The sequence below is a fragment of the Pseudomonas sp. NBRC 111140 genome, from assembly GCF_001320885.1.
GTDB classification, from domain to species: Bacteria; Pseudomonadota; Gammaproteobacteria; order Pseudomonadales; family Pseudomonadaceae; genus Aquipseudomonas; species Aquipseudomonas putida_P.
On record NZ_BCBQ01000002.1, the window covers coordinates 1 to 57671 of the forward strand.

The 57671-nt window shown below is 62.1% G+C and carries 49 protein-coding genes (1 of these 49 running past the window's edge); 25 read left to right on the plus strand and 24 right to left on the minus strand.

Features of this window, described 5'->3' with window-relative positions; genetic code table 11:
* The first annotated feature begins 157 nt into the window (after positions 1–157).
* The 6 genes from pedH (at position 158) to APH42_RS00755 (ending at position 7088) form a co-directional block, all read left to right on the plus strand.
* Positions 158–1945, plus strand: coding sequence for a PQQ-dependent alcohol dehydrogenase PedH (gene pedH, locus APH42_RS00735; RefSeq protein ID WP_012272746.1), 1788 nt, complete (start codon positions 158–160; stop codon positions 1943–1945).
* Between the two features lie 126 nt (positions 1946–2071).
* On the plus strand, positions 2072–3592 hold the full coding sequence (locus APH42_RS00740; protein WP_012272745.1) for an aldehyde dehydrogenase family protein: 1521 nt from the start codon (positions 2072–2074) through the stop codon (positions 3590–3592).
* Positions 3593–3791: 199 nt separating this feature from the next.
* Complete coding sequence (gene pqqA / locus APH42_RS28935; RefSeq protein ID WP_071984777.1) at positions 3792–3863, plus strand: pyrroloquinoline quinone precursor peptide PqqA; 72 nt, start codon at positions 3792–3794, stop codon at positions 3861–3863.
* A 51-nt stretch (positions 3864–3914) separates the two neighbouring features.
* Complete coding sequence (gene pqqD / locus APH42_RS00745) at positions 3915–4187, plus strand: pyrroloquinoline quinone biosynthesis peptide chaperone PqqD (protein WP_012272744.1); 273 nt, start codon at positions 3915–3917, stop codon at positions 4185–4187.
* Between the two features lie 89 nt (positions 4188–4276).
* Positions 4277–5440: an alcohol dehydrogenase-like regulatory protein ErcA gene (ercA, locus tag APH42_RS00750; RefSeq protein WP_012272743.1), complete on the plus strand. Its 1164-nt coding sequence runs from the start codon at positions 4277–4279 to the stop codon at positions 5438–5440.
* A complete protein-coding gene (locus APH42_RS00755) occupies positions 5424–7088 on the plus strand; it encodes a NahK/ErcS family hybrid sensor histidine kinase/response regulator (protein ID WP_012272742.1) in 1665 nt (554 codons plus the stop codon). Before ercA ends, APH42_RS00755 begins: the two co-directional genes overlap by 17 nt.
* Before the next feature lie 35 nt (positions 7089–7123).
* Here APH42_RS00755 and APH42_RS00760 read toward each other — a convergent pair whose 3' ends face one another.
* The 14 genes from APH42_RS00760 to APH42_RS00825 all read right to left on the minus strand — a co-directional run bounded on the left by APH42_RS00760 (position 7124) and on the right by APH42_RS00825 (position 26671).
* Positions 7124–7423: a hypothetical protein gene (locus APH42_RS00760; protein WP_012272741.1), complete on the minus strand. Its 300-nt coding sequence runs from the start codon at positions 7421–7423 to the stop codon at positions 7124–7126.
* A gap of 79 nt (positions 7424–7502) precedes the next feature.
* On the minus strand, positions 7503–10694 hold the full coding sequence (locus APH42_RS00765; protein ID WP_256217736.1) for an exodeoxyribonuclease V subunit beta: 3192 nt from the start codon (positions 10692–10694) through the stop codon (positions 7503–7505).
* Entirely contained in the window at positions 10691–13306 is a 2616-nt protein-coding gene (locus tag APH42_RS00770; protein ID WP_256217737.1) for a PD-(D/E)XK nuclease family protein, read from the minus strand. The genes APH42_RS00765 and APH42_RS00770 overlap by 4 nt, the downstream gene beginning before the upstream one ends.
* Positions 13307–13495: 189 nt before the next feature.
* Positions 13496–14146 carry a HEPN domain-containing protein gene (locus APH42_RS00775; RefSeq protein WP_012272738.1) on the minus strand — a complete coding sequence of 217 codons (651 nt, stop codon included), beginning with the start codon at positions 14144–14146 and terminating at the stop codon, positions 13496–13498.
* 151 nt (positions 14147–14297) lie between these two features.
* Complete coding sequence (locus tag APH42_RS00780) at positions 14298–15329, minus strand: WYL domain-containing protein (protein ID WP_082421361.1); 1032 nt, start codon at positions 15327–15329, stop codon at positions 14298–14300.
* Between the two features lie 73 nt (positions 15330–15402).
* Positions 15403–17499 carry an ATP-binding protein gene (locus APH42_RS00785; protein ID WP_012272736.1) on the minus strand — a complete coding sequence of 699 codons (2097 nt, stop codon included), beginning with the start codon at positions 17497–17499 and terminating at the stop codon, positions 15403–15405.
* A gap of 185 nt (positions 17500–17684) precedes the next feature.
* Positions 17685–18632, minus strand: a complete 948-nt coding sequence (gene dsdC, locus APH42_RS00790; protein WP_060492470.1) for a DNA-binding transcriptional regulator DsdC — start codon at positions 18630–18632, stop codon at positions 17685–17687.
* A gap of 35 nt (positions 18633–18667) precedes the next feature.
* Entirely contained in the window at positions 18668–20005 is a 1338-nt protein-coding gene (locus APH42_RS00795; RefSeq protein ID WP_012272734.1) for a D-serine ammonia-lyase, read from the minus strand.
* 34 nt (positions 20006–20039) lie between these two features.
* Positions 20040–21383 carry a gluconate:H+ symporter gene (locus tag APH42_RS00800; protein ID WP_060492471.1) on the minus strand — a complete coding sequence of 448 codons (1344 nt, stop codon included), beginning with the start codon at positions 21381–21383 and terminating at the stop codon, positions 20040–20042.
* 139 nt (positions 21384–21522) lie between these two features.
* Positions 21523–22659, minus strand: coding sequence for an MFS transporter (locus APH42_RS00805; RefSeq protein ID WP_012272732.1), 1137 nt, complete (start codon positions 22657–22659; stop codon positions 21523–21525).
* 130 nt (positions 22660–22789) lie between these two features.
* Positions 22790–23458 (minus strand): hypothetical protein, encoded by a 669-nt coding sequence (locus tag APH42_RS00810; protein ID WP_060492472.1) that lies wholly within the window; start codon positions 23456–23458, stop codon positions 22790–22792.
* A gap of 73 nt (positions 23459–23531) precedes the next feature.
* Entirely contained in the window at positions 23532–24311 is a 780-nt protein-coding gene (locus APH42_RS00815; RefSeq protein ID WP_012272730.1) for a transglutaminase family protein, read from the minus strand.
* On the minus strand, positions 24308–25258 hold the full coding sequence (locus APH42_RS00820; RefSeq protein ID WP_012272729.1) for an alpha-E domain-containing protein: 951 nt from the start codon (positions 25256–25258) through the stop codon (positions 24308–24310). The genes APH42_RS00815 and APH42_RS00820 overlap by 4 nt, the downstream gene beginning before the upstream one ends.
* 3 nt (positions 25259–25261) lie before the next feature.
* Complete coding sequence (locus tag APH42_RS00825; protein WP_012272728.1) at positions 25262–26671, minus strand: circularly permuted type 2 ATP-grasp protein; 1410 nt, start codon at positions 26669–26671, stop codon at positions 25262–25264.
* A 552-nt stretch (positions 26672–27223) separates the two neighbouring features.
* Here APH42_RS00825 and APH42_RS30065 point away from each other — a divergent pair.
* Positions 27224–27787 (plus strand): hypothetical protein, encoded by a 564-nt coding sequence (locus tag APH42_RS30065; protein ID WP_012272727.1) that lies wholly within the window; start codon positions 27224–27226, stop codon positions 27785–27787.
* A gap of 107 nt (positions 27788–27894) precedes the next feature.
* Here APH42_RS30065 and APH42_RS00835 read toward each other — a convergent pair whose 3' ends face one another.
* Entirely contained in the window at positions 27895–28821 is a 927-nt protein-coding gene (locus APH42_RS00835; RefSeq protein ID WP_012272726.1) for a LysR family transcriptional regulator, read from the minus strand.
* Positions 28822–29089: 268 nt separating this feature from the next.
* Between APH42_RS00835 and speB the strand changes: the two genes are divergently transcribed.
* The 11 genes from speB (at position 29090) to lipA (ending at position 44244) form a co-directional block, all read left to right on the plus strand.
* On the plus strand, positions 29090–30061 hold the full coding sequence (gene speB / locus APH42_RS00840) for an agmatinase (RefSeq protein WP_012272725.1): 972 nt from the start codon (positions 29090–29092) through the stop codon (positions 30059–30061).
* 15 nt (positions 30062–30076) lie between these two features.
* Positions 30077–31585 carry an aldehyde dehydrogenase gene (locus APH42_RS00845; RefSeq protein WP_012272724.1) on the plus strand — a complete coding sequence of 503 codons (1509 nt, stop codon included), beginning with the start codon at positions 30077–30079 and terminating at the stop codon, positions 31583–31585.
* Between the two features lie 96 nt (positions 31586–31681).
* Positions 31682–31861: a hypothetical protein gene (locus APH42_RS00850; RefSeq protein ID WP_012272723.1), complete on the plus strand. Its 180-nt coding sequence runs from the start codon at positions 31682–31684 to the stop codon at positions 31859–31861.
* Complete coding sequence (locus APH42_RS00855; RefSeq protein WP_060492473.1) at positions 31858–33327, plus strand: cytosine permease; 1470 nt, start codon at positions 31858–31860, stop codon at positions 33325–33327. Before APH42_RS00850 ends, APH42_RS00855 begins: the two co-directional genes overlap by 4 nt.
* 4 nt (positions 33328–33331) lie before the next feature.
* On the plus strand, positions 33332–35020 hold the full coding sequence (gene betA, locus APH42_RS00860) for a choline dehydrogenase (RefSeq protein ID WP_012272721.1): 1689 nt from the start codon (positions 33332–33334) through the stop codon (positions 35018–35020).
* Between the two features lie 353 nt (positions 35021–35373).
* Positions 35374–36798, plus strand: a complete 1425-nt coding sequence (gene cycA / locus APH42_RS00865) for a D-serine/D-alanine/glycine transporter (RefSeq protein WP_123109003.1) — start codon at positions 35374–35376, stop codon at positions 36796–36798.
* Between the two features lie 94 nt (positions 36799–36892).
* Entirely contained in the window at positions 36893–38425 is a 1533-nt protein-coding gene (locus APH42_RS00870; protein ID WP_012272719.1) for a sigma-54-dependent transcriptional regulator, read from the plus strand.
* A gap of 260 nt (positions 38426–38685) precedes the next feature.
* Positions 38686–39063, plus strand: coding sequence for a glycine cleavage system protein GcvH (gene gcvH / locus APH42_RS00875; RefSeq protein ID WP_012272718.1), 378 nt, complete (start codon positions 38686–38688; stop codon positions 39061–39063).
* A 15-nt stretch (positions 39064–39078) separates the two neighbouring features.
* Positions 39079–41949, plus strand: a complete 2871-nt coding sequence (gene gcvP / locus APH42_RS00880; RefSeq protein WP_060492475.1) for an aminomethyl-transferring glycine dehydrogenase — start codon at positions 39079–39081, stop codon at positions 41947–41949.
* Between the two features lie 32 nt (positions 41950–41981).
* The gene (gene glyA, locus APH42_RS00885) at positions 41982–43235 is read left to right on the plus strand and encodes a serine hydroxymethyltransferase (protein ID WP_012272716.1); all 1254 of its coding nucleotides are present in this window, start codon (positions 41982–41984) and stop codon (positions 43233–43235) included.
* Between the two features lie 34 nt (positions 43236–43269).
* Entirely contained in the window at positions 43270–44244 is a 975-nt protein-coding gene (gene lipA / locus APH42_RS00890; protein WP_012272715.1) for a lipoyl synthase, read from the plus strand.
* 45 nt (positions 44245–44289) lie between these two features.
* Here lipA and APH42_RS00895 read toward each other — a convergent pair whose 3' ends face one another.
* The 4 genes from APH42_RS00895 to APH42_RS00910 all read right to left on the minus strand — a co-directional run bounded on the left by APH42_RS00895 (position 44290) and on the right by APH42_RS00910 (position 47898).
* The gene (locus APH42_RS00895) at positions 44290–45219 is read right to left on the minus strand and encodes a LysR family transcriptional regulator (RefSeq protein ID WP_012272714.1); all 930 of its coding nucleotides are present in this window, start codon (positions 45217–45219) and stop codon (positions 44290–44292) included.
* A gap of 98 nt (positions 45220–45317) precedes the next feature.
* Positions 45318–45827 carry a flavin reductase family protein gene (locus tag APH42_RS00900; RefSeq protein ID WP_060492476.1) on the minus strand — a complete coding sequence of 170 codons (510 nt, stop codon included), beginning with the start codon at positions 45825–45827 and terminating at the stop codon, positions 45318–45320.
* A gap of 25 nt (positions 45828–45852) precedes the next feature.
* A complete protein-coding gene (locus APH42_RS00905; RefSeq protein WP_012272712.1) occupies positions 45853–46887 on the minus strand; it encodes a methionine synthase in 1035 nt (344 codons plus the stop codon).
* A 27-nt stretch (positions 46888–46914) separates the two neighbouring features.
* Positions 46915–47898, minus strand: a complete 984-nt coding sequence (locus APH42_RS00910; protein ID WP_060492477.1) for a DUF1852 domain-containing protein — start codon at positions 47896–47898, stop codon at positions 46915–46917.
* A gap of 499 nt (positions 47899–48397) precedes the next feature.
* Between APH42_RS00910 and APH42_RS30070 the strand changes: the two genes are divergently transcribed.
* From APH42_RS30070 to APH42_RS00920, 3 genes are all read left to right on the plus strand, one after another.
* A complete protein-coding gene (locus APH42_RS30070; RefSeq protein WP_012272710.1) occupies positions 48398–48538 on the plus strand; it encodes a hypothetical protein in 141 nt (46 codons plus the stop codon).
* 103 nt (positions 48539–48641) lie between these two features.
* On the plus strand, positions 48642–49142 hold the full coding sequence (locus APH42_RS00915; RefSeq protein WP_012272709.1) for a peroxiredoxin: 501 nt from the start codon (positions 48642–48644) through the stop codon (positions 49140–49142).
* Between the two features lie 86 nt (positions 49143–49228).
* On the plus strand, positions 49229–50167 hold the full coding sequence (locus APH42_RS00920) for a LysR family transcriptional regulator (RefSeq protein WP_060492478.1): 939 nt from the start codon (positions 49229–49231) through the stop codon (positions 50165–50167).
* Here APH42_RS00920 and APH42_RS00925 read toward each other — a convergent pair.
* Entirely contained in the window at positions 50144–51274 is a 1131-nt protein-coding gene (locus APH42_RS00925) for a porin (protein ID WP_012272707.1), read from the minus strand. The genes APH42_RS00920 and APH42_RS00925 overlap by 24 nt on opposite strands.
* Before the next feature lie 373 nt (positions 51275–51647).
* Here APH42_RS00925 and APH42_RS00930 point away from each other — a divergent pair, with 373 nt between their 5' ends.
* From APH42_RS00930 to APH42_RS00945, 4 genes are all read left to right on the plus strand, one after another.
* Positions 51648–52949, plus strand: a complete 1302-nt coding sequence (locus APH42_RS00930) for an MFS transporter (RefSeq protein ID WP_060492479.1) — start codon at positions 51648–51650, stop codon at positions 52947–52949.
* 1 nt (position 52950) lies between these two features.
* A complete protein-coding gene (locus tag APH42_RS00935; RefSeq protein ID WP_060492480.1) occupies positions 52951–54135 on the plus strand; it encodes a M20 aminoacylase family protein in 1185 nt (394 codons plus the stop codon).
* A 194-nt stretch (positions 54136–54329) separates the two neighbouring features.
* Positions 54330–54587, plus strand: coding sequence for a hypothetical protein (locus tag APH42_RS00940; RefSeq protein ID WP_012272704.1), 258 nt, complete (start codon positions 54330–54332; stop codon positions 54585–54587).
* 168 nt (positions 54588–54755) lie between these two features.
* On the plus strand, positions 54756–55046 hold the full coding sequence (locus APH42_RS00945; protein WP_060492481.1) for a hypothetical protein: 291 nt from the start codon (positions 54756–54758) through the stop codon (positions 55044–55046).
* Between the two features lie 54 nt (positions 55047–55100).
* Here the strand turns inward: APH42_RS00945 and arsH are convergent, their stop codons facing one another.
* The 4 genes in view from arsH to APH42_RS00965 are tightly spaced (at most 28 nt apart) and all read right to left on the minus strand, a layout consistent with a single transcriptional unit that may run on beyond the window.
* Entirely contained in the window at positions 55101–55802 is a 702-nt protein-coding gene (gene arsH, locus APH42_RS00950) for an arsenical resistance protein ArsH (protein WP_060492482.1), read from the minus strand.
* Between the two features lie 13 nt (positions 55803–55815).
* Positions 55816–56286 carry an arsenate reductase ArsC gene (locus APH42_RS00955; protein WP_060492483.1) on the minus strand — a complete coding sequence of 157 codons (471 nt, stop codon included), beginning with the start codon at positions 56284–56286 and terminating at the stop codon, positions 55816–55818.
* A 28-nt stretch (positions 56287–56314) separates the two neighbouring features.
* Positions 56315–57598: an arsenic transporter gene (locus tag APH42_RS00960; RefSeq protein WP_060492484.1), complete on the minus strand. Its 1284-nt coding sequence runs from the start codon at positions 57596–57598 to the stop codon at positions 56315–56317.
* 21 nt (positions 57599–57619) lie between these two features.
* Positions 57620–57671 carry the end of a metalloregulator ArsR/SmtB family transcription factor gene (locus tag APH42_RS00965; RefSeq protein ID WP_012272699.1) on the minus strand. Its footprint extends 296 nt past the window's final position, so only the last 52 of its 348 coding nucleotides appear in the window; its start codon lies beyond the right edge, outside the window; its stop codon occupies positions 57620–57622.

Below are 57671 nucleotides of genomic sequence, written 5' to 3' on the forward strand. Positions count from 1 at the left end.
CGCTCGATCTGTGCCCCCACGCAAATCCCAAGCCGATACCAAGGAACTAGAAATCTCCGCACTGCGGCCAATTGTTGGTAACCGGGTAGGCAACCAAGAATTCTCGGCACACCGGGAAATTTTCCCGGACACAACAATAAAGCCAAAGGTAGCCGTCATGACCCGATCCCCACGTCGCCCCTTGTTCGCCGTGAGCCTGGTGCTCAGCGCCATGCTGCTTGCCGGCGCGGCTCACGCCGCTGTCAGCAATGAAGAAATCCTCCAGGACCCGAAGAACCCGCAGCAGATCGTGACCAACGGCCTGGGCGTGCAGGGCCAGCGCTACAGCCCGCTGGACCTGCTCAATGCCAACAACGTCAAGGAACTGCGGCCGGTCTGGGCGTTCTCCTTCGGCGGTGAGAAGCAGCGCGGCCAGCAGGCCCAGCCGCTGATCAAGGACGGGGTGATGTACCTGACCGGCTCCTACTCGCGGGTGTTCGCCGTGGACGCCCGCACCGGCAAGAAGCTGTGGCAATACGATGCACGCCTGCCGGATGACATCCGCCCGTGCTGCGATGTGATCAACCGTGGCGTGGCGCTGTACGGCGACCTGGTGTTCTTCGGCACCCTCGACGCCAAGCTGGTGGCCTTGAACAAGGACACCGGCAAGGTGGTCTGGAGCAAGAAAGTGGCCGACCACAAGGAAGGCTACTCCATCAGCGCCGCGCCGATGATCGTCAACGGCAAGCTGATCACCGGCGTTGCCGGTGGTGAGTTCGGCGTGGTGGGCAAGATCCAGGCGTACAACCCGGAAAACGGCGAGCTGCTGTGGATGCGCCCCACCGTGGAAGGGCACATGGGTTATGTGTACAAGGATGGCAAGGCGATCGAAAACGGTATTTCTGGCGGTGAGGCGGGCAAGACCTGGCCTGGCGACCTGTGGAAGACCGGCGGTGCGGCGCCATGGCTGGGCGGGTACTACGACCCGGAAACCAACCTGATCCTGTTCGGCACTGGCAACCCTGCGCCGTGGAACTCGCACCTGCGCCCCGGCGACAACCTGTACTCTTCGTCGCGCCTGGCGCTGAACCCGGACGACGGCACCATCAAATGGCACTTCCAGAGCACGCCCCATGATGGCTGGGACTTCGACGGCGTCAATGAGCTGATTTCGTTCAACTACAAGGACGGCGGCAAGGAGGTCAAGGCTGCCGCCACGGCCGACCGCAACGGCTTCTTCTACGTGCTGGACCGCACCAACGGCAAGTTCATCCGCGGCTTCCCCTTCGTCGACAAGATCACCTGGGCCACCGGTTTGGACAAGGATGGCCGGCCTATCTACAACGACGCCAGCCGCCCAGGCGCGCCGGGTAGCGAGGCCAAGGGCAGCTCGGTGTTCGTCGCCCCGGCCTTCCTCGGTGCCAAGAACTGGATGCCGATGGCCTACAACAAGGACACCGGGCTGTTCTACGTGCCGTCCAACGAGTGGGGCATGGACATCTGGAACGAAGGCATCGCCTACAAGAAGGGCGCGGCGTTCCTCGGCGCCGGCTTCACCATCAAGCCGCTCAACGAAGACTACATCGGCGTGCTGCGCGCCATCGACCCCATCAGCGGCAAGGAAGTGTGGCGCCACAAGAACTACGCGCCGCTGTGGGGCGGGGTGCTGACCACCAAGGGCAACCTGGTGTTCACCGGCACGCCGGAAGGCTTCCTGCAGGCCTTCAATGCCAAGACTGGCGACAAGGTCTGGGAGTTCCAGACCGGCTCCGGCGTGCTCGGCTCGCCCGTGACCTGGGAAATGGACGGCGAACAATACGTTTCGGTGGTTTCCGGCTGGGGTGGTGCGGTGCCGCTGTGGGGCGGCGAAGTGGCCAAGCGGGTCAAGGACTTCAACCAGGGCGGCATGCTCTGGACCTTCAAACTGCCCAAACAGTTGCAGCAAACGGCAAGCGCTCAGCCATAACGCTGTAACCCTACTACCAAATGACGAGAGCCCCGCTGCCAACGATGCATTCGCCCGGCACGCGGGGCTTTTTACCATCGGTCCATCGCCTGTCGTGGGACAGGCATCGACCCGCAGAGGCTCAGCATGATCTACGCACAACCCGGAACTCCAGGTGCCGTCGTGTCCTTCAAACCACGCTACGGCAACTTCATCAATGGCGAGTTCGTGCCGCCGCTGGCTGGCCAATACTTCACCAACAGTTCGCCGGTCAATGGCCAGCCGATTGCCGAATTCCCGCGCTCCACTGCCCAGGACATCGACCGCGCCCTGGACGCCGCGCATGCCGCCGCTCAAGCCTGGGGCAAGACCTCGGTGCAAGACCGCGCCCTGATGCTGCTGAAAATCGCCGACCGCATCGAACAGAACCTGGAAGTGCTGGCCGTCACCGAAAGCTGGGACAACGGCAAGGCCGTGCGCGAAACCTTGAATGCCGACGTGCCGCTGGCGGCGGACCACTTCCGTTACTTCGCCGGTTGCATCCGTGCCCAGGAAGGTGGTGCCGCCGAGATCAACGAAGGCACCGTGGCCTATCACATCCATGAGCCGTTGGGCGTGGTCGGGCAGATCATCCCGTGGAACTTCCCGCTGCTGATGGCCGCCTGGAAGCTTGCCCCGGCGCTGGCCGCCGGCAACTGCGTGGTGCTCAAGCCGGCTGAGCAAACGCCCCTGTCGATCACCATTTTCGCCGAGCTGATCGCCGATTTGTTACCGGCCGGTGTGCTGAACATCGTCCAGGGCTTTGGCCGCGAGGCTGGCGAGGCCCTGGCTACCAGCAAGCGCATTGCCAAGATCGCCTTCACCGGCTCCACCCCGGTGGGTTCGCACATCATGAAGTGCGCGGCCGAGAACATCATCCCGTCCACCGTCGAGCTGGGCGGCAAGTCGCCGAACATCTTCTTCGAAGACATCATGCAGGCCGAGCCCGCGTTCATCGAAAAGGCCGCCGAAGGCCTGGTGCTGGCGTTCTTCAACCAGGGCGAGGTATGCACCTGCCCGTCGCGGGCGCTGATCCAGGAATCGATCTACGAGCCGTTCATGGCCGAGGTGATGAAGAAAATCGCCAAGATCACACGTGGCAACCCGCTGGATACCGAGACCATGGTCGGTGCCCAGGCTTCCGAGCAACAGTACGACAAGATCCTTTCGTACCTGCAGGTTGCCAAGGAGGAGGGCGCGCAGCTGCTGACTGGCGGCAGTGCCGAGCGGCTGCAGGGCGACCTGGCAAGCGGTTACTACATCCAGCCGACCCTGTTGAAGGGCAACAACACGATGCGCGTGTTCCAGGAAGAAATCTTCGGCCCGGTGGTGGGCGTGACCACCTTCAAGGACGAAGCTGAAGCGCTGGCGATCGCCAACGACACCGAATTCGGCCTGGGCGCCGGCCTGTGGACCCGCGACATCAACCGCGCCTACCGCATGGGCCGGGGGATCAAGGCCGGGCGGGTATGGACCAACTGCTATCACCTGTATCCGGCGCATGCAGCGTTTGGTGGCTACAAGAAGTCGGGTGTTGGCCGTGAGACCCACAAGATGATGCTCGACCATTATCAGCAGACCAAGAACCTGCTGGTGAGCTACGACATCAACCCGTTGGGCTTCTTCTAAACCACGCCGCTTGCTTGGCGGGCACGCCCGCTCCCACAGGGACCGCACAACTGCAGGCCTGTGGGAGCGGGCGTGCCCGCGAAGAGGCCCCCTACCAACGCACCCCGCAAGCTCGTTCCAAAGTAGCATTCGGCCCAGCCCGCCCCCGTGCATTAATGCTTCTACCGGAATTCTCCGGCACAAGAAGAGGACTTGCCCGATGTGGAATAAACCCGCCTATACCGACTTGCGCATTGGCTTCGAAGTGACGATGTATTTCGCCAATCGCTGATGCCTGCCCGGCCACCGCATCGGTGGCCGGGCCTTCAGTGCCGATGCCCCTGTGAAGCTGATCGATCGCGAGCACACACTGGCTTTGGGCAAAGGTTTCCGCCTGCACTGGGAGCCGCTGCAGGCTTGCCATGTGCTGCTGTACCCCGGAGGCATCATCGAGCTCAACGCCAGTGCCGGTTGGGTACTGGAGCTGCTGGACGGCCAGCGTAGCGTGGCTGCCATCATAGATCGCCTGGCAAGGCGCTTCCCCAGCGCAGCAGGGCTCGAAGAGGACGTGCTGGCGTTCCTGGAGGTGGCCCGCGCCAAGGCCTGGGTCGAATGAACCGTGGCCCCGCTTTGGTCTGGTTGCTTTCGCGGCCGGATGCTTTACGCTGGCGGTTACCTTCCAGAACAATAAGAACAGGCTTTCCGATGAGCCAGAGTTTCAGCCCGCTTCGCAAGTTCGTATCGCCTGAAATCATCTTTGGTGCCGGCTGCCGGCACAATGTCGCCAATTACGCCAAGACCTTCGGTGCACGCAAGGTCCTGGTGGTCAGCGACCCCGGCGTGATCGCCGCCGGCTGGGTGGCGGATGTGGAGGCCAGCCTGCAGGCCCAGGGCATCGACTACTGCCTGTACACCGACGTGTCTCCCAACCCTCGAGTCGAAGAGGTAATGCTCGGCGCCGAGATCTACCGGCAGAACCACTGTGACGTTATCGTCGCCGTTGGCGGCGGTAGCCCGATGGATTGCGGCAAAGCCATCGGCATCGTGGTCGCCCACGGGCGCAGCATCCTCGAGTTCGAAGGCGTGGACATGATCCGCGTGCCCAGCCCGCCACTGATCCTGATCCCGACCACCGCCGGCACCTCGGCGGACGTGTCGCAGTTCGTGATCATTTCCAACCAGCAGGAGCGCATGAAGTTCTCCATCGTCAGCAAGGCGGTGGTGCCGGACGTGTCGCTGATCGACCCGCAAACCACCCTGAGCATGGACCCGTTCCTGTCGGCCTGCACCGGCATCGATGCGCTGGTGCATGCCATCGAGGCCTTCGTCTCCACCGGCCATGGCCCGCTGACCGATCCCCATGCGCTGGAAGCCATGCGCCTGATCAATGGCAACCTGGTGGAGATGATTGCAAACCCCACCGATATTGCCCTGCGCGAGAAGATCATGCTCGGCAGCATGCAGGCGGGGCTGGCGTTCTCCAATGCGATTCTGGGCGCGGTGCATGCCATGTCGCACAGCCTGGGCGGGTTCCTCGACTTGCCCCATGGCTTGTGCAACGCGGTGCTGGTGGAGCACGTGGTGGCGTTCAACTACAGTTCGGCACCCGAGCGTTTCAAAGTGATTGCCGAGGTATTCGGCATCGACTGCCGTGGCCTCAACCATCGGCAAATCTGCGGCCGCCTGGTGGAGCACCTGATTGCCCTGAAGCACGCCATCGGCTTCCATGAAACCCTGGGGCTGCATGGGGTGCGTACTGCCGATATTCCGTTCCTGTCGCAACATGCGATGGATGACCCGTGCATCCTCACCAACCCCCGTGCGTCGAGCCAGCGTGATGTTGAGGTGGTCTATGGCGAGGCCCTCTGACGAGCAGCAACGGGCGCTGGCCGGGCTGCTGGGGCTGGGCGACCACTCGGCGCGCAAAAGCCACTACCCGGAACTTTCCGCCCGTCTGGACGAACTGGAGGCTGAACGCAACCGCTACAAGTGGCTGTTCGAAAACGCCGTGCACGGGATTTTCCAGGCCAGCCTGCAGGACGGCATGCGTGCCGCCAACCCGGCGCTGGCGCGCATGCTCGGTTACGACGACCCGCAAGCGGTGTTGTTTTCCCTGACTGACTTGGCCGCACACCTGTTTGACGGCGGCACCGAGGAGTTGCAGGCCATTACCGCTATCCTCGCCCGCGAGCACAGCCTGCATGGCTACGAAACCCGTTTGCGGCGCAAGGACGGCAGCCACCTCGATGTGCTGATGAACCTGCTGCTCAAGCCCGGCCAGGAGGGCATAGTAGAGGGGTTTGTCGCCGACATCACCGAACGCAAACTGGCCCAGCAGCGCCTGCAACAGCTCAATGACGAACTGGAGCAGCGGGTTGCTGCGCGTACCGATGAATTACTGGAGGCGCGTGATGCCGCAGAGGCGGCCAACCGCAGCAAGGACAAATACCTCGCCGCCGCCAGCCATGACCTGCTGCAACCGCTGAACGCTGCGCGCCTGCTGATCTCCACCTTGCGCGAGCGGCCGTTGCCAGAGGCCGAGCATGTGTTGGTGGAGCGCACCCACCAGGCCCTGGAAGGCGCCGAAGACCTGCTGACCGACCTGCTGGACATTTCTCGGCTCGACCAGGCGGCGGTCAAGCCGGACGTAGCCGTGTACCGCTTGGATGAGCTGTTCGCGCCGCTGGTCTCGGAGTTCAGCTCGGTCGCCGATGCTGCAGGCCTGAAGCTGCATGCGCGCATAGCCGACTATGCCATCTGCACTGACCTGCGGTTGCTGACACGTATCCTGCGCAACTTCCTCAGCAACGCGTGCCGGTACACCGACCAGGGGCGGATCCTGCTCGGCGCGAGGCGCCGCGGCGGCCATTTGCGGCTGGAGGTGTGGGATTCCGGGCGGGGCATTGCGCAGGATCGGCTGCAGGCCATTTTTCTCGAATTCAACCAGCTGGACGTTGGCCGCGCGGCGGATCGCAAGGGCGTGGGCCTGGGGTTGGCGATCGTAGAACGGATCGCCAAGATTCTCGGCTATCGGATCGAAGTGCGTTCGTGGCCTGGGCGTGGCTCGATGTTCAGCATCGAAGTGCCGCTTGGTAAAGCGGTGCCCCTGGCCGCTCACCAGGCCGTGCCGCTGCCAAGCGTCGGCAACCCGCTGCCGGGCCGCCGCCTGTTGGTGCTGGACAATGAGGTGAGCATCCTTGAAAGCATGGGCGCGCTGCTAGGGCAGTGGGGCTGTGAAGTGGTAACCGCAACCGACCAGGAAGGCGCCTTGCAGGCCTTGCAAGAGCGCGCTCCAGAGCTGATCCTGGCGGATTTCCACCTGGACCATGGTGTGGTGGGCTGCGAGGTGGTCAGGCACTTGCGTGAGCACTTTGCCGCGCCGATACCGGCGGTGATCATCACCGCCGACCGCAGCGATCAATGCCGGCGGGCCTTGCACAAGCTTGGCGCACCACTGCTGAACAAACCGGTAAAACCGGGGAAGTTGCGCGCGGTGTTGAGCCAGTTGCTGGGGTAATTCGCTAAAGCCCCGGTGTGAGGTTGCAGTTACGGCTATTGATCGTCTGCGAGAACCTTATAGGTACTGTGTGCCACGCGCAGGAATTTGGCGGCGGCGCCCTTGTTGACGTTGTAGCCGCCTGCGCCGCTGTGAGCGTCACGGGCATAGTTGGCGATGGTGGTGCCGATTGCTGTTTTCATGAAAAACTCGAAACCGATCCGATACTTTTCGACCAGCGCTGGCCCGTCCGGGCACATTACACGGCGGTGCTCGGACGTGAGCTCTTGAAGCTCGAAAGTATCTCCCAGAGCGCCATTACGGGTTTCCAGGACAATGGATTCGTACAACGTCATGTTCTTTCCTTGGTAAATGGGGCGGCCTGCTCAGTCAGGCCGCCTGAGTCTATCTGCAAACCTTGCAAGTGGCTGGCTTTCAGAACACGCGAACGGCACCGGCAGCTACGGGCAAGAACAGCCAGGCCTCTGTCACCGGCTTGCCTGATGCGGCCTCCACGGCCTTGGCGTAGGCCTGCAACTGCCCCGCGTGCGTTGCCGCCAGCCGCTGCCATTGCGCCTCGGATGCCGGGTTGGACTTGTGGTCGATCAACACCCAACCCTCTGGGGTGGCCAACAGCAGGTCAATGCGGCCATCCAGTACCTGGCCGGCATCCAGCAGCTGTTGTACCGGGTATTCAGCCACCGCGTCGGCGTGGGGCCAGCGACTTGCAATCCAGGCATGCAAGGCCGTCACCTGGGCCAGTACCTGGCGGGCATCGACGTGTTCGAGTACGTCCAGGCCCTGCAGCAATCGGTTAACCTCGTCCTGGCTTATCGGGCGCTCCGGGTCGCTGAACGACAGGCCAAGGCTGGCATGAATCGCAGTGCCTACTGCGCTCATGTCCGGGTTGCCTTGCAAGGTGATGCGGCTACCGATACGGCAGGTTTCCTGTGCACCAGCAAGCGCGCTGGCCTGGGTGGCCGAAGGCTGCACCCCAAGTGGCAATCGAGGTGTAACGCTGTCGGGGGACGCAAACCAGTGCAGCTGGTTGGTGGTGGCTGTTGCAATGACTGGCGCACTGCCGGCGCCAAGCGTGCGATGCTCGACGCGCACGGTTGTTCCACTTTTCAGCTGCAATTCATGTGTGCCTGCTTCGGTCGTCAGCCATGGAGCCTGGACGCAATCTAGCCACGGCCCAGTCAACCGCCTGCTGGAACGAGCAATCACCAGAAAATCACGGGCGCGGGTCATGCTCACGTACAGCAGGCGCTTGGCTTCCTCGACAGCCTCATCGCGGCACGCCTTGGCAGCGGGGGTTTTGCCGATGGTGTCCGCCAGCGGCACGTTTTTCTGCTTGCCCAGTGGCCACGGCCAGTAACGGATAAAGCGGTCGCGCAATGGATCATTCGGGTCCAGGGCACTGTCGGACTGCGCCGAAACCGACCACAGCCGCTCGCCAACGTCCCGCGCCAGGTCCATCAGGATGACCACGGGCCACTCCAGGCCCTTACTGGCGTGGTGAGTCATCACCCGGACCGCATCCAGGGCCGGGGTTGCCAGCGCATCATTGCCCGCGCCGGCGGTTTGCCCCAACCAGAGCACCAGCCCGGAAATCGATGCCGCCCCCAGCCCATTGCGACAGAGGTCTTGGTAGCGTTGCGCCAGTTCAAGCAACGCGTCCAGGTTGGCCAGGCGCTTCTGCGCCTGTGCCGGCGTGGTCGACCAGCCCGTTACGCAACGGGCCAAGTCGCATTCGGCGATCAAGCGCTGCAGCGCCTCGACCGGCGTCAGCAATGGCAGGTCGGCACGTAGCCGTGCCAGTTCGGCGACCAGCGGATGTGCTGCATGCGCATCGACTGCTCGTTCTCGCCATTGGCCTTGCGGGTGCCCGGCGTGCAGATAGTGCAAGCGCTCTGCAACCCAGCTATCTGGTTCCTCGGCGCTGGTCATGGAGACGATCTGGGCGGTGGCCAGGGTATCCGTCGGGTCATTCAACCGGCGCAAGCACGCCAGCGCCAGTGTCGCTTCTGGCGTTGCCAGCAGCCCGGGCTGGGCCGTGGAGCAGGGCAGGCCTGCGGCGGCCAGGGCCGCCGCTACCTTGGCCACATTGCTGTGGGAGTAGCAAAGCACGGTGATATCGCCAGCCTGCAGGTCACGGGCCTGCTGGGTGGTCTTGTCGAACACCTGGTAGCGGCTTTCGAGCAGTTGCCCTATCCCTTCGGCAAGTGCACAGGTCTGCTGCTCGGCATTGCTGCCATCGAGTATCCAGTTGGCAAAGGCGGGCCCGCCAAGCGGGTCCTGTCGAGTAGGCGTGAGCCGGACCTCGTCGGCGGACAGGCTGTTGCTGAACGCCTGGGTGAACACTTCGTTGGTCAACTCGACAAGCTCAGGGCGCGAGCGCCAGGATTTGGGCAATACCTCTTTGACCCCGCCCATGCCAGGCAAAGCGCCAAGGATGGCTTGCATCAAGGCGCAGTCGCTGCCACGAAAACCGTAGATCGCCTGTTTGATATCGCCTACCCAGTAAACCCGCTTGGCGATGCGGGCAAGCTTCAGGAAAATCGCCAACTGCATAGGGCTGGTGTCCTGGAACTCGTCAACCATGACCAGGTCCAGTTCTTGCGCCAGCACCTCGATGACCGCGGGGTTGTCCAGCAATCTGAGCAACGCATGTTCCTGGTCGGCGAAGTCCAGCACGCCCAGCTCGATCTTGTTACGGCTGTACAGTTGCAAGGCATCGATGGCGAGGTTGAATATCTGGTCCAGGTATTCCCTCAGATCGGCGTGCAGGCGCGGGTGCTCGGCATAGCGCTGTACCCTTTCGGTCACGCCGGCCACCAACGGCGTCAGCTTGGCTTCCGGTGCCGTTTTGGCCAGCTTTGCCCAGTCGCTCCAGCGGGCATTGCCTTGCTGCAGCTCACGCTGGAAGTCCTTGAGCAAGGTGATGTACGTTGCTGTCAGCTTGACTTTGCTGTTGGCGGCTTGCAGCAGTGCAAGCACATCGGGAAGGGTGCGCAGCAGCTCAGCGTCCAGATCGCTGCTGGTCACGCTGGGGAAGTGCGCAAGCAGGTCCTGGGCGTTACGCGCAGCGAAGTCGCGCGCGCGCTCAAGGTCAATGTCATTGCTGCGCAGCTGATCCAGCAGTCGGCGTAGTGCGTCTTGCCAGCTGTCACTCGGAAGGTCGCTCTGCTGCAGGGTAACCTCCAGCCCCAGGCGCCGACTGATGGCAAGGAACGCCTCCATGCGCGTACCGTCAAGGACGCTATCGACGGCCTGGTTGAGCAGCACCTTCGCCTGCTCTTCTTCCAGCACGCGCTGTTGCGGCGGCATGCCGGCTTCAAAGGCGAAGTGCTCGAGCAACTGGCCACACAGGCTGTTTACCGTACCGATGCGTGCCTGGCCCATAGCGCTGGCCAGGCCGACCTGCCCCTTGTCGAGCAGGTGGCTGCGCACGCGCTCGCGCAGCTCGGCAGCGGCTTTGCGGGTGAACGTGGTGGCGATGATGCCCTCTGGCTGCACCTGTTGGCTGGTCAGCTCCTGGTACAAAAGCTCCGTGAGCCGATAGGTCTTGCCGCTGCCAGCGCCAGCGCTGATGAACGTGATGCGCGGGTTGTCGGACATGCTCATTGCTCCCATCCAGCCAAGCTCAGGTAGTCGTTGTAGGCTTCTTTGAGGTATTCCATGGCCAGTGCATGCGCCGGTGGCTGGGAAGCCTCGTCCTCCTCGATGCCTACCAGTGCCAGCTCGAAGTGGCCATCTGCAAGCTGCCCTTGCCGCCATTTCCAGGCTTTGATGAAGGCTTGCCACAGCTCGCGGGTGTTGCCTGGGGGGTTGGCAGGCACCTGTTGCGCGTCGGCGAACACGCGGTCGTCCGGTGTCAGCAAGCGTGCAGGCTCCAGAATGAAATACGCCACGGATGGCACCGAGCCGGTCTGCTGCTGCAGCAGTTCGGCATAGATCGCCAGTTGCAGATGGCGGTTGGCCTGAAGTTGGTCGGGGTACTTCTTGCCACCGGCCCACTTCATGTCGACGACCGCACGCAGCTCGTTGGCGGTGGTCACTACCAAGTCTGCCGAGCCTGCCAGCGCACCGCCCACGAAGGTGCCGGCCAGTGGCTGCTCAGTGGTGACAGCCACGACATTGGCCCGTGCGAAGTGGCAGCGCAGCTGGATCATTGCGCGACGTACGCGGTGGCGCAGTGTTGCCAGATCGGCGCCACGGCCGCGCATCAGCAGGACCGCCCCTTCCTCGAGCACCACCTGCTCGAAGTGCGTGGCGAACCAGGTATCGAACGCGTCAGTGGACATCGTCAGCGCGTCCGGCACGTTGAAAAAGCGCTCGGCCAGGCGGTGTGCGAGCGCGCCATTCAATCGATAGCTGTCGCTCAAGCTGGGGCTGTTGCTGGCCTGGATCCTGGCACCGTACTGCAGCAGCCAGTGGTAAGGGTTGAACAGCAACAGGTTAAGGCTTGTATACGAAGCCTTCTCTGGCGCAGCCAGTGGGGTGCCGGCAGGCAGCTTCCACCAGCGTTTGCGTAGCGGCAGCACGTGCAGGGTTTGTGCCTGGCACAACGGCCCTGGCGCGAGCATGAGGTCCTCCAATGCGTGCACGTGCGGCTGGCTGACGACCGTTTCGATCAACTGCCAGAGCGGGTGGGGCTCTTCCTGGGGCGGCGCCAGCACCAGTGTCAACTGCTGCCGTGCTGCCAGGACGGGACGCAGCCAGTCCTGGGCTGCCTGAGCCAGTTGCGCGGTGCTGTCGGGCAAGGCGACACCCAGGTCTGCCCATTGGCGGCTTTCAGCTCTGGACCACGGGGAGCGTGCCGGCAACGCCGGCATGGCCAGGTTCCACCATGTCACGGTGTCGGCCGGTTCGATGGCTGCACCCGGGCGAGTGACGGTCAGGTAGGCGCCGGCCTGTGCCGCCAGCAGCGGGTTGTCCGAACCGTTTGCAGTCGCTTGCTCGATAACCTGCTGCAACTGCCGTGGGCGCAGGAACTCGACACCTTGCTGCTCGAGGGCGGCCAGTGCCTGCAGCGCTGCCTGACATTGGCCATGGCCGGCCTGCGCTGCCTGGCGCTGTGCTGGGTCCTGGTGCCCCAGGCGCAGCTGAAAGAACGCTTGCAAGCGCTGAACGCGCACCTGCACTTCGTTCAGCGGAGCACCCGTGTCAGGGGAAAACGTGGGTGCTTCGAGCCAATGTTCGATAGACGTGCGAACACTTGGCGCGTCAGGGCCGTAGTACGCGCTGATGCGTTCGAGCAGCCTGTCCCATTCGGCCCCGACAATACCGGGCATGCTGGATATCTTGGCTGCCAGCTGGCGGCGGGCAAACAGCCGAACGGGGTTGATCGGATGGGTCAGGAACTGCAGAAGCACCGGGTAATTCAGCGGTGCCCAGAGCAATTCCATCGTCAGCGGCAAGACTTGCAAGGCCGGCCGCAGAATGCTGCTGCCAGAAAGGCCATGCCGTGCCTGGTTCGCACCTGCCAGGTGGCTGTCCAGGCAGGCGCCGTCGGCAGTGGCCACCAGCAGCGTCTGCCGGCCTTGGGGCAATGTGCGGCTGAGCCAGGTAGCGGCCAGCGTTCGGGTCTGCGCCTGGACCACCCGGACGCTTCCGTCATCCTGCCAGGGCACGGGGGAGACGGGCGCGCCTGCAACACTGTCGCGCAACACCGCCTGCAACTGCCCGAGAAAACCTGGTGCAGCACCCGACGGGTTAGGCAGCTGCGCGTGAGGCAGCCGTTGCAGCACCCGTTGCCAGGCCAGGGGGTACACCTCCCATGCATCGCTGAGGTACACGTTGGTAATGCAGGCGCGGCGAACGGCCAACGCTTCGGCAACCTGTTGCAGTCGTTGCCCGATGGACGGTGGCACGACCTCGCAAGCATCGGCTTCAACTTCGGCAAGGTCGTTGATCCGTTGGCTGGCAACTGCTTTTGCGCGTCCGTCCCAGCCGTGGAGGTACAAGTCGTCGCGCCAGGCCAGCAGCGTGGCTGCCACGCCCAGTTCGTCGGCGCTGAAGCTGGCGTGATAGAAGCGTCGCCCGTTATCGCACTGGGCCAGGCAGGCGCGGTACGCGGCTGCGCGCTGCGCTGCACATGGCCGCACGGCGAGCAGGCCCAGCTGGCCTTCGAGGATGTCCAGCAAACCTTGTGGCCCGACTGTCAGGGCGCCTAGCCGATTGCCGGGCTGTGTAGCCCGCTGACCGTCGAGTTGCATTCCGAACGTGATGAGCATTTCAGGCACTTTGGCGCTCCTTGTATCCAGCGCACCACTTGGGCAGCAGTGACGTTGGCCTGTGGGCAGGTTTGTTCCATTGTGTGAGCGGGGGGCGACAGCTTGTGTCGCAGCCAGCTTGTGCGCTGGCTGGCGGGCAATTGGCGCGATGGTGGCGTTGGCTGGACGTCAGGGCTCCGGGTCAGGAGGTCAGTCGCTGACCACCGGGTAGCAGGCGTCGCCCCAGAGGGTGTCGGGGTTGTCGAGCATAAGCAGGATGATCAAAGGGACCAGCTTGCCCAGCAGTTTGGTGCAGTCGCGCAGCTGTGTGCGATTGACGCTGCCGTTCCAGGTCGCACCGCCGTGCATCAGTTGATTGCGCAAGGTGTAGATGCGGTTGAACAGTACCCCCAGAACCTTGGCCGTATCACGTTCCGCCAGTGCGTGGTGGGCGGCGCGTTTGCCGTTGCGCAGGCGTTCTTCCCACTCGGCTTCGCTGATTTTGCCGTTCTGGAACTCCCAGAAGCTCTGGAACACATAGGGGTTGTCCAGCAATGCACGGATGCTGCCAGAAAACTCCGACCACACCAGTTTCTCGATGACATGCTCACTGTCCAGCACGCAGAGCTTGTGCAGGAAGGCCTTGAATGCCTCTTGTTCGGACAACCGATACTGCTCGTCGATATCCGTGGCGTAGGCGGCGTTGAAGGCGATCCACAGGAAAACGAAACGACCATCGACGTCGTCGGCCTGCTCGGCGCGCTGTAGCCAGCTCAGGGCCCGGTGTATACGAATCGCCAGGTTGGGGTGATGGGCGTCGCGTTCAATGCGCTGACGAGTCTTGAGCGACTGGTAGTCCATTGCGTTTGCTTCCTTGGCTTGGGGCAATGCTGGCTGGGAGGCCGTATTCGCGGGGCAGGGCCCATCAGGTGAGTTATGGCTATAGGCTATCACTCATTGCAGTCATGACTCTACTCGGTTACCGGGCTGTACCGCTTCGGGCACCAGGTGCTCAGGCCAGGCACTGTTCAGGCGCGTACGCGGCGGCGGCGCGGCGCAGCGTATCGCCGATCTGTTGGCGCAATTGTGCTGGCGCATGCACCACCACCGCGTCACCGAGCGACAACAGCCACCAGTGCAGCTGCCAGGTATTATTGACCGTTGCCTGAAGGCGGAAGCCTTGCTCCCACGGTTCGAGCGTCATGTCCGTGCTCAGTGGGGTTTCGCGAATCAGGCGTGCCTGGCGTTCGCTCACCCAAGCTTCCAGGCAGATCTTTTCGGGTTTGCCAAATTGCAGGGCATCCGTGGCGAGGTAGCTGTGCAATTCGAACGACTCCAGCCCCTGGCACGGCGAGTCGAGTACGGTCACCTCTCGGAAGCGGTGCGCCGCGAATTGACGGACGTCGGTGTAGGGCGCTGCCGTGGCGATGAGGTAGGTGATCAAGCCGCGCTGCACAATCGCCAGCGGGTTGAGTGTCAAGTCGCTTTGCTTGTCATTGTGCGCCGAATAGTACTGGCAGCGGATCTGCTGTTCGCTGATCAAGGCGTGCTGCAGGGCTTCAAGCGTTTCTGCCTGAACCTGCGGTGCTTGCATGTTGAAGTCCGGCCGCACGCTGGCCACTTTGTCTGGCCAGCGGGCGGCTGGGTTGCCGTCGCCCAACCCCTTGAGCTTTTGCCGTGCGTGCTCGAAGCGTGGTTCCAGAACACTCAGCATGCTCCCTGGCAACAAGGGGCGAACGGCGTCCTCGACCAGCGCCAGGCTGACGGCTTCGGTCAACGTGATGCCTTGCAGCTCGACACTTACACCTGGCTTCCAGTACCAGCCCGACGGCGTTCCCCCTTCGTTGCGCTGCAACGGAAACACCAGGGAAAGGTCATGCAGATCGCGCTCGATGCTGCGTCTGCTGATGACGTAGCCCGCATCCGTCAGGCGGGCCAGCAGTTCAGTCACCGTGCTGCCGGGGGCGCGTTTTGGCAGCTGGCGCAGCAGCTCCCACTGGCGGCTCAGCGCGGTATGGGTCTTGGCTGAAGGCAAGAGAATCATCCTTGTGGTGGCAGGGCTGGCTTATGGCCAGCAATGGCGGCTAGTCTGCCTATCGGCGCCAAACCTGCAACCTTTAATTCGTCCACTGGGTGAAGCCGATGGGGCGTTGTTGCGCCGTAGTTTTCAGGCGGCATTCGGCAATCAACGCCGTGGCCAGTTCATTGGCGTTGGCAAAGGGTTTGAATCGGCCGCGTCGGGCAACCGCGGCGAAGTCACCCGGGGTCAGGCAGGTTTCGCCGCGCAGACGGGCGGCGGCGGCGTGCTGTGGGTCTTTGAGCCCCAGCGCCTTGAGGTGTGCGCTGAACAGCGCTTGAACCTGGGCGGTTTTCAGGTAGCCGAAATGCACTTTGAGGTCGAAGCGGCGCAAAGAGGCTTCATCCAGATCGCTCATCAGGTTGGTCGAGGCGATGAACAGCCCTCGGTAGCTTTCCATTTGCGTGAGCATTTCATTGACCGCAGTGACCTCCCAGCTCTGGCGAGCCTTGCGGCGGTCCTGCAGGAAGCTGTCGACTTCGTCGAGCAGCAGAACGGCCTGTTCTTGCTGGGCACGATCGAACGCTTGTGCCAGGTTCTGCTCGGTCGTACCCACGTAGGGCGAAACCAGGTCCGAGACTCGCTTAACCATCAGCGGTTTGCCCAGCTGTTGCGCCAACCAGTGGCCAAACGCGGTCTTGCCGGTGCCTGGCGGGCCGTAAAAACAAAGCCGGGCCTCGGCGTCAGCGCGTAGCCCGTCGACCAGCCCGTCGAGGGGCTGGTCGGTGTTGATCCAGGCGGGGGAATAGAAAGCGGGCAGAGAATGCTCATTGCTTTGCAGCTTGTCGAAACCTTGTGCCTTCAAGGTCGCGTTCACGACGCAACGAATGGTGTTGTCCAGCATCTTGCCGGCGCGCGGGGCCACGCTTCGCCCCACACGCACTGCCCGGTCCAGCACAGCAGGGGTGACCTGGTCATGGGCGCTGAGGTGTTCTACCAAGGTACTGCCCAGCTTGCCTGCGCCACATTCGCGCAGCATCTGCTGGCGCTGCGCCAAGGGCGGGTTCGGCACCTCGATCACCAGGTCGAAGCGACGAATATGCGCAGCGTCGATGTCTTCGATGCTGTTGCTCAGCCAAAAGCACGGCAGCGTGTTTTCTTCCAGCATGCGGTTGATCCAACCCTTTTGCGAGCGCTTGCCAGCGTCTGCACTGGCGGCCTGGAAGATGTCTTCGATTTCGTCCAGTACCAGCAGGGCGGATTGCGTTTGCAACACACTGTTGGCCGCGCGCAGCGAACACAGGCGCTGTTTTGCCGATACCGGGTCGCCGTGGCTGTCGGTGCAGGCTACTTCATAAAGCGCACGGCCCAAGGTATTGGCGAGTAGCCTGCTCAGCTGGGTTTTGCCAGTGCCAGGAGGGCCGTACAGCAGGATGTTCACACCTGGGCGCTGTTTGGCCAGGACGCTGCCCAGGTAGCGCTCGGCGATCAGCAACTGCTGGCTGACATGGCTGTAGTGTTCCGCCGTCAAGCTGCCAGGAGGGCTCAAGCGAAAAGCGTAGGCGAACAGCTCCAGGGGGGTACCCTTGTTGAAGCGCAACCGGCCAGGCAGCTCCTGGTTGCTCACCGACAACATCGAGCTCAGCGCCATGGCGGCGCGGTTGCTGGTGCTGATTTCCAGCAGGCCGGTGCGCAGCAACGGGCTGTTGTGTGCCAGGCAGGCTTCTACGGTCGCAAGTGGCAAGCCGAGGAGTACAGACAGCACTTTCACTGCTTGTTTGAACCCCAGCATGCCCAACTGGTCGGTGGCATCGCTCAGCGTTGGGTCGCAGTGCAACAACACGCAGAAGCCGAGTACCTGCAGGTCCGCTTCGGAAAAACTCAGCAATTGCCCCAAAGCCTCGAGATTGGCCGCCAGGTTATCCGGGTAATCTACTTGCGGATGCTCGGCGGTGAAGGCGCGCGCGCTCTTGCGCAACGCGGCCAAGGCAAGGGCAGGTTTGTAGTGGTCGTCATCCACCCACTTTGCGATGCCCAGCTCATAACCCAGGTCATCGTCATTCAGCCCGTGGCGGCCGATGAACGTACGATGCGCCCCAAGGTCCAGGAGCAGCTGGAAACTCCACTTCAGGGACAGTGTGCAGGTATCGACAGTGCGACGGCTGTCGAAGGCGAAGGGGTGCAGTCGAGAACCCATGATGAACATCCTGATGCTGTGGGGTGCTCATGGTCTGGGGGGCGATGGTCAGAATGTGTCGTCATCGGCGCTGCGCACCCCAGCGCAGCCGACCGCAAACAAATGAAAAGAAGCAATCGAACACGGGCGCGAAGCTTGGATACATCGATAAAGATAAAGGGTTGAAGCTTGCGCCGTCGTGCAAGTCATGGGTTCGGGCCAGGTGACTGGGCGCATTCCACGAGCCAGTCGATCAACACCTGCAGGCGTTTGGGCATCGGGTCATGATGCGGGTAGACCAGGTAATAGCCATAGTTGGGGGTGTCGACGAAACCGCCGAACGGCAGGACCAGTTCACCTTGCGCAATGCGCGTTCTGACCAGTTGTTCCCGGCCGATCGCGACGCCTGTGTGGTTCAGTGCCGCGAGCGTGCAAAGGTCGGAGCGATCGAAGGTGAGGAACCGGCGCGGGAGGCTGATACGCGCACCTGTGGTGCTGGCCCAGAGCTGCCATTCGGCATCGAATGCAGCGTTGTCCCAGGCCGCTACATCATGCAATGTGGTGCATTGATCCAGCCGGTTCAGGTCATTGGCCAATGCATGGGTCTGAGCGTAATGAGGGGAGCACACCGGGGCGATTCGCTCGTTCATCAAATGGATGCTCTGCAAACCCGGATGGTGACCATCCGAATAACAGAGGACCAGGTCGATCTTGCGGGTGCGGTAATCGATGCTCTCGTTGCCCACCCTGATATCGAGCTGGATGTCGGGGTAACGGGTGGTGAACTGCGCCAGCCGTGGCACCAGCCAGCACTGTGCGACTGACGGGCGTACATACAGCGTCAGCTGGCCGGCGATTTCGGCGTGCGCGCGTGCCTGCACGGCCTCGCTGAGCTCATCCATGGTGCGCTGCATGACCGCGAACAGGCGCTCGCCGTCTTCGCTGAGGCTGACTTTGCGCGGCATGCGGTGGAACAGCTTGAGCGCCAGTTCATCTTCCAGTCGATTGATGCGATGGCTCACGGCACTGGCCGTCAGGCACAGCTCATCCGCCGCGCGAGAGAAGCTCAAGTGCCGTGCGGCCACCAGAAAGACATGCAGGCTGCCCAGGTGCGAGCCACTGAGTTTCACGGCGCCGCCGCTGGGCTTTTTCATGGTTCAATCCTTCCTGTGCAGTTCACTGATTGCGGTTACACGCTGCGCCCTTTCGCCAGGTAGGCGTTGAACTCATCTTCCGGCACCATGCTGCCACCGGTTCCCCAGACGAGGTGGGTTGCCTGCTGCAGCTGGGTTGGGGTGAAGCCTTGACGAGCCAGGTACTCGTCTGCCTGCAATACCCGTAGCATACCGGGTACGCCGGCCAAGGCAGAAGGTTCCAGTTTGACCTTGTCCTGCTCATGGGCGATGACCATCAAGCGGTACAGTGCTTCGTCGGTCACGGTGTAGTAACCATCGATCAGCCGCTGCATGGCTTTGCCGACGAACCCGGATGGCCGCCCGACCGCCAGACCGTCGGCGGCGGTGATGTTGTCGATGCCGAAGTCCTGCACGCTGGTTTCATCGTGCAGGCCGGTGTACACGCCCAGCAACATGCAAGGGGAGTGGGTGGGTTCGGCAAAGATACAGTGCACCGCATCGCCGAATACCAGCTTCAACCCGAACGCTACGCCGCCAGGGCCGCCCCCTACGCCGCAAGGCAGGTAGACGAACAGCGGGTGATCTGCGTCCACCTGGATGCCAGCCTGGTCGAACTGGAGGGCCAGCCGTTCAGCGGCGACGGCATAGCCCAGGAACAGCTGAGGCGAGTTCTCGTCGTCAACGAAGTAGCAGCTGGGGTCGGCTGCCGCCTGTTGGCGCCCTTGCTCGACCGCAACGCTGTAGTCGGAGGCGTGCTCGACCACGGTCACGCCGTTGGCACGCAGCTTGTCCTTTTTCCACTGCCTGGCGTCGGACGACATGTGCACGCTCACCTGGAAGCCCAGCTTCGCGCTCATGATGCCAATCGACAAACCCAGGTTACCGGTCGAGCCCACGGCGATCTTGTACTGGCCGAAGAAGGCGCGCGCCTGCTCGCTTGCCAGCCGGGTGTAGTCATCCGTTGGCGTGATCAGGCCGGCCGCCAGGGCCAGGTCTTCGGCATGCTTGAGTACTTCATGAATACCACCCCGGGCCTTGATCGAGCCGGAAACAGGCAAGTCGCTGTCTGCCTTGAGCCACAGGCTGCCGGCGTTGCGCAATGCGCCTTCCTCGATCAGCCGTTGGCGAAGCAGCGGCAATGGGGCGATGTGCGACTCGATGATGCCACCGGCTGGCGCTGTTTCGGGGAAGACTGTTGCCAGGTACGGCGCAAACCGCTGCAGCCGTGCGCTCGCCGCCTGCACGTCTGCAGCCGTGAGGCCCACGTCGCGTAGGGCTTCGGATGCCTGGGCGATACCCGGGTTGAACCAGCTTGTTTCTTTCAGGGCGACCAGGTCGGCGATGATCGGGTGGCTTTGTTGCCAGGCTTCCAGGGTTTTTCCGTGAATCATGATTTCACCTGTTGTGCAGTCTTTGCAGAGTAGATCAGACAATTTTTGAAAGGAGCAGGGTCAGGCACAAGGCGATCACCGAGGCCAGCACTGTCGCCGCAGTGAATTTTTTCAACGCATCGCTGAGTGACAGCCCCAGATACTCCTTCACCACCCAGAACGCCGAATCGGTAATGTGTGTCCAGCCGATGGCGCCTGCACCGATGGCGATCACCAGGATTTCCCGGTTGTATTCGGGGTGTTGGCCCAGGATCGGCATGACCATGCCGGCCGCGCTGATCATTGCCACCGTGGCCGAACCGACCGCGAAGTGCATGATCCCAGCGATCAGCCAGGCGAGGATGACCGGGTTGAGCTGGGTCTGGTTGAGCACGTCAGCCAGCGCCTTGCCGATGCCGCTACCGACCAGCATGTCGTTGAAGGCGCCGCCGGCACCGATAATCAGCAAAATACCGGCCAGGGGCGGGAAGCAGCGCTGGGTCAGGTTGAGCAACTGCGCCATGTCCAGGCCGCGGCGCAGGCCCAGTGCCCAGTAGCCGAACATAACCGACAGCGCCAGGGCGATCAGTGGGTTGCCAACGAAGGCCACCCACTCGTACAGCGTGGAGCCCTTTGCCAGCACCATGACGGCCAAGGTTTTGCCGACCATCAGCAGCAACGGCAGCAGGACGGTGGCGAGGGTAATGCCGAAAGCAGGCAGCGGCTGGTCATCGACCTGGGCTTCGGTACGTGCCGAAAGGAAGGTATCTTGCGCTTGTGTTGCGCCGCGCTTGCAGGCGAAGCGTACCCAGACCGGGCCGGCGATGATGGCAGTGGGCAAGCCAACGATCAGGCCATAGAGGATGACCGTGCCGATATCGGCATTGAGCATGCCGGTAATCGCCGTAGCAGCTGGGTGTGGCGGCAGAATGCAGTGCACCACCATCAGCGAGGTGGCCAGCGGGACGCCGAGGTACAGCATGCTGATGCGGGTTTGCCGGGCAACCACGTAGATCAGCGGAATGAGCAGCACGAAGCCGACCTCGAAAAACACCGGGATGCCAGCGATGAAGCCCACCAGCATCATGGCCCATGAAGCATTGCGTTCACCCAACAGGTTCAGCAGCGTGGTGGCGATGCGCCTGGCCCCACCCGACTCTTCCAGCAGTTTGCCGAGGATACTGCCCAGGCCGATGATGCCGGCAAGAAAGCCCAGCGTGCTGCCCATGCCTTTTTCGAACGCGGCAACCATGGCCGTCGGCGGCATGCCGGTACCAATGCCCACCACCAGGCTTGCGGCCAGCAGTGCCAGGAAGGGGTGGACCTTGAGCTTGCTGATCATGACCACGATCAGCAGTATTGCAGTGCCCAGAACGATTAATGAGAACGTTGGAGTCATCGTGTAGTTATCTCTATCGCTGATCGCTTCCGTGCGAGCTTCTTGTTGGTTTGCAACCATTAGATTTCAGCGATTTGATCGACTCAAACGATCACTCCTCACACCATAGGTGAGCCCATGTCATGCATGGCGTCAGCACTCATTGTCGCGCCGACCAGGCGCAATTCAAGGCTGCCATCGCGATCGCCAGTGCCGCCCCGGCGTAGGCCCAGATCGCTGGCACCTGCGGCAGCAGCACACCCGCCAGCATCGGCCCGAGCCCCGCGCCAATGTCACGCCACACGGCGTTGCCGGCCAGCGCCTGGATGCGTTGTTGCGGGTTGCGCAGGGCCACCAGCGTCATCACCAGCGGCAGTTGCAGGGCGCGTAGCACCAGCACGAAGAAGGCGCCGATGAACAACCAGTGGCTGGCAAACAGCAGCAGCGCCAGCGACGTGGCCAGTGACAGCGCTACCAGCATGCGCAGCGGCCCGAAGCGGTCGGCCAGGCGCCCGCCGAAGGGGCTGAAGAGCATTTCGCTCAGGTAGCGCACCGCCATCAGCACGCCCGCTGCCAGCACGCCGGACTCCCCCAGGTGGGTTTGTGCGTAGAGCGAGAGGCCGAAGATGAACAAGCCGTCCAGGGTCACCCCTTCGATGAAGGACCAGGTAGCGATGCTGTCGGGCAGGCGCAGGCGCCGGCCCCCGCGGCTGGCGACCGCGTGGCCGGTGCCGGGCAGGGCGCGCGCACGCCACAGCCCGAACAGAGCACCGATGCAGAGCACGAAGAACACACTGCGCGGGCCGTAGGCCTGTGCCATCAGCGCACCCAGCGGCAAGGCCAGCATTGGCCCGATGGAAAGGGTCGCTCGCGAGCGTCCCGCACGGCGTGCCGCCCCTTGTACCTCAGCGGTAGCGAGGGTTTGGGTACTCAGGTTGAACGTGGCAAAGCACAGGCCCCAGACCAGGCGCAGCAACAGTAGCGCGGCGAAACCGGTCAGCATCGCATTGCCCAGTGCGCACACGGCGGCGGCGAAGGCCGCAAGGCTGCAGGCCGCGCGGTCGCCATGGCGGGCATAGAAGCGCACGACCCAGCCGTAACCGATGATGCGCACCAGGCGGTTGGCCGCCAGCAGCACGCCAGCTTCGGCCAAGGTCACGCCGAAGTCGGCTGCGTACATCGGCAGCAGCAGGTAGAGCAGTACGTCACTGGGCAGGCACAGGCTGAGCACCTGGGCCGCGTTGCGCGAGTCTCGGTCGGCGCGTTGGGTTTGCACCGGAGTGGCGACGGACGACATGACAATCTCGTGACAAGGGGAGGGTGCAGGATAACCTGCGTCGCTTCCCCAATGAAACCTGGCCACGGCGCCTCATTCAGCCATAAGGCGGCGCCGGCAGTTCAGCCAGGAGTGTCTTCAACCCGTCGCTTCATTGCTTGCGAATTTGCTGGTAATAGGCATCGTCGCTGTTGATGCGCCTGCGTGTCATGCTCTCCAGGCTGTTTTTGCGGTACACCAGCAAGTCCAGCGGCATGCCCACCGACAGGTTGCTGCGGATGGTGGAGTCGAACGAAATCAGGCCACAGCGCAACGCTTCATCGAGCGGCGTGCGGTAATCCAGGTTGCGGTCGAGTATGGGCCGGCCGTACTTGCTTTCACCCAGTTGCAGGAACGGAGTATCCGGCGTGGCCTGAAAGAAATTGCCCTGCGCGTAGACATTGAAAATGGCCATGGGCCCGGCGGCTATCTGGCCGCCGACAATGAATGAACTGCTCAGGTCGATGCCCGCGGTGAGTTTGCTGCGGTCACGGCTGACCACTTCGCGCAGGGTGTCGGCAACCAGCACCGTGGCATCGAAAAGCGTGGCAACGTTCAGCAGGTGCTGGCCGCTGCCCAGGGTACGCTGGCGCAGCAGGTTGACCACGGACTGCGAGGTCGCCAGGTTGCCGGCGGTCTGCAGCACGATCAGCCGCTCGCCTGGCACGCTGAAGACGAACAACTTGGCAAAGGTGGAGATCTGGTCGATGCCGGCATTGGTGCGTGAGTCGCTGATGAAGACGAGCCCGTCCTCCAGGTGCATGGCGACGCAGTAAGTCATGCGGTTTCCCTTGTGTTGCGTATGGAGTGGCCTTGCCGCGCTCGCGCGACAAGACCTGCCTGCAGCCAACCTGTCACTGGCGATGAACGTGGACGCTGGCCTGCATCGATTCGACGCCGCCGCCACGGCGCACCCCCCTGACTGGGCAGGCATCGAGGTAGTCCAGGCCAACTGCCAGCTTCAGGTGACGTTCTGGGCGCGTCAGGCGGTTGGTGACGTCGAAGCTGAACCAGGCGTCGTTGATCCACGCTTCGGCCCAGGCGTGGCTGGCCAGATGCTGCTCGTCCTCGGTGCACAGGTAACCGGAAACGTAGCGTGCCGGCACCCCCAGGCTGCGTGCGCAGGCCAGGAAGGCATGGGTGTGGTCCTGGCACACGCCAGCGCCACCCCTGAACGCTTCGATGGCTGTGGTGCCCACCGAGGTGGCCCCAGGGCTGTAGGGCATGTGCTCGGCCAGGCCTTGCATCAGCCCCGTCAATGCCCCCCGGTCGCGATGCTTGCCGCACTGCCGGTTGGCGAAGGCCTTGAGTGTGTCATCGGCTTGAGTCAGTCGGCTGTCACGCAGGAAGGGCAGAGGCGACTGGCTTTCGCCCTCCTGCTCGCAATCCGGGTCGATCTCTACCTGGCCACTGGCAGTCAGTGCAAGGTGCCCGTGGGGTTTGTCCAGGGTCAGCACATGCAGGATGTTGCCGTACGGGTCGATCTGGCTCTTGACCTTGCTGGGAAGGACCAGTTGCCAATCATCGATGCGTTGGCGTTCGCTGCTGCGTGGCGTCAGGCGCAGGAACTGAATGCTGTTGCTGACGTCGCTGGCGTAGCTGTAGGTAGTGTCGTGGCGAATGCACAGTTTCATACAACCTCCAGGTAGGAGTGATGGACCGCCTGGCCCAGTTGGTTGACGCGGCCGATGAAGTCGGTCAACCAGGCGTGCAAGCCTGCGTCGAGGACTTCGTCGATGGCGGTGTAGCGCAGGCGCGCATTGAGTTCGGCGGCCATGCGCTGGGCGGCGCGCCCACTGCTGCCGGGCAGGCCGGCCAGAATCAGGTCCAGCTCCTCGATGCAGGCATGCAGCGAGCGCGGCACGTCCACCCGCAACAACAGCAGCTCGGACACCGGCCGGGCACTGGGCGCCGCGCGATACAGCTCGTTGAAGGCTTCATACGAGGTCAGCGCCCGCAGCAGGGCGCTCCATTGGTAATAACCGCGGGCGGAGCTGTCGCTGACCTCTTCGGAAGCCTCGCCGAACATTTCGTAGCGCGCATCGAGCAGGCGCAGGGTGTTGTCCGCCCGTTCCAGGAAGGTCCCCAGGCGGATGAAACTGTAGGCGTCGTTGCGCATGATGGTGCCGGAGGTCGCGCCACGGAACAGGTGCGAGCGCTCCTTGACCCAGTCGCAGAACTGGCTGATGCCATAGCGGCCAAGGCCATTGCTGGCGATGTTGCGCATTTCGATCCAGGTGGCATTGATGTTCTCCCACATGTCGGCGGTGATCCGGCCGCGCACCGCATGGGCATTGGTCCTGGCGGCCTGCAGGCAGCAATAGATACTGCTGGGGTTGGTCGCGTCGAGGGCGAAGAAGTGCAGCATGCGCTCGGTGTCGAGCTCGGTGTGCCGGCGGATGTAGTCGTCCAGTGTGCCGGAGGCCAACAGCGACATCGCCAGCTCGGCATGGCCGTCGCTGCGCCCAGCCTGTGGCATCAGCGACAGCGAATAGCTGACCTCAAGCATGCGCGCGAGGTTTTCTGCACGTTCCAGGTAGCGGGACATCCAGTACAGGTCCGAAGCGGTTCGCGAAAGCATGGTTCAGTCCTCCACCACCCAGGTGTCCTTGGTACCGCCGCCCTGCGACGAGTTGACCACCAGCGAGCCTTCCTGCAATGCCACGCGGGTCAGGCCGCCGGGCACCAGGCGCGTTTCACTGCCCGATAGCACGAACGGGCGCAGGTCGATGTGGCGCGGTGCGATGCCACTGTCGACGAAGGTCGGGCAGGTTGAAAGGCACAAGGTGGGTTGCGCGATATAGGCGTGCGGGCGGGCTTTGATGCGCGCACGAAAGTCCTCGATCTGGGCTGCAGTCGACGCCGGCCCGACCAACATGCCATAGCCGCCGGAGCCTTGGGTTTCCTTGACCACCAGTTTGGGCAGGTGGGCCAGCACATGGGACAGGTCCGCCGGCTTGCGGCATTGCCAGGTCGGCACGTTGTTGAGGATCGGCTCTTCGCTCAGGTAGAAGCGGATCATGTCGTCGACATACGGGTAGATCGACTTGTCGTCGGCCACGCCCGTGCCCACTGCGTTGGCCAGCACCACATTGCCGGCACGGTACACCGAGATCAGCCCCGGTACGCCCAGTGTCGATTCCGGGTTGAAAGACAGCGGGTCGAGGTAGTCGTCGTCCAGGCGCCGGTAGATCACGTCCACTTGTTGTGGGCCGGCGGTGGTGCGCATGTAGACATGCTCGTCACGCACGAACAGGTCAGCGCCTTCGACCAGCTCGATACCCATTTCCCGGGCCAGAAAGGCATGCTCGAAGTAGGCGCTGTTGAACCGGCCAGGGGTGAGCAGCACGGCAGTGGGGTTGTCCAGTGGGCTGGCGCTCTTGAGTGTGTCCAGCAGCAGGTTGGGGTAGTGGTCGATGGGCGCGATACGCTGCGCGGCAAACAGTTCGGGGAACAGGCGCATCATCATCTTGCGGTCTTCGAGCATGTAGCTGACGCCGCTGGGGGTGCGCAGGTTGTCTTCCAGCACGAAGTAGCTGCCATCGCCGTCCCGCACCAGGTCGACCCCGGCGATATGGGCATACAGCCCACGGTGCAGGTCCAGGCCCTGCATGGCGATCTGGTAGCCCTCGTTGGCCAGTACTTGCTCTGGCGGGATGATGCCGGCCTTGAGGATGCGCTGGTCGTGGTAGATGTCCTGCAGGAACAGGTTCAGCGCCTGCACCCGCTGGATACAGCCACGCTCGACCGTGCGCCATTCGCTGGCGCGGATGCTGCGCGGGATGATATCGAAGGGGATCAGGCGTTCGGTGTCCTGTTTGTCGCCGTACAAGGTGAAGGTGATGCCAGCGCGGTGGAACAGCAGATCGGCCTCGCGCCGGCGCTGCTCCAACAGCTCCAGCGGGGTGTTGGCCAGCCAGCGGGCGAACTCCTGGTAATGCGGGCGGCAACTGCCGTTCGCTTCGTACATTTCATTGAAAAAAGCCCGGGACATACCCACTCCTTGCCGCCGTCGCCGGCAGCTTCATTGCTGTTTTTCTGGGTTCTACAGGGTGCTGCCTTGCTGGGGTCGGTGGGTGCTGTGAGCCTCGGTTGCAAGTGATCGTCTATGCGTCATGCGCACAATTGCCTTTGCAATGAAGGTGCCTAAAGGCCTGTGGCGTTCCGAAATAGAGTGGAACGGGCGCGAAAACAGCAAATAGGTGCTGCTTCAGGTTGCCAGTACACGGCGGTGTTCGCCTCGGCCCCAAACAAGCAACACCTGGCTGGAAGAAGACGTGCATCAAAAAAGGGCACTTTGAATCCGCTTATGGGTTTTGACCCGCGTTGGGGCGTGCAGCGAGCAGGCTGTCCGGTGTCACCTGCGAAGAGGGCGGTATTACTTGCCAGAGCGCTCGGGAGCAAGCTTCGGAGGTAATGGCTTATGGACCTGACACCTGATGGATGGCACTGACGAATACAGCGGTGGCACAATAATGGCGGTCACCTTTGTAGCGTTTGCGCAAGGCTGGCGCTATTTCCAATCTTTCGTTTGCCAGGGACACCCATGCGTCAACCAATAAGAACGCTGAACGCCGAAAACATACACGCCATCAAGAGTGAGTTTGAACAGAGCCTTGATTGCCTGGGGGCGTCAATTCAAGGCAAGCACGGTGTTCAGCTATTGACTTCGATCAAGCGGGATAAGGTGGGGGCCGGCCCCTACCCGCAGGTCACCCTCTTTGAAGCTGCCAACCGAATCATGTCCGACCTGGTGATCCTCAATGGCATCGCTGGCCTGCTTAGAGAAAAAACATTCCCGTTCACCGAATACACGGTGGAGTTTGGAAATGAGGACAAGAACGGCTTCGACATTCGCGCCTCCTCCCCCAGCGAAACGCTGATTGGCGAGGCCTTCAATGTCGCGCCGTCGTTCTTCCAAGGCAAAAAGGCCAGCGCCCTGCGCAAGTTACGTCAAGGCGGCGCTGCCGCACGCTACAAGCTGCTCATGTTCAATTCAGATGCCACGCCTGAACGGTATTCAGCCAAGCATGAACCGGGCACCTTCCACATTGCAGTCGATATTGCCTCCGGCATGATCTCGGTGCGCTGCGCGCCGGTGACAGCGTAAATTCCAACAACGAAAAGATCAGTCCAAAACCTGCTGCACGGTTCGTCAGGAGGATGAGCATTTCAGAGTGACTACGTATTTGCTGAAGACATTGCTCAAAGACATTTCTAGACGGCGTCGAGATGAGAGGCCGTCCTCACGGTACAGGCAGCCAAATCCTCCAGAAAGGCCTGCAGGATAGGCGGGCGCGACACACCGCGCCGGGTAGCCACATCGAAGGGCGAGCTGAGGTCCAGCGTGTTGGCCCCCAGGCGGCGCATTTCGCCGGTCTTGACCCATTGCTCGGCAAAGTGCACGGGCAAAAAGCCGATATAGGCCCCGGAAATGATCAGGATCGCCGCTGCCTCGATGTTCTCCACCGTCGCATCGGCCTTGGTGATGCCCAACTGCTCCAGGTCGTACTGCTGCATGTAGCCGCGCACCACGATACGGCTTTGGCGCACGTCCTCCATCAGTCGGCCGTTGCCCGCATTGCTGGCAAACAGCGGGTGACGCCTGCCGCAGTACAGGCCAAGCGCCTCGTCATAAAGCGGCAGGTAGGACAGCCCGGCGACGCGCAAGGGAAAATGGCCGATTGCCAGGTGCAGCCTGCCGTCCAGCACGCGCTCTTCAAGTTCTGCCGGGGCACCGATGTAGATGTGCAGGTGGGCATCATGCCCACGTGAAACGAAGCGTTGGGTGGTGCGCGGCAGTGGCGAGACGGGGTCGGTCAGGGTGGAGTCGATGATGCCCAGGTTGAGCTTGCCGCTGATGTGCTGCTTGAGCACGTCGGCGTCCAGGCAAAAGCTCTCCACGGCACTGAGCAGGCGCAGGGTTGCCTCATGGATTGCCACCCCTTGCTCGGTCAGGCGAAAGCCACTGCGCCCGCGCTGGCAAAGCCTGACCCCCAGGCGGGTTTCCAGGTGCGACATCTGTTCGCTGATGGTCGACTGCCCGGCATTGAGCGCCGCTTGCGCTGCGGAAAAGCCGCCGCACCGGACGATAGTGGTGAATACCCTGAGCAGCTTCAGGTCGACATCGTGGAGCTGGATCACCGTAGCCTCCCGGCAGAGCCTCACATCGCCAGTGCTGATATGAGCGCCCATGTATTGTTCTTGTTGCGCAAGCTAAACATGAGCGCCTCGCCACTGCAATGCCTGGCATTTTCTGGACTCGCTGCCTGCCAATACTTCGGGCTATGGCGATGTATGTATCTGCACTTGCGCATTTTTCCCCGCCAACCTGGTTGCCATAGTGGCTGCAACGGTGGTCGAGCAGTCGCCCCGTCTCCTGACATAGAACAACACGTGGAGAAAGCAGAACATGGCAAAGCACGGTTACGAGTCTGGCCGCCTGAACCTGCCCTTTGTGGGCCATTGCACGTTCGCCAAGGCGCCGGTATGCACCGACTGGGCGGCAATCGACGCCGATGTGGCGATTTTGGGTGCACCCAACGACATGGGCACCCAGTGGCGTTCGGGTGCGCGTTTTGGGCCGCGCGGCATCCGTGAGGCATCGACCTTGTTTTCCTTCGGCCATGCCGGTGCCTATGACTTCGAAGATGACGCCACCTACCTGACCGAAGACCAGGTGCGCATGGTCGATGTGGGCGACGCCGACATCGTGCACACCGACATGGCCAGCAGTAACGCCAACATCGAGTCGGCCGTGCGGCAGATTCTTGCGGCGGGGGCGATGCCGGTGGTGCTGGGCGGTGACCATTCGGTGCATGCCCCGGTGATCAAGGCGTTCGAAGGCCATGGGCCGATCCACATCGTGCATTTCGACGCCCACCTGGATTTCGTCGACGAGCGCCACGGCGTGCGCTACGGCCACGGCAGCCCGCTGCGCCGCGCATCGGAGCTGGAGCACATCGTTGGCATGACCCAAATGGGCATCCGCAACGTGTCCTCATCCAACCGCGACGACTACGACGCCGCGCGTGACGCCGGTTCGCAGATTCTTTCGGTGCGTGACGTACGTCGGTTGGGCTGCGAGGGCGTGCTGGCGAAAATTCCTGAAGGCCGCAACTACTACATCACCATCGACATCGACGGCTTCGACCCGTCCATCGCCCCGGGCACTGGCACGCCGAGCCATGGCGGATTCTTGTACTACGAAGTGCTGGAGATCATCCAGGCCCTGGCCCGGCGCAGCCATGGCCGCATCGTCGGCATGGACCTGGTCGAAGTGGCCCCGGCCTACGACCCCACCGGCATGACCTCGATCCTGGCCGCACAATTGCTGATGAACAGCATCGGCTTCATCTTCCACGCGCGCGCCAACGCCCGCTGACCCGGAGACTGTACTGTGGACAACAAGGTTAAAGCCTACTTGCAGGCCTTTGGCGTTTCCGAGGCGACCCAGCGTTTTCTCAGCAAGCCGCAGCGCATGTTCATCGGCGGTGCCTGGCTGGAGGCCAGCGACGGAGGTACCGCCGAGGTCATCGAGCCCTCCACCGAAGGGGTACTGACACGCATCCCCATGGGCACCGCAGATGACCTCGACCGTGCCGTGTGCGCCGCGCGCGCGCAGTTCGACGGTGGTGCCTGGCGCCAGCTGAAGCCGCTGGAGCGCGAGCGCCTGATTCATCGCCTGGCCGACTTGATCGAAACCCACGGCGACGAATTGGCGCAGATCGAAGCCATCGACATGGGCAAGTCGGTGGTGCAGGCGCGCGCAGTCGACATCCAGGGCACGGTCGATACCCTACGCTATTTCGCCGGCTGGGCCAGCAAGATCCACGGCCGGACGGTCGAGCCTTCGCTGCCTGGCAACTACCTGGCGTATACCCGCAAGGAGGCAGTGGGGGTGGTCGGCGCCATCGTGCCGTGGAACTTCCCCCTGCAGACCATGGCCTGGAAACTGGGCGCGGCGCTGGCCACCGGCTGCACCGTGGTGGTCAAACCGGCGGAGCTGACCTCGCTGTCGGCGCTGCGCTTTGCCGAGCTGGTACAGGCGGCAGGTATTCCCGATGGCGTGGTGAACATCGTGACCGGGCGCGGCAGCGTGGTCGGCCAGGCGATGTCCAGCCACCCAGGCATCGACAAGCTGAGCTTTACCGGCTCTACCCCAGTGGGGTGTGCGGTGGGCAAGACGGCGATGGACCAGATGAAGCGCCTTACCCTCGAACTGGGTGGCAAGTCACCGGTGATCGTGTTTGCCGACGCGGACATCGAGGCGGCGGCGCAAGCCGTGGCCAATGGGGTGTTCTTCAACTCTGGGCAGGTGTGTGATGCCGGTACCCGTGCGTATGTAGAGCGCAGTGTCTATCCGGCATTTCTCGACGCGTTGGCACGCTACACGGCGACGTTGAAGATTGCCCCAGGGCTTGACCCCGATTGCTTCATCAGCCCGATGGTGTCGCAGCAACAGCAGCGGCGCGTGCTGGACTATATCGCCCTGGGTAAGGCCGAAGGCGCGCAGGTGCACTATGGTGGCGAGCTGCTCGACGGCCCCGGCTTCTACGTGCAGCCGACGATCTTCGCCCATTGCCGCAATGACATGCGCATCGTCAGCGAGGAGATCTTCGGCCCTGTGCTGGTCACTCAGCCGTTCGACAGCCAGGAGGAGGCACTGCAGCTTGCCAACGACTCGCTGTTTGGTCTGGCAGCGGCGATCTACTCCAACGACCTGGGCAAGGTGCATGGGCTGATCCCGCAGCTTCGCGCCGGCACCGTATACGTCAATGCCCACAGTACCCTCGACCCGGCCATGCCGTTCGGTGGCTACAAACAGTCCGGCTACGGCAAGGACCTGGGCGCGGAACAACTGGAGTTTCTGCTGGAGACCAAGGCGGTGTGGATCACCTTGCCCTGAGGTTCAGGGCCGGCCTGCGTCGCTGAGGTTTGGCGAGCGACGCGGGTTCAATCAAGCATCGAATTTCAAGAACAAGAACCTGTAGAGGTGATGCCGATGAACAGCCAAGTGGATGTAGAGCGTGCGCAAGACCTGGAAAGGCGCCTGTGCGCCTATGAGGAACTGGAGAGGAGGGCGCATTGGCCGGGCGCCCTGACGGCGGCAGATGTGGTCGCACTCGCTTTGCTGGTGCTGGTGATGATCGCTGGCGCGTACTACCTGGGAGGCCACCCATGAGTGCTTCCCGTGAGCAGGAGTTTCGCCTGGGTGCGGAACGTGGTGACACCCCCTTGCTGCCCAGTGAGCGGGTGTGGGGTTTTTGGGGCTTTGCCTACGCCAACTCGGCGTTGGCGGTGGCTACCTGGGTGTTCCTGATCGGCGGTGCCACGGCGCTGTTCGTCGGCCCCTTGCAAGGGATTGCGGCGATCATCATCGGCAACATCATCGGCGTGGTCCTGGCAGCCTCGTCCACCTGCCTGCCCTGCGGCAAGTACGGTGTCGAGCAGTTCACCTTCCTGCGCAGCATGTTCGGCCTCAATGGCAGCCGCCTGGTCTACTTCCTCTCGGTGGTGGTGCTGACCATGGGTTGGCTGGCGGTGCTGGGGCTGATGTGCGGGCGGGCGCTGGACAACCTGCAGACCCTGGTGCACCAGGCCCAACCCAGCGGCGACGGTTGGCTGGTGAACGGCGGGGCGTTGCTGGCCATTGTGCTGGCAGCGCTGGTCGCCATGCGCGGGCCAGACATGATCCGCCGCCTGAGTGCGGTGATCGCGCCCAGCCTGATCCTGATCATGCTGGCGCTGATGTACTTCATTTCGCGCCGCTACAGCCTTGACCAGCTGCTGGCCATGCCGCCCTTGCAGCCACCGTTCGAGAACCCGCACGTCAACTTCATGGTCGCGGTGGAAATCAACATTGCCGCGGGCTTTTCCTGGTGGCCCTACATCGGCAACCTGTCGCGCCTGTGCAGCAACCAGCGTACCGCCTTCTGGCCCAACCTGGTGGGCATCTTCGGTGCCGCTTCACTGGGCGAGTCGGTCAGCCTGTTCGCCGCCACCACCCTGGGCAGCAGCGACCCTACCGCCTGGATGCGCCTGGCCGGTGGCATGGGCTTTGGCATCATCGCCCTGAGTTTCCTGGCGCTGGCCAACCTGACCGGCATGGTCAACATCCTCTACACGGCGGTGATCGGCCTGCGTCAGCTGGCCGGGGAACGGCTGCGCAGCATGGGCTGGGGGGTATTGATCTCGCTGTTCTGCATCATCCCGGTGGTGATCGTGGTGCTGCTGCCGGGTATCTACGATGGCTTCTTCATCTTTTTGGTGTGGACCTCCGCACTCAACAGCGCCCTGGCCGGCATTGGCATCGCCGATTACTTCTTCCTTCGCAAGCAGCGCTTGAACCTGCGCCAGCTCTACGCCGAACCAAGCGTGTCACCCCTGCGCTACTGCAAAGGCTTCAACCCCATTGCGCTGGTGGCGCTGGTGGCGGGCTTTGCGATCTATGTGGTGGTGTTCAACCCGCAGACCCTGGCCCATACCGACTTCTTCACCTTCGCCACGGCCTCGCTACCGTCCTGCCTGCTGGCCGGGCTGGTGCAATACGGCTTGACCCGACTGCTGGCCGCGCGCCTGGGTTGGGGCGGCTACCCAAAGCGTAACGACCGCAACATCGAGGCCGTCGGCCTTCGCGTACAGGACTAGAACAATGACCAAGCGATACGACTACATCATCATCGGTGCGGGCTCTGCCGGCTGCGTGTTGGCCAACCGCCTCAGCGAAGACGCCGGTACCTCGGTGCTGGTACTGGAGTTCGGTGGCAGCGACCGCAGCGTGCTGATCCAGATGCCCAGTGCGTTCTCCTTGCCGATGAACACCAAGAAATACAACTGGCACTACGAGACCGTGGCCGAGCCGCATCTGGACAACCGGCGCCTGCATTGCCCTCGGGGCAAGGTGCTGGGCGGCTCGTCGTCGATCAATGGCCTGGTCTACATCCGCGGCCATGCCTGTGATTTCGATGAGTGGGAAAGCCTCGGCGCGAAGAACTGGAGCTACCGCAATTGCCTGCCGTACTTCAAACGTGCCGAGCAGTACAAGTTCGGTGGCGATGACTACCGGGGCGGCGCCGGGCCGCTGTCGACCAACAACGGCAACAATATGCAGAACCCGCTGTATGGTGCCTGGGTCGAGGCGGGCGCCGAAGCCGGCTACATCAAGACCGATGACTGCAACGGTTACATGCAGGAAGGCTTTGGTGCCATGCACATGACGGTGAAGGACGGTGTGCGCTGGTCCACCGCCAATGCCTACCTGCGCCCGGCGATGACCCGGCCGAACCTGACCGTGATCACCCATGCCATGACCCGGCGCATCCTGCTCGATGGCAAGCGGGCGGTGGGCGTGGAATATGACCATGGCGGGCAGACGCACAAGGTCATGTGCAACCGGGAAGTGCTGGTGGCGTCCGGCCCGATCGGCTCACCGCATTTACTGCAGCGCTCTGGCATCGGCCCAGCGGCGGTGCTGAAAAGCGCCGGCATTGAGGTGCGCCACGACCTGCCGGGGGTGGGCGAGAACCTGCAGGACCACTCGGAAATCTACATCCAGTATGCGTGCAAGCAACCGGTGACCCTCAACGGCAAGATGAACCTGCTGGGCAAGGCCATGATCGGCTTGCGCTGGCTGCTGTTCAAGGACGGGCTGGGGGCCAGCAACCACTTCGAAGCCGGCGGTTTCATCCGCTCGTCCAAGGGCTTGCGCTGGCCGGACATCCAGTTCCACTTCCTGCCGGCGGCCATGCGCTACGACGGCGACAAACCGTTCAAAGGCCATGGTTTCATGGTGCTGACCGGGCCCAACAAGCCCAAGAGCCGAGGCCATGTGCGGGCGTTGTCGGCCGACCCGTACCAGCATCCGCAAATCCGCTTCAACTACCTGGAGAGCGAAGAGGACCGCGAAGGTTTCCGTCGGTGCGTACGGCTGACCCGCGAGATCATCGCCCAGCCGGCCATGGACCGCTACCGTGGCGAGGAGCTGGCGCCCGGGCCGCAGGTGCAGACCGACGAAGAAATCGACGCCTTCGTGCGCGCGAACATGGAAAGCACCATGCACCCGTGCGGCTCGTGTCGTATGGGTGAGGATGAGATGGCGGTGGTCGATTCAATGCTGCGCGTGCGTGGATTGCAGGGGCTGCGGGTGATCGACTCGTCGGTGTTCCCGAGCGAGCCCAACGGCAACCTCAACGCGCCGACCATCATGCTGGCCGAGCGCGCAGCCGACCTGGTGCGCGGGCGTCAGCCGCTGGCGCCGGTCGATGTGCCGGTGGGCCTGGTGGGGGGCTGGGAGGAGGAGCAGCGTAGCCGCAAGCCCGTGCGGGAGATGCCTATCCGTTAAATATCCGCTTGATGGGGTCAACGTGGGAGCGGCCAAGGCCGCTTCCACAGAGGCCAGTCGATGATTGTGGAGTGAATACGCTCCATTGGAATGATTTCGATACGTGGCGGGCAAGTGCAGTGCTGCCGATGCCTCCGGCAGTTAAACCGCCTGATTGATACGAATATATGGAGTGACTTCTTTACAGGAAGTACCCGTGCTCTCAATAAACCCCCTCTAACTAGCGCTATTTGCACTTGGCACAGACCTTGCTCCCGACCTTGCACTCGATCGGCGTTGAAAGTTGCTCATCCGGTTTCGAGCGTTGAACTTGTGACGTTATAAAAACAATTAAACTAGCAAGGTACATGACAATGAATAACTTGCCGCACGGTCACTGCCCGCCCGAGGGCGATACTCACGAACTCAAGCGCAACCTGTCCAACCGCCATATCCAGCTGATCGCCATCGGCGGTGCCATTGGCACCGGCCTGTTCATGGGCTCTGGCAAGACCATCAGCCTGGCCGGGCCTTCCATCATCTTTGTCTACATGATCATCGGCTTCATGCTGTTCTTCGTCATGCGGGCAATGGGCGAGCTGTTGCTGTCCAACTTGAATTACAAGTCGTTCATCGATTTTTCCGCCGACCTGTTAGGGCCGTGGGCAGGCTTCTTTACGGGCTGGACTTACTGGTTCTGCTGGATCGTCACCGGTATTGCCGACGTGATTGCGATCTCTGCCTATACCCAATTCTGGTTCCCGGACATGCCGTTGTGGATACCGGCACTGGCGTGCGTTGGCCTGTTGCTCACGCTGAACCTGATGACGGTGAAGATGTTCGGGGAAATGGAGTTTTGGTTTGCCATGATCAAGATCGTGGCTATTTGCGCCCTGGTCTGCACAGGCTTCTACATGGTGGCGGCAGCGTACCAGTCGCCTGCCGGGCATGCGGCCGCGCTGGCCAACCTGTGGAACGACGGGGGGATGTTCCCCCATGGTGCCATGGGTTTCTTCGCTGGCTTCCAGATCGCCGTGTTTGCCTTCGTCGGAATCGAGTTGGTTGGCACAACAGCGGCCGAAACCAAGAACCCTGAGCGCAACCTGCCGCGGGCGATCAATTCGATTCCGGTGCGTATCATCGTTTTCTACGTGCTGGCGCTCATCGCCATCATGGCCGTGACCCCCTGGCGTGAAGTGGTGGCCAACAAGAGCCCCTTTGTCGAGCTGTTCGTGCTGGCCGGTCTGCCTGCCGCCGCTGGCATCATCAACTTTGTGGTGCTGACCTCGGCCATGTCCTCGGCCAACAGCGGGGTGTTCTCCACCAGCCGCATGCTCTATGGCCTGGCGGTGGATGGTGATGCGCCCGGCAAGTTCAGCGCACTGTCCAGCCGTGCCGTGCCTTCCAATGGCCTGATCTTCTCCTGCGTGTGCCTGACCGGTGGGGCATTGGTCATCTACTTGGTGCCGAACATGCTCGATGCCTTCACGCTCATCACCACGGTGTCGGCCCTGCTGTTCATGTTCGTCTGGTCGATCATCCTGCTGTCGTACTTGGCGTACCGCAAGCAGCGTGACCCGTTGCACCAAGCGTCGAAGTACAAGATGCCGGGCGGCACCTTCATGTGCCGGGTGTGCCTGGCGTTCTTCGCCTTCATTCTGGCATTGCTGGCCCTGGAAGCCGATACCCGCATGGCCTTGTACCTGGTACCGGTGTGGTTTGCCGTGCTGGGGCTGGCGTACCGCTCCATTCGGCAGAAGAAACAGGAGACCGCGCAGTTGTCGTTCGACGCCGATTGATCGGCACATTCACGTTTTGCCCAAGGGGGACGGCGCCATTGCGCTGTCCCCCTGTTGTCTTTCTGCCAGGCAGGGCTTTGGATAAGGAACTTTGATGAGAATCCACGTCACTTTCGTCGACCGTGTCGGTATCACTCAGGAAATCCTGTCGCTGCTTGGGGCGCGCAACCTCAACCTGGACGCGGTGGAAATGATTCCGCCCAACGTCTACATCGATGCCCCAACTTTGTCTCCGGCCGTGCTGGATGAGCTGTATGCAGCCCTGTTGGGTGTGGACGGTGTACAGGAGGTGTCGCTGGTCGACTTCCTGCCTGGCCACCGCCGGCGTCTGCAGCTGGAAGCCTTGCTGGCGGCCATGAGTGACCCGGTGCTGGCTGTGGACCCCGCTGGCCATGTGCTTTTGGCCAACCCGACGCTGGTCAGCCTGGTGGGCCGCGAGCCGGCGGGGGAGCCGTTGAACAGATTGTTTGCCGAGCCGAACCTGGCCCGCACCCTGATCGACAAGGGCTTTCGCCTGCCGATGTGCGAGGTGAGCTTTCAGGACCAACCGTTGCTGTTGGAGGCTACGCCCATCAGCGGCGGGGCCGATGGCCTGGTCGGTGGCCTGCTGACCCTGTACCCGGCGAGTCGCATCGGCGAGCGCCTGGCCTCGTTGCTGCATGACAACGCAGACGGGCTGGGCGCGTTGTTGGGGGAGTCGGCGGTGCTGCAGGCGCTCAAGGCACGTTTGCACAAAGTGGCGAGCCTGGAGGCACCCTTGCTGATCCAGGGCGAGACCGGCACCGGCAAGGAGCTGGTGGCCCGCGCTTGCCATGCGCTCAGCGCCCGGCGCGACACGTCTTTCCTGGCGCTGAACTGCGCGGCACTGCCCGAAAGCCTGGCTGAAAGCGAACTGTTCGGCTATGCCGCTGGTGCCTTCACCGGCGCCCAACGTGGCGGCAAGCCAGGCCTGCTGGAACTGGCCGACGGCGGAACGGTGTTTCTCGATGAAGTGGGCGAGATGTCGCCGTACTTGCAGGCCAAGCTGTTGCGCTTTCTCAATGACGGCAGTTTTCGCCGGGTAGGGGGCGGCAACGAAGTGCGGGTGAATGTGCGCGTGGTCTGTGCCACCCACCGCAATCTGGAGAGCATGGTGATGGAGGGCAGTTTTCGCGAAGACCTGTACTACCGGCTGAACGTGCTCAACCTGAAGGTGCCGCCGCTGCGTGAGCGGGGCAAGGACATCCTGCTGCTGGCCGAACACTTTCTGCGCCAGGCCTGTGCGCAGATACAGCGTGCGCCATGCCGTCTGGCGTTGGCGACCCATCCGCTGCTGCTGGGCAATCGCTGGTCAGGTAACGTGCGCCAGTTGCAGAACGTGATTTTCCGCGCTGCGGCGATCAGCGAAGGTGAGGTGATCGATTGCGATGACCTGGAGCTGGCCGGTACCGCGTTGAGCAGTCAGCAGGCTGACGGGGCCGAAATCATCAGCCTGGAAGCCGCCGTTCAGGCCTTTGAAAAGTCCTTGCTTGAAAAGTTGTACGAGAGCTACCCCTCGACTCGGCAGTTGGCCGTGCGTCTGCAGACGTCTCACACTGCCATCGGCCAGCGCCTGCGCAAGTACGGGATCGCCAGCCGGGCTTTGTAACCGGCTCGGTGCGAATGCGCTCCGCTGGAGCGATAGCGCTCCGTTTGCCTGTGAGGCGCGCATTCAATGGGCGGCCCCAAAAGAAGCAGGCAGAGGGCTCAGGCAGTGGAGCGAATACGCTCCGCTGCAGGGGGGCGAAAACACTACGATACGTCTATAAGCACCTGATAAATATAAATAAATACTGATTGGCATTGCTCTTGCTCTGGTATCCGGCAGCCCCGCGAAGGGGCCTACCCAATAACAAGAGAGGACAATCCATGAGCACTCTGCGTTTTACCCCCGAACACGAATGGCTGCGCCTGGAGGCGACTGGCGAGTTGACCGTCGGTATTACCAGTTATGCCCAGGCGGCCTTGGGGGACGTGGTGTACGTACAGCTGCCGGAGCCGGGTGCGTATGGCGAGGGCAATGAAGTCGCGGTGCTCGAGTCGGTGAAGGCCGCCAGCAACATCACCATGCCTTTGACCGGCACCGTGGTGGCCGTCAACCAGGCGCTGGCCGACGACCCAGAGCTGGTCAACGCCTCGCCAATGCAGGACGGCTGGTTCTTCCGCATCCAGGCCAGCAACCCTGGCGACCTCGATAGCCTGATGGACCAGGACGGCTATGACCGTTTCCTGGCCGAAAACGCCTGAGCCGGGGTGGCAGCCATGAACAAACCGCGCATCCCGCTGGGCACCGATAATGAGTTCGTCGCCCGCCACATTGGCCCGCGCGAAGACGATATCGCGGCCATGTTGGCGCTGACCGGCCATGAATCGCTCGACGCGCTGATCGACAGCGTCATCCCTGCCAGCATCAAGGGCAGCAATGTGCTCGAGCTGACCCCAGGGCTGGGCGAAGCAGAGGCCTTGGCCGCGCTCAAGGCCGTTGCTGCCAACAACCAGCTGTACCGCAACCATATCGGCCAGGGTTATTACCCCTGCCATACCCCGGCACCGATCTTGCGCAACCTGCTGGAAAACCCGGCCTGGTACACCGCGTATACGCCCTATCAGCCAGAAATCTCCCAAGGGCGCCTGGAAGCGCTGCTGAACTTTCAGACCCTGGTCAGCGACCTGAGCGGGATGGAAATCGCCAACGCCTCATTGCTCGATGAAGCCACGGCTGCCGCCGAGGCCATGACCTTCTGCAAGCGCCTGGCAAAAAACAAGGCCCCGGCGTTTTTTGCTTCCCATCATTGCCACCCGCAAACCCTGGATGTGTTGCGTACCCGTGCCCAGCCACTGGGGATCGACGTGGTCATCGGTGACGAGGCGGCCCTGGATGGCCAGCCGCTCGACGGCTATTTCGGCCTGCTGCTGCAGTACCCGGCCAGTACCGGCGAAATTGTCGATCATCGTGCCTTGATCCAGCGCGCCCATGCCGATGGCGCACGGGTTTCGGTGTGCGCAGACCTGCTGGCACTGACGTTGCTGACCCCGCCGGGAGCGCTGGGTGCCGACGTGGTCATCGGCAGCGCCCAGCGCTTCGGTGTGCCGCTGGGTTTCGGCGGCCCGCATGCGGCCTATTTTGCAACCCGTGACGCGTTCAAGCGCGACATGCCTGGCCGGCTGGTCGGGGTATCCATCGACCGCTTCGGCAAGCCGGCATTGCGCCTGGCCATGCAAACCCGCGAGCAACACATCCGCCGCGAGAAGGCCACCAGCAACATCTGCACCGCGCAGGTACTGCTGGCCAACATCGCCAGCATGTATGCGGTGTATCACGGCCCTCAGGGCTTGAGCCAGATCGCCCGGCGTGTGCATCGCCTGACCACGATCCTGGTGCAGGGGCTGCGTCAGCTTGGGCATCGTGTGGAGCAGGCGCATTTCTTCGACACCTTTACCGTGGTGACTGCAGGGCCAGTGGCCGATGTGCTTGCCGCGGCTAAAAGCGCAAGACTGAACCTGCGTCCGATCGACTCGGTGCGGGTCGGCCTTTCACTGGATGAAACCTGTGAGCAAGACAGCGTCGAGGCGCTGTGGCAGGTGTTTGCGGTGGCCGGGCAAACGCTGCCGGATTACGCCGCCCTGGCGGCCGACGGCACTGACTGCCTGCCGCTGGCGTTGCTGCGCGCTACGCCATTCCTGCAACACCCGGTGTTCAACCGTTACCACTCGGAAACCGAGCTGATGCGCTACCTGCGGCGCCTGGGTGACAAAGACCTGGCCCTGGACCGCAGCATGATTGCCTTGGGGTCGTGCACCATGAAGCTCAATGCGGCCAGCGAGATGATCCCGATCACCTGGCCCGAGTTCGCCGCCCTGCACCCGTTCGCCCCGGCCGAGCAAGCGCTGGGCTACCGCCAGTTGACCGATGAGCTCGAAGCCATGCTGTGTGCGGCCACCGGTTATGACGCCATGTCGCTGCAACCCAACGCAGGGTCCCAGGGCGAGTACGCTGGCCTGCTGGCCATTCGCGCCTACCACGCCAGCCGTGGCCAGGCGGGGCGCGATGTGTGCCTGATTCCATCGTCAGCCCATGGCACCAACCCGGCCACCGCGCAGATGGCCGGCATGCGGGTGGTGGTGGTCAACTGCGACGCGCGTGGCAACGTCGATATCGACGACCTGCAGCGCAAGGCCGAGCAGCACACAGACACGCTGGCGGCCTTGATGATTACCTATCCCTCGACCCACGGCGTGTTCGAAGACGGCATCACGCGCATCTGCGACATCATTCATGCACACGGCGGCCAGGTTTACCTGGATGGCGCCAACATGAATGCCATGGTTGGCCTGTGTGCACCGGGCAAATTCGGTGGCGACGTGTCGCACCTGAACCTGCACAAGACCTTTTGTATTCCCCATGGGGGCGGTGGCCCTGGGGTTGGTCCGATCGGGGTCAAGGCGCATCTGGCACCGTTCCTGCCGGGGCATGGCCATTTGCAGAAGCAGCAGGGCGCGGTCAGTGCGGCGCCGTATGGCAGCGCCAGTATCCTGCCGATCACCTGGATGTACATCCGCATGATGGGCGGGGCAGGGCTCAAGCGTGCCTCGCAGCTGGCGATCCTGAGTGCCAACTACATTGCCCGGCGCCTGGAGGAGCATTACCCGGTGCTGTACACCGGCGACAACGGCCTGGTGGCCCACGAATGCATCCTCGACCTGCGCCCGCTCAAGGACAGCAGCGGCATTGGCGTCGAGGACGTAGCCAAACGGCTGATCGATTTTGGTTTCCATGCCCCGACCATGTCGTTTCCGGTAGCCGGCACGCTGATGGTCGAACCGACCGAGAGCGAGTCGAAAGAGGAGCTGGACCGCTTCTGCGCCGCGATGATCTGCATCCGCGAAGAAATCCGTGCGGTGGAAAACGGCACGCTGGACGCACTCGACAACCCCTTGAAGAACGCCCCGCATATCGCCAGCGAGCTGGCGGGCGAATGGCCGCACCGCTATAGCCGGGAGCTGGCGGTGTACCCGCTTGCCGACCTGCGCGAAAGCAAATACTGGCCGCCCGTGGGGCGCGTGGACAACGTCTACGGCGACCGCAACCTGGCCTGCGCCTGCCCGCCGCTGTCGAGTTATCAAGACGCCTGAACTTGCCGATCTAACCAAAAGGAATCACCCCCATGTTCCATAAAAGCCTGACCCTGTCTGACTTCGACCCTGCGCTGTCCGAGGCCATTCGCCGCGAAGTGCAACGCCAGGAAGACCACATCGAGCTGATCGCCTCGGAAAACTACACCAGCCCGCAGGTGATGCAGGCACAAGGTACCGAGCTGACCAACAAGTACGCCGAAGGCTACCCAGGCAAGCGCTATTACGGTGGCTGCGAGCATGTCGACGTGGTCGAGCAACTGGCCATCGAGCGTGCCAGGCAACTGTTCGGCGCGGGTTACGCCAACGTCCAGCCGCACTCAGGCTCGCAGGCCAACGCCGCGGTCTACCTGGCCTTGCTGCAGGCCGGGGATACCCTGCTGGGCATGAGCCTGGCGCACGGCGGCCACTTGACCCACGGCGCCAAGGTGTCGGCTTCGGGCAAGCTGTACAACGCTGTGCAATACGGCATCGATGCCAACGGCTTGATCGACTACGACGAGGTTGAGCGCCTGGCCGTCGAGCACCAGCCGAAGATGATCGTGGCAGGCTTCTCGGCCTATTCGAAAACCCTCGACTTCCCGCGTTTCCGGCAGATCGCCGACAAGGTCGGGGCCTACCTGTTCGTTGACATGGCCCACGTCGCCGGCTTGGTGGCGGCAGGCCTGTACCCCAATCCGCTGCCTTATGCCGATGTGGTCACCACCACCACCCACAAGACCCTGCGCGGGCCACGGGGTGGCTTGATTCTGGCCAAGGCGGACCCGGAGCTTGAGAAAAAGCTCAATTCGGCGGTGTTCCCAGGCGGGCAGGGTGGGCCGCTGATGCATGTGATCGCAGCCAAGGCGGTGTGCTTCAAGGAAGCCCTGGAACCTGGTTTCAAGGACTACCAGCGCCAGGTCGTCAACAACGCACAGGCCATGGCGCAAGTCTTCATGCAGCGGGGCTTCGATGTGGTTTCCGGGGGCACCGACAACCACCTGTTCCTGCTTAGCCTGATCCGCCAGGGCATCACCGGCAAGGACGCCGACGCCGCGCTGGGCCGGGCGCACATCACGGTGAACAAGAACGCCGTGCCTAATGACCCACAGTCGCCGTTCGTGACGTCGGGCCTGCGCATTGGCACCCCGGCGGTAACGACCCGTGGTTTCAAGGAAGCGGAATGCCGGGCCCTGGCGACCTGGATCTGCGACATCCTCGACCACCTTGGTGATGCCGATGTCGAGGCCCATGTGGCGGGGCAGGTGGGCGAACTGTGCAAGTTGTTCCCGGTTTATCCGGCCTGAGCCCAACACCTGAATCGCAGGCCAGGAGCCAGCCATGTCAACCGAACAACTGCAACACAGCCCACCGCGTCCCCAGCCGCTGCAGGCCGGGGTGAAACTGCGCGGTGCCGAGAAGGTGGCGCGTATCCCGGTGAAAATCCTCCCCACCGAAGATGTACCCCGCAAACCCGACTGGATCCGCGTGGCGATTCCCACTACACCGGAGGTGGCGCGGGTCAAGGCCCTGCTGCGCAAGCACAAGTTGCACAGCGTGTGCGAGGAAGCCGCCTGCCCGAACCTGGGCGAGTGCTTTTCTGGCGGTACGGCGACGTTCATGATCATGGGCGACATCTGCACCCGGCGTTGTCCGTTCTGCGATGTCGGCCATGGTCGGCCCAAGCCGCTCGACGTCGACGAGCCGAAGAACCTGGCCATCGCCATTGCTGACCTGCGCTTGAAATACGTGGTCATCACCTCGGTAGACCGCGACGACCTGCGTGACGGTGGTGCCCAGCACTTTGTCGATTGCCTGCGCGAGATCCGCGCATTGTCGCCGGGCATCCAACTGGAAACCCTGGTGCCGGATTACCGTGGGCGCATGGACGTGGCGCTGGCGATCACCGAGCAGCAACCACCGGATGTGTTCAACCACAACCTCGAGACCGTGCCACGCTTGTACAAGGCGGCACGTCCGGGCTCGGACTTCGAGTGGTCGCTGGACCTGCTGGAGCGCTTCAAGCAACGTGTACCCACGGTGCCGACCAAGTCAGGGCTTATGCTTGGCCTGGGCGAAACCGATGCCGAGGTGCTCGAAGTGATGCAGCGCCTGCGCGAGCATCAGGTCGACATGTTGACCTTGGGGCAGTACCTGCAACCTTCGCGCAGTCATTTGCCGGTGCAGCGCTTCGTCCACCCGGACACGTTCGCCTGGTTTGCCGAGCAAGCGTTGGCGATGGGTTTCAGGAATGTAGCTTCCGGGCCATTGGTGCGCTCGTCCTACCATGCGGACCGACAGGCGCAGGCTGTGTAAGCGTGGGTTGGGCAGCGGGGGATGAAACGGCTGCCCAACTTTCTTTCAGAGGACCGGGCCTGAAGCCACGCTGACACCCGCCAGCGTGGTGAAGGAGATGTCCTTGGCCGTGAGCAGAAAATCACTCACGTAGGGTACTTCCAGCATGTCGCTGCGCAGCGCTGCGTAGAGGTTTGCCTGCAAGCCGTGTTCGCCGAGGCGCTTGGCGGTGACATAGCCGCGTGAGCTGTACTCATGCACTGCCCAGTTGGGCAGGCAGCAAACGCCGCGCCCGGAGGCCACCAGTTGCATCATCATCACGGTCAGTTCAGAGGTGCGCACCTGTGCGGGTTCGACGTCGGCGGGGTCGAGGAAGCGGGTGAAGATGTCCAGGCGGCTGCGTTCGATCGGGTAGGTGATCAGTGTCTGGCTGGCGATATCGGCGGGCTCAAGGTAAGGCTTGTGGCGCATGACGTGATGGTTGTCGATGGCCAGCAGCGCCTCGTAGCCGAACAACGGCACGTAGCTGATACCCGGCAGGGTCACCGGGTCGGAGGTCACCACCAGGTCCAGGTCCCCGCGCTCCAGGGCCGGCAGCGGCGCGAAGGAAAAACCGGAGGCGAGGTCCAGCTCTACCTCTGGCCAGGCGCCACGGAACTCATCCACCGAAGGCATCAGCCACTGGTAGCAGCTGTGGCATTCGATGGCGATGTGCAAGCGCCCGGCGGAGCCCCCGGCCAGTTTGCCCAGGTCCCGTTCGGTGCTGCGAATCTGCGGCAGTACCTGATCGGCCAACTGCAGCAGCTTCAGCCCGGCACTGGTGAAGCGCACCGGCCTGGATTTGCGCACGAACAACGGCATGCCGATGCGCTCCTCCATATCGCGGAACTGGTGCGACAGGGCTGATTGGGTCAGGTGCAGGCGCTCGGCGGCCTCGTGCAGGCTGTCGGTTTCACGCAGCGCGTGGAGGGTTCGCAGGTGGCGTAAATCGATCATGGGTAAATTACGGATCCACTCGCTAGAGGTGGGTTTCCCTCATTATCGAGTGGTCCTGACAATCCCTTTTAGTGGGTTTCCGTGAGTAGGGCTGAGGCTCAAGCCGCGTGGTGCGCGGCGAGGTTGCAATATTGCCCCTTGAAATACAGCAGCGGCTGCGCAGCAGCACCTGCCTGCAGGTTCAGCGCTTTTACTTCGCCAATCACGATCAGGTGATCCCCGGCGGTGTGCTCGGCGTGAATTTCGCAATCGAGCCAGTGCAGGCAGCCGGCAATGATCGGGTTACCCAGCGGCGACACCTGCCATTGGACGCCGTGCCACTTGTCGGCGCCTCGCTGTGCAAACCGGTTGGAAATGCCGGCCTGTTCACCCGACAGGATATTGACCATGAAGCGGCCAGCCTGGCGAATTCTTGGGTAGCTGGCCGAACTGGACATCACACTGAATGACACCAGCGGCGGGCTCATCGACACGCTGTAGAACGACTGGCAGGTGAAGCCGATCGGCTCACCGTCATGGTGCGATGAAATCACCGTGATGCCAGATGCGTAGTGCCCGAGTGCCTGGCGAAAAGCCGATGGCTCGATAGCCTTACCGGTAAGCAACATAGTAGGTCCTGTGGCTGCGTTTGCTTCAGCGTGCGTTAGCGAGTTCCTGGCGGACGATGGCCGCGCCTGCACTCAACGCTTTGAGCTTGCCGCTGGCAACCTGGCGCGGTAGCGGCGCCATGCCGCAGTTGGTGCAAGGGTAGAGCTTGTCGGCGTCGACGAACTGCAGTGCCTTGCGCAGGGTGGCAGCGACCTGCTCGGGTGTTTCAATGGTAGGGGTGGCCACATCAATGGCACCGACCATGACTTTCTTCCCGCGAATCAGCTCGATCAGGTCCATCGGCACATGCGAGTTATGGCACTCCAGCGAAATGATATCGATGCTGGACTGTTGCAGCTTGGGGAAGGCTTGTTCATATTGCCGCCATTCGGCGCCCAAGGTCTTTTTCCAGTCGGTATTGGCTTTGATGCCATAGCCATAGCAGATATGAACGGCCGTTTCGCACTTCAGGCCTTCAATGGCCCTTTCCAATGCGGCCACGCCCCACTCATTCACGTCGTCAAAGAAAACATTGAAGGCGGGTTCGTCGAACTGGATGATGTCAACGCCCGCGGCCTCCAGTTCCCTGGCTTCCTGGTTGAGAATCTTGGCGAACTCCCAGGCCAGCTTCTCACGGCTTTTATAATGGCTGTCATACAGCGTATCGATCATGGTCATGGGGCCGGGCAGCGCCCACTTTATCGGCTGTGTGGTTTGCTGGCGCAAGAACTTGGCATCGTCGACAAAAACCGGTTTTTGCCGAGCGACTGCACCCACCACTGTAGGAACGCTCGCATCGTAGCGGTCACGGATTCTAACGGTTTCACGTTGCTCGAAATCAACACCACTGAGGTGCTCGATAAACGTGGTGACAAAGTGCTGACGGGTTTGCTCACCATCACTGACGATGTCGATACCGGCGTGTTGTTGTTCTTGCAACGCCAGGCGCAAGGCATCCTGCTTGCCTTCGCTCAGTTGTTCGTCTTGCAACTTCCAGGGTGACCAGAGGGTTTCGGGTTGGGCCAGCCAGGAGGGTTTAGGCAGGCTGCCGGCAGTGGAAGTGGGGAGCAATGTGTTCATGAACAGTGACCTTGTACTTTGAATTAATCAACGGGCGTATTGCGCGGACCATTGTTCCAGCGTGGCCTGGTAGGGTTTGACAAATTGCGCTTCGGCAAATTTGCCCTGCTCGATCGCCAGGCGACCGCGCTCTTCCCGGTCGTAGACAATGCGCGTGAGTGAGTAGTCCTGGTGCTTCAGGCTGGGCTGGTAGGCATGGCCCGCAGCGGAGTTGGCGTTGTAGATCTCGGGTCGGTAGATCTTCTGGAAGGTGTCCATGGTGCTGATGGTGCTGATCAACTCAAGGTTGGTGTAGTCAGCCAGCAAGTCACCGGCAAAATAGAACGCCAACGGCGCGACACTGTTCGGCGGCATGAAATAGCGCACCTTCAAGCCCATCTTGTTGAAGTACTCATCCGTCAGGGAGTATTCATCCTGCTGATACTCGATACCCAGCACGGGGTGCTGGTTTTCGGTCCGATGGTAGGTTTTGCTGCTCGAGACGCTCAGGCAGATAACCGGTGGTTTGTTGAAGTGCTCCTTGTAGGTTTGCGAGTTGACGAAGCACTTGAACAGGTTGCCATGCAGTTCGCCAAAGTTGTCAGGCGTGCTGAAGGCTGGCCGATGCTTGTTGTGTTCGAGCAGCAGCACGCTGAAGTCGTAGTCACGCACGTACGAGGAAAAGTTGTTACCTACCATGCCCGCCAGGCGGGTGTTGGTTTTGCGGTCGACAATATGAGTTTTCAATATTTCGATCAACGGCAGTGCATGGCCGTGCCGCTCGGCTTCAATGTTCAATTCGACCGATATGATTTCCAGTTCGACGTGATATCGATTACTTTCAGGGTTATCCCAATGCGCCAGTGCATTGAAACGGTTGTCAATCATGGCCAACGTGTTGCGCAGGTTTTCCTGGCGGTTCGCACCCCGCGCCAAATTGGCGAAGTTGGTCGTGATGCGGGTGTTTTCGGCAGGGTGATAATGTTCGTCGAAGGCGATGCGTTTGACGGTAAATTCAGGTTCAATATTCATCTTGGGCGCTGTCCTGTTGCCTGAGGTCGATCGACTCGGTCATTTCCCGGGGCCTTCACTCAGGCGTCTTAATGTTGTCCTTGATTAAGACGTATTTTAGGCAGCCCCCTTGCATGAAGGGTATTGAAGATATTTCACAGATTTTTTAGTGCTGTTCATGATGCGTTCTACGATTCGGCCTGTTGGGTGTCAGGGCTGAGGACCGAATTGTCCAGCAAGGGCACTGCTTGCAGGGTTGATGAGGCGGTTTTTGGGCCAGGCGGCTGTGCGTGATAGGGCCACAGAAGTTGTCACACACATTGGAGGGATTTACAGTTGGCATGAATATCTCATGCCAATCGCAAGCCATACGATTATCCAGGGTTATCAACCACCCTCCATGGATGAAGAACAAAAGGGGGCTTACATGAGTTGTCTGATCTGCGCAGGGCAGGCGGAATCCGTCGAGTGTGCCCACGGGTGGGAAGAGCGGTGTTGTTCCCGATGCGGATGTTACCGAATGTCCCAGGCGCTCATTCTGGTCATGATGGAAGAGGGGCAGATCTTCGATACCGAGCGCATGCGCGAATGGCTGGTCGCGCAGCGCGGTCAGGTGTCGGTTCCTGCCATCGATCATGCTCAGGCGATACTGTTCCCCTGAGCCGCCGGGTAACTGACGGGCGTTGGCGCGAGCACTGTGTACCTGGCGTGGCGCACTGCGGCATCATATCTCGCTCGGCCATCACCCTAATCAGGAAACAGCGATGATCAAAATTGGCGATCAACTGCCCGACGTTACCCTTTACCAATACAACACTGACGCAGGCGCCTGCGCGATCGGCCCGAATGCCTTTTCCATTCGCGAGCGTTGCAAGCAGAAAAAGGTACTGATCTTCGCATTGCCGGGCGCGTTCACACCGACCTGTTCTGAACGTCATGTTCCCGGTTATGTCGCTGAAGCACCTGCGCTGTTCGCGGCTGGCATCGACGAAATTCTCTGTGTCTCTGTGAACGATGCCTTTGTCATGAATGCCTGGGGCAATAGCCTGCAGGTGGGTGACGCGGTCAAGATGATCGGCGATGGCAATGGCGAATTCAGCGAGGCGCTGGGCCTGATCCAGGACCTTTCGGCGCGCGGTATGGGGCGTCGTTCACAGCGCTATGCCATGTTGGTCGACGACCTGGTGGTCAAGCACATCGCGGTGGAAGCCCCCGGCAAGTTCGAAGTCAGTGATGCCGCCAGCATGCTGGCTGCGCTGCGCTAGTTTCACGCTTCAGGCCTTGCCGGCATAGGCTGTCGGGGCCGCCAAGGAACATTTCAAACCGCCCGCTAACAACAAGGTAAAGACGGTTGAAACTTCACCAACTCAGGGCGCTGGTCGCCATCCATAACGCAGGCAGCATCCTTGAAGCTTCCAAGCTGATGCACATTACTCAGCCTGCGCTGAGCCGTTCGATCAAGGAACTGGAGCGGGAGGTGGGCTTCATCCTGTTGCAGCGTTCTCACAAAGGCATGGCGCTTACCGAAGAAGGCAAGCGTGTCATCCGCCATGCCAACCTCGTGGTGGAAAGCATCCGCCGCCTGCAGATCGAAGCGGCGAGCATTCAGGATGCGGCGCTGGGGGCGGTGTCGATCGGGGTGACATCGCTGACGGCAATGCTGGATGGGGTCGACGAAAGTATCCTGGCGTTCAGGCGCAAGTACCCTCGGGTAAAGATCACCATCACCGACTTGCGCCCCAGCCAGATCCTGCAGCGTTTGCGCGACGGTAGCCTGGACTTTGCCATTACCTCGCAGCAACCCCTGAGCCGGCTTAGCCTGGATTGGGAGGCACTGGGCAGTATCAAGGGCAGGGTGATCTGCCATGCCTCTAACCAGCAAAAGTTCACCCAGTCACTGCGCACCTTGCAGTATGCCCACTGGATCAGCCTGGACGAGCTGTCCGACCAGGCTTCCCAGTTCCATCAGCTGTTCGAAGCCAACGGCCTGCGGGTACCGCAGAACACCGTCGAATGCACCTCGGTGATGATGGCGCTCAAGCTGCTGAAGAACACCGAATCGTTGATGACCATCAGCCAGCTGGCGGTGGACCAAGGGTTCACCTTCGGCGTCGATTGCGAGTACGTGGCCATGCCGGTGCAAGAGCTGATTCCCGATTACCCCATCAACCTGGTCTGCATTGACCGCCACAGCCTCACGGCGCCTGCCCAGGAGCTGTTCCATAGCTTGCGCGGGCAGGTGCTCAGGCAAACCCGTCCAGTGGCGTCAGAAGTGGTAGTACATGCCTAGCGACACGTTGCTTGGGTTGTCACCCACCTGATCCACCGGGGTGCCTGCGTAGGTGACCGATGACGCGCGCTGGTTGCCGATCATGCCGAGCCGCCCGTACACGGCCCAGCGCGGGGTGATGAAGTGGTCATAGCCGACCATCGCCCCCCATGCGTCCTTGTCATGGGCGGTGACCTGGCGCTGCATCACCGCCAGGCGCAGCACATCCCGCTCGCCGACTGGCGCCATCACGCCGAAAGTGTACAGCGTGGTGCTGGGCGTGCCGGCCTGGTCCACGTCCTGGCGCTGCCAGGTCAAGCTGGTGGCCAGCGGACCGAAATCGTAGAACGCTGACAGGCTTTTGTAATAGTTGGCGGTCTGGCGAGAAACGCCACCGTCATCCCAGGGGTCGCTGTAGTACAGGTTGTACGAGGCCAGCAGCATCACCCGGCTGTTGCGGTATTGCAACCTGGCACCGCCGCCGCGCACGGTGCGCCCTTGGCTGGCGGCATCGTCGAAGCCGAAACTCAGTGCGGTACCGAGGCTGAAGCCGCTGAGGGTAGGGCTTGTGTAGGCCAGGGTGTGCTTGGGGCGCAGGTCCAGGTAGAAGGCGCCCTTGCCGGCGGCGGGCAACGCCAGGTAGGTGTAGGGCGAGCCATAGGTGGCCAGGAACGGGTCGGCGTAGGTGGGGGTGCCCATGCTGTAGGTCTTGCCGAATTCGAGTTTGCCCAAGGTGCGCGAGCGCAGGGCAACGGTCGCCAGGCGCAGGGTACCGAGGGTGTCCCAGGTGCCCTCCAGGGCCTTGCCATTGACGTTGAAGCCTTCCTCGACGTCAAGTTCCACGACGGTATCGGGGGTCAGCCCCTTGCGTGCATACAGCCCGAGCTTGTTGGTCCAGGCACCGCCACCGGCCAGCTTGAAGCCCGAGTGGTGCTGTGAATCGTGATAGCTGGCGAACGCATCCACGGTGCCGTAGACCTTGAGTTTGTCATCGAAACCTTGATCCACCCCGTAATACCCAAAACCCGGCGCAATCCGAGCGAGCGTCGGAAAGCCCTCTGCCTGTGCCTGCGCGGCCAGGCAGGCCCCTTGGATCATCAACAGCAACGACGTAGTGCGAGTGTTCATTCACGACTCCAGGCCAGCACGGTGATGTGGTGGCTGTAGCCTCGGTGAACAACAGGTTGCAGCGTGATTGCTTATTCAGCCAGGTCATGCCGTTTGGTTAATCAAAGGCCGGCGCAGCGCGAGGATTGGCGCTAGCACGCGCATCAGACAGGCGTGGAACAGGCTGCAAGGCCGCCCCAAGGTCGCCGATCGGTGAGCCTTGTTGGGGCAGCGCGCGGAGTGAGGGCGAACTGTGCGCCAGCTCAGGGCAATTTAGCCAACGGCCGCGCCGGGCAATTAACCATTGGTTAGCCACTTGCCGAAACTGCAAGTGTGTTGAGTGCCCGATTGGCTGATATTCGCTGCACGCCGCGATTTGCCAACGGAGATAACAATGACCAGACCGCTACCCGCATCGCCAAGCTTGCACAAGGGCGCGCATTCTGCCGCGCAGGCATCGTCTTCACGCAAAACCTTGATCGCCTGCTCGTTGGGCAATGCGCTGGAAATGTACGACTTCACGATCTACAGCTTCTTTGCTGTATTGATCGGCAAGCATTTCTTCCCCTCCGACTCGGCGATGGCTTCGTTGTTGATGTCGCTGGCCACGTTTGGCGTCGGTTTCCTGATGCGCCCGGTCGGGGCGATGATCATCGGTCGCTATGCCGACCGGCATGGGCGCAAAGCGGCATTGAGCCTGACCATCGGGCTGATGACCCTGGGCACCGCATTGATTGCCTTTGCCCCCACGTATTCGCAGATCGGTATTTTCGCCACGCTGCTGCTGGTAACCGGCCGGCTCATCCAGGGGATGTCGGCGGGTGGGGAGATCGGTACCGCGTCGGTGTTCCTGATGGAGTCCAGTGCGGTTGGCAACCGCTGCCAGAGCGTGAGCTGGCAGGCCGCCAGCCAAGGCTATGCCGCGTTGGTCGGGGCCGGCTTTGGCCTGGCCCTCAGCCAATTGCTCGACCCCGCTGCGCTCGAAAGCTGGGGGTGGCGGATACCGTTCATTTTCGGCCTGCTGATCGGGCCGGTCGGTTGGTACATTCGCACGCGTTTGCCGGAAACCCACGAGGCCGCGCCGGCGCGCGAAGGGGAGAAGAGGCTGGACGGCGACCTGCTCAAGCGCATCGCGCTGGGCATCGGCCTGATGGCCAGTTCGACCATTGGCATGTACCTGTTCGTGTTCTACATGCCCACCTACTTGACCACGGCCTTGCATTATCCGGCGGGCAGCGCGATGGCGATTGCCTGTATCAGTAGCGGTTGCATGGCGGTCATCTGCCCGTTGGCGGGCAAGTTCGCCGATAAGTACCAGCTCAGAAAGCGCCTGCTGGTGTGGACGGTTGCCGCGCCAGTGGTGTTGACCTTGCCGGTGTTCTCCCTCTTGGGGCATGTGCAGCACATGGGCCTGGCCATGATGTGTGTGGCAATTCTGATCCTGCCGACCTGTATCGGTGCCGGTGCGTTCTTTGCGCTGATCATGGAGGGCTTCCCGAAGGCCAGTCGCTCCTTCGGTACTTCGGTCAGCTACAGCCTGGGGGTGACGTTGTTCGGCGGCTTTTCTCCGTTGGTGGCCACCTGGCTGATTGCCGCGCTGGGCACGCCGTTGGCACCTGCCTATTTCCTGCTGGCCGGCGGTGTCGTCAGCCTGGCCTGCCTCAAAAACTTCCCCGAAAACAAAGGATGCGCGTGATATGGGTATTTTGCACAGCAATCAACCCCGGCACTCGGCAGCAGCGCTGGACGAGTTCGTCATGCTTCGCCGGCAGATTCACGCCGCGCCGGAGCTTGGTGGCGACACCCCCGATACGGCGGCACTGGTGGCCGACAAGCTGCAGGCCTTGGGCTATGTAGTGCATCGCAATGTGGGCGGGCATGGTGTGGTCGGGGTGCTCAAGGTTGGCGACAGCCCGCGCAGTGTGGGCCTGCGGGCAGACATGGACGCATTGCCCATGAGCGAAAAGAATCCCTTTGCGCATGCCAGCAAAACCCCTGGGCGTATGCATGCCTGCGGCCATGATGGGCATACCGCGATCCTGCTGGCAGCCGCTGCCCAGCTGGCGGCAACGCGCAACTTCAACGGCACGCTTAACGTGATCTTCCAGCCGGATGAAGAAGGGCTGGCCGGCGCCAAGGCGATGATCGACGACGGCCTGTTCGAGCGCTTCCCGTGTGACTCGGTGTATGCGCTGCACAACATGCCCGGCATGCCGGTGGGTACTTGCGTGGTGCAGGCGGGGCCAACCATGGCGTCGTCCGAGCGTGTCAGCATTCGAATCACCGGCAAAGGCGGGCATGGTGCGATGCCGGAGCTGTCGGTAGACCCGGTGATGGCGTTGAACAGCCTGATCAGTGGCATCCAGACCATCAAGTCGCGCAACCTGAGCGTGGAAGAGTATGCGGTCATCAGCATCGGCATGATCCAGGCTGGCACCGTTTACAACATCATCCCCGATGAGGCCTGCATGCTGCTGAGTGTGCGCACCGACACGGCCGAGACGCAGCAGAAGATCAACAGCCGCATTGACGCCCTGGCCAAGGGGCACGCCGCAAGCTTTGGCGTGGAGATCGAGGTGCAATTCACCCAACTGGCGCCGGCATTGTGCAACAGCGATCACGAAAGCGCGTTGTTGCGTGAAAGCCTGCGGCCGTTGTTCGTTGAAGGCGCGTTGCTGGACAAAATGCCGAAGAAGGTCATGGGCACCGAAGACTTCGCCTACATGCTGCAGGCACGGCCTGGCTGCTACTTCATGCTGGGTAATGGCACCGGCGAGTTTCATGGTTGCTCGGTGCACAACCCTCATTATGATTTCAACGATGCGTTGGTGAAGGTGGGCGCCGATTGTTGGGTGAAGTGGGTCCAGGACTATTTGCGCTGACACCTTTGCCGGGGCCGCAAAGCGGCCCCGATGGCTTGTCTGGCTTGCGCTCGTTCAAGCCAGGACGTCCACGCGGCTACGCCGAAATAGACTACCCTTTCAGCCGAAGCCCGCCGTAATGGGCTTTCATCCTGCTATCGTCGCTCTGGCGATTCACACCGGCGGACCAGATTCGGTCCCAAGAGGGTGCACCAATGGCGACCATCGAAACTCAGGCCCTTGAAAAAGGCCTGCAGCAGGTTGAAGCCTGCTGGCAAACGTATACCTCGTCACAGCGACTTGTCGAAGGCCTGAAGGGGAGTGACCTGAGCGCAGCCGTTGACACGGCCAAGCGAGATTTCACAAGGTTTCAGAACCAATGCCAACTTTTCTACGCCGAGGTGCGCAAGCGGGCAGCGGACGCGGACAAGCTGGAAAGCGACATGGCACGGTATCCCCATCACTACCCGTAGACGCCGGATTCGATCCAGCGGCGCATCGGTATTTAGCGTGGCTCAGTATCAAGTCACTGCATTTGGTATCGCTCATCGGAAACGTCGGGAATAGATGCACCCACGCCAGCAAACTCACAGTCGTACAAACACACAGGCCTTTCTGTGTGTGACTTGAGGTAAGCGATCATGGCTAACAATCAAGACAAGGGCGGCAATCAGGGCAATACCAACACCGGTGCGGGCAACAACACCGCGGGTGCTGGCCAACAAGCTGGTCAAGGCTCGGGTGGCGGTAGCCAAACCGGACAAAAACCTGACGACAAGATGAACAGGGAAGGGGACCGCGCTAGTGATACTGGCAGCAAGGGAGGCAGCCCTGAACACCGCGGGACCGACAAGCAGAATGTGACGGATAAAGACCGCATGGGCGGCCAGCAATCGCAAACCGATAAACCGCAGTGGGACAAAGACCGCTAATCGGTGCTCATGCGCACCGGGGTGGAATAACCACTCCGGTGCGAACGGAACGCGTCAGATTGAGCGCTGATTGACGCGGGCAGATAGCTGCTCGGCGTTTTCCTTGCGCTCCGAATAACGATCCACCAGATACGCCTGGCGGTCGCGCAGCAGTAGGGTGAACTTCACCAGTTCTTCCATCACATCAACCACGCGATCGTAATACGGCGAAGGTTTCATGCGCCCGGCGTCATCGAATTCCAGATAGGCCTTGGGTACCGACGACTGGTTGGGGATGGCGAACATGCGCATCCAACGGCCCAGGACGCGTAGCTGGTTGACTACGTTGAACGACTGCGAACCGCCACACACCTGCATCACGGCCAGGGTCTTGCCTTGGGTTGGGCGCACTGCACCCAGCGCCAGGGGGATCCAGTCGATTTGCGCCTTGAACACGGCGGACATCGCCCCATGACGCTCTGGCGAGCACCACACCTGGCCTTCCGACCACAGCACCAGTTCCCGCAGTGCCTGCACCTTGGGGTGCTCCACGGGCGCATCATCAGGCAACGGCAGGCCTGATGGGTCGAACGTGCGGGTTTCGGCTCCGAAGTGCTCCAGCAGGCGCGCGGCTTCTTCCACCAGCAAGCGACTGAAAGAGCGCTCGCGGGTCGAGCCGTACAGCAGCAGGATGCGTGGTTTGTGTTTGCAGGTTCCGGCTGCCGCTGGCGGCAGGTCGAACAGCGTGAGGTCGAGGTTAGGCAGTTGCTCAGACATGTATTCCTCCTGCTCAGAGCGTGCCGATGCGGTCCAGCTCATGCTTGAGCTGCTCGCGGTCGAGGGTGCCGAAAGGCAGAGCGAAGAAGGCCTGGCAACGGTACTCGATGCGGGCCAGAGTGGCGTGGAAAGCCGCGTCGACCGACGCCTCGTCCCCCTTCACATCGGAGGGGTCTTCCAACCCCCAGTGCGCCTTCAGTGCAGGGCCGAAATACACCGGGCAGGCTTCGCCGGCAGCCTTGTCGCACACGGTGATGACGATGTCCGGCGGATTATCTTCGAAAGCATCGTTGCCTTTGCTGGTCAGGCCTTTGGTCGAGATGTTGGCGTGCTGAAGTGTGGTCAGGCTGCGGGGTAAAACCTGCCCCTTGGGAAAGCTGCCGGAGCTGACTGCCTCGAAACCGGGCGGCGCCAGGTGGTTGAACAGCGCTTCGCAAAGGATGCTGCGGCAGCTGTTGGCCGTGCACATGAACAGGACTCGCATGGAGGGTTCCTCGGTTTGATGGCGGACGTCAGAGGCTCAGGCGCAGTGCCAGGGCCGAGAGGGTGATCAGCAAAACCGGCAGGGTCAGCAGGAGGCCGACAGCAAAGTAGTAACCCCAGGTGATGCGCATGCCTTTGCGCTCCAGCACATGCAGCCAAAGCAGCGTGGCGAGGCTGCCTATCGGGGTGATTTTCGGACCGAGGTTGCAGCCGATGACGTTGGCGTAGATCATCGCCTCACGTATCAGGCCCTCTGCGCCGCTGGCCTGGATCGACAAGGCGCCGACCAGAACGCTGGGCATGTTGTTCATCACCGAGGACAGCAGCGCCGAAACTAGGCCGGTGCCGATGGCAGCACTCCATAGACCTTGTTGCGCAAGCCGGTCGAGCAGGTGAGTGAGCATGTCGGTGAGACCGGCGTTTTTCAGGCCATACACCACCAGATACATCCCGAGCGAGAAGATCACCACCTGCCACGGGGCCTCTCGCAGCACGCGACGCGTTGAAATACGGTGACCGTAAGCAGCGACGGCGAACAGAGCGGCGGCACAGGCTGCGGCCACCGCACTGATCGGGATACCCAGCGGCTCCAAGGCGAACAGGCCTGTAAGCAGTGCCACCAGTACCCACATTCCGACTTTGAAGGTGGCGCGGTCGACAATCGCCTCGCTCGGTTTCTTCAGCGCATCGAGTGCATACCGCCTTGGGATGTCACGGCGGAAAAACAGAAAAAGCACCACCAGGGTGGCTGCCACGCTGGCGATATTCACCGGCACCATTACCGAGGCATATTCGGTGAAACCCAGGCCGAAGTAATCGGCCGAGACGATGTTGACCAGGTTGGAGACCACCAGCGGCAGGCTCGCCGTGTCGGCAATAAAGCCCGCAGCCATGACAAAGGCCAGTGTCGCAGCAGGCGAGAAGCGCAATGCGAGCAGCATCGACATGACGATTGGTGTAAGAATCAGCGCCGCGCCATCGTTGGCAAACAGCGCCGACACGGCGGCGCCGAGCAACACGCTGAAGGCGAACAGGCGATAGCCGCTGCCGTTTGCCCAGCGCGCAACGTGCAGCGCGGCCCATTCGAAGAAGCCGGCTTCATCGAGCAGCAGGCTGATGATGATGACGGCGATGAAGGTGGCGGTAGCGTTCCAGACAATGGCCCACACGGTGGGGATATCGTGCAGGGAAACCGCGCCAGCCAGCAAGGCAATGACGGCACCCAGCGCGGCACTCCAGCCGACGCCAAGCCCCTTTGGCTGCCAGATGACGAGGGTGAGGGTGAGGACGAAGACAGCAATGGCGACCAGCATGAACATCTCGCTTGGTGAGAATCAGCAGCAGGCGGAATCACGAACGGGGCGCCCGTCCATGTTCTTCAAGCGA

Bases quoted from the DNA above. Each gene is read 5' to 3' on its own strand.
- pedH (WP_012272746.1), top strand. From the start codon at position 158: ATGACCCGATCCCCACGTCGCCCCTTGTTCGCCGTGAGCCTGGTGCTC.
- APH42_RS00740 (WP_012272745.1), top strand. From the start codon at position 2,072: ATGATCTACGCACAACCCGGAACTCCAGGTGCCGTCGTGTCCTTCAAA.
- ercA (WP_012272743.1), top strand. From the start codon at position 4,277: ATGAGCCAGAGTTTCAGCCCGCTTCGCAAGTTCGTATCGCCTGAAATC.
- APH42_RS00755 (WP_012272742.1), top strand. From the start codon at position 5,424: ATGGCGAGGCCCTCTGACGAGCAGCAACGGGCGCTGGCCGGGCTGCTG.
- APH42_RS00760 (WP_012272741.1), bottom strand. From the start codon at position 7,423: ATGACGTTGTACGAATCCATTGTCCTGGAAACCCGTAATGGCGCTCTG.
- APH42_RS00765 (WP_256217736.1), bottom strand. From the start codon at position 10,694: ATGAGCATGTCCGACAACCCGCGCATCACGTTCATCAGCGCTGGCGCT.
- APH42_RS00770 (WP_256217737.1), bottom strand. From the start codon at position 13,306: ATGCTCATCACGTTCGGAATGCAACTCGACGGTCAGCGGGCTACACAG.
- APH42_RS00775 (WP_012272738.1), bottom strand. From the start codon at position 14,146: ATGGACTACCAGTCGCTCAAGACTCGTCAGCGCATTGAACGCGACGCC.
- APH42_RS00780 (WP_082421361.1), bottom strand. From the start codon at position 15,329: ATGATTCTCTTGCCTTCAGCCAAGACCCATACCGCGCTGAGCCGCCAG.
- APH42_RS00785 (WP_012272736.1), bottom strand. From the start codon at position 17,499: ATGGGTTCTCGACTGCACCCCTTCGCCTTCGACAGCCGTCGCACTGTC.
- dsdC (WP_060492470.1), bottom strand. From the start codon at position 18,632: ATGAAAAAGCCCAGCGGCGGCGCCGTGAAACTCAGTGGCTCGCACCTG.
- APH42_RS00795 (WP_012272734.1), bottom strand. From the start codon at position 20,005: ATGATTCACGGAAAAACCCTGGAAGCCTGGCAACAAAGCCACCCGATC.
- APH42_RS00800 (WP_060492471.1), bottom strand. From the start codon at position 21,383: ATGACTCCAACGTTCTCATTAATCGTTCTGGGCACTGCAATACTGCTG.
- APH42_RS00805 (WP_012272732.1), bottom strand. From the start codon at position 22,659: ATGTCGTCCGTCGCCACTCCGGTGCAAACCCAACGCGCCGACCGAGAC.
- APH42_RS00810 (WP_060492472.1), bottom strand. From the start codon at position 23,458: ATGACTTACTGCGTCGCCATGCACCTGGAGGACGGGCTCGTCTTCATC.
- APH42_RS00815 (WP_012272730.1), bottom strand. From the start codon at position 24,311: ATGAAACTGTGCATTCGCCACGACACTACCTACAGCTACGCCAGCGAC.
- APH42_RS00820 (WP_012272729.1), bottom strand. From the start codon at position 25,258: ATGCTTTCGCGAACCGCTTCGGACCTGTACTGGATGTCCCGCTACCTG.
- APH42_RS00825 (WP_012272728.1), bottom strand. From the start codon at position 26,671: ATGTCCCGGGCTTTTTTCAATGAAATGTACGAAGCGAACGGCAGTTGC.
- APH42_RS30065 (WP_012272727.1), top strand. From the start codon at position 27,224: ATGCGTCAACCAATAAGAACGCTGAACGCCGAAAACATACACGCCATC.
- speB (WP_012272725.1), top strand. From the start codon at position 29,090: ATGGCAAAGCACGGTTACGAGTCTGGCCGCCTGAACCTGCCCTTTGTG.
- APH42_RS00850 (WP_012272723.1), top strand. From the start codon at position 31,682: ATGAACAGCCAAGTGGATGTAGAGCGTGCGCAAGACCTGGAAAGGCGC.
- APH42_RS00855 (WP_060492473.1), top strand. From the start codon at position 31,858: ATGAGTGCTTCCCGTGAGCAGGAGTTTCGCCTGGGTGCGGAACGTGGT.
- betA (WP_012272721.1), top strand. From the start codon at position 33,332: ATGACCAAGCGATACGACTACATCATCATCGGTGCGGGCTCTGCCGGC.
- cycA (WP_123109003.1), top strand. From the start codon at position 35,374: ATGAATAACTTGCCGCACGGTCACTGCCCGCCCGAGGGCGATACTCAC.
- APH42_RS00870 (WP_012272719.1), top strand. From the start codon at position 36,893: ATGAGAATCCACGTCACTTTCGTCGACCGTGTCGGTATCACTCAGGAA.
- gcvH (WP_012272718.1), top strand. From the start codon at position 38,686: ATGAGCACTCTGCGTTTTACCCCCGAACACGAATGGCTGCGCCTGGAG.
- gcvP (WP_060492475.1), top strand. From the start codon at position 39,079: ATGAACAAACCGCGCATCCCGCTGGGCACCGATAATGAGTTCGTCGCC.
- glyA (WP_012272716.1), top strand. From the start codon at position 41,982: ATGTTCCATAAAAGCCTGACCCTGTCTGACTTCGACCCTGCGCTGTCC.
- lipA (WP_012272715.1), top strand. From the start codon at position 43,270: ATGTCAACCGAACAACTGCAACACAGCCCACCGCGTCCCCAGCCGCTG.
- APH42_RS00895 (WP_012272714.1), bottom strand. From the start codon at position 45,219: ATGATCGATTTACGCCACCTGCGAACCCTCCACGCGCTGCGTGAAACC.
- APH42_RS00900 (WP_060492476.1), bottom strand. From the start codon at position 45,827: ATGTTGCTTACCGGTAAGGCTATCGAGCCATCGGCTTTTCGCCAGGCA.
- APH42_RS00905 (WP_012272712.1), bottom strand. From the start codon at position 46,887: ATGAACACATTGCTCCCCACTTCCACTGCCGGCAGCCTGCCTAAACCC.
- APH42_RS00910 (WP_060492477.1), bottom strand. From the start codon at position 47,898: ATGAATATTGAACCTGAATTTACCGTCAAACGCATCGCCTTCGACGAA.
- APH42_RS30070 (WP_012272710.1), top strand. From the start codon at position 48,398: ATGTCCCAGGCGCTCATTCTGGTCATGATGGAAGAGGGGCAGATCTTC.
- APH42_RS00915 (WP_012272709.1), top strand. From the start codon at position 48,642: ATGATCAAAATTGGCGATCAACTGCCCGACGTTACCCTTTACCAATAC.
- APH42_RS00925 (WP_012272707.1), bottom strand. From the start codon at position 51,274: ATGAACACTCGCACTACGTCGTTGCTGTTGATGATCCAAGGGGCCTGC.
- APH42_RS00930 (WP_060492479.1), top strand. From the start codon at position 51,648: ATGACCAGACCGCTACCCGCATCGCCAAGCTTGCACAAGGGCGCGCAT.
- APH42_RS00935 (WP_060492480.1), top strand. From the start codon at position 52,951: ATGGGTATTTTGCACAGCAATCAACCCCGGCACTCGGCAGCAGCGCTG.
- APH42_RS00940 (WP_012272704.1), top strand. From the start codon at position 54,330: ATGGCGACCATCGAAACTCAGGCCCTTGAAAAAGGCCTGCAGCAGGTT.
- APH42_RS00945 (WP_060492481.1), top strand. From the start codon at position 54,756: ATGGCTAACAATCAAGACAAGGGCGGCAATCAGGGCAATACCAACACC.
- arsH (WP_060492482.1), bottom strand. From the start codon at position 55,802: ATGTCTGAGCAACTGCCTAACCTCGACCTCACGCTGTTCGACCTGCCG.
- APH42_RS00955 (WP_060492483.1), bottom strand. From the start codon at position 56,286: ATGCGAGTCCTGTTCATGTGCACGGCCAACAGCTGCCGCAGCATCCTT.
- APH42_RS00960 (WP_060492484.1), bottom strand. From the start codon at position 57,598: ATGCTGGTCGCCATTGCTGTCTTCGTCCTCACCCTCACCCTCGTCATC.